This window comes from Amycolatopsis thermoflava N1165 (genome assembly GCF_000473265.1).
Taxonomy (GTDB): domain Bacteria; phylum Actinomycetota; class Actinomycetes; order Mycobacteriales; family Pseudonocardiaceae; genus Amycolatopsis_E; species Amycolatopsis_E thermoflava.
Genome location: NZ_KI421511.1, coordinates 4,844,860 through 4,900,628, shown reverse-complemented (window position 1 = coordinate 4,900,628; position 55,769 = coordinate 4,844,860). Strand labels below are relative to the sequence as shown.

At 72.9% G+C, this 55,769-nt stretch carries 57 protein-coding genes (2 of these 57 only partly in view); 32 read left to right on the top strand and 25 right to left on the bottom strand.

What is annotated here, in order from left to right; translation table 11 throughout:
• Positions 1-136, bottom strand: partial view of a winged helix-turn-helix transcriptional regulator gene (locus AMYTH_RS0124115; protein WP_027932459.1) — the start only. 380 nt of this gene lie to the left of the window's left edge; the window shows 136 of its 516 coding nt (coding positions 1-136); it begins with the start codon at positions 134-136; its stop codon lies off the left edge, out of view.
• 82 nt (positions 137-218) lie between these two features.
• On the opposite strand from AMYTH_RS0124115, the gene AMYTH_RS0124110 reads away from it, so the two are divergent.
• Positions 219-1,565: an MFS transporter gene (locus AMYTH_RS0124110; protein WP_027932458.1), complete on the top strand. Its 1,347-nt coding sequence runs from the start codon at positions 219-221 to the stop codon at positions 1,563-1,565.
• A gap of 28 nt (positions 1,566-1,593) precedes the next feature.
• Here the strand turns inward: AMYTH_RS0124110 and AMYTH_RS0124105 are convergent, their stop codons facing one another.
• Positions 1,594-2,463: an alpha/beta fold hydrolase gene (locus tag AMYTH_RS0124105; protein ID WP_027932457.1), complete on the bottom strand. Its 870-nt coding sequence runs from the start codon at positions 2,461-2,463 to the stop codon at positions 1,594-1,596.
• Positions 2,464-2,531: 68 nt separating this feature from the next.
• Between AMYTH_RS0124105 and AMYTH_RS45655 the strand changes: the two genes are divergently transcribed.
• Positions 2,532-5,522, top strand: coding sequence for a BTAD domain-containing putative transcriptional regulator (locus tag AMYTH_RS45655; protein WP_037322662.1), 2,991 nt, complete (start codon positions 2,532-2,534; stop codon positions 5,520-5,522).
• A gap of 51 nt (positions 5,523-5,573) precedes the next feature.
• On the opposite strand, the gene AMYTH_RS0124095 is transcribed toward AMYTH_RS45655, so the two are convergent.
• Complete coding sequence (locus tag AMYTH_RS0124095; protein WP_027932456.1) at positions 5,574-6,701, bottom strand: C40 family peptidase; 1,128 nt, start codon at positions 6,699-6,701, stop codon at positions 5,574-5,576.
• Between the two features lie 99 nt (positions 6,702-6,800).
• Between AMYTH_RS0124095 and AMYTH_RS0124090 the strand changes: the two genes are divergently transcribed.
• The 9 genes from AMYTH_RS0124090 to AMYTH_RS0124055 all read left to right on the top strand — a co-directional run bounded on the left by AMYTH_RS0124090 (position 6,801) and on the right by AMYTH_RS0124055 (position 12,295).
• Positions 6,801-7,622 carry a biotin--[acetyl-CoA-carboxylase] ligase gene (locus tag AMYTH_RS0124090; protein ID WP_027932455.1) on the top strand — a complete coding sequence of 274 codons (822 nt, stop codon included), beginning with the start codon at positions 6,801-6,803 and terminating at the stop codon, positions 7,620-7,622.
• Between the two features lie 23 nt (positions 7,623-7,645).
• On the top strand, positions 7,646-8,191 hold the full coding sequence (locus tag AMYTH_RS0124085; RefSeq protein WP_027932454.1) for a PH domain-containing protein: 546 nt from the start codon (positions 7,646-7,648) through the stop codon (positions 8,189-8,191).
• A complete protein-coding gene (locus AMYTH_RS0124080; protein WP_027932453.1) occupies positions 8,172-8,771 on the top strand; it encodes a GNAT family N-acetyltransferase in 600 nt (199 codons plus the stop codon). Before AMYTH_RS0124085 ends, AMYTH_RS0124080 begins: the two co-directional genes overlap by 20 nt.
• A gap of 85 nt (positions 8,772-8,856) precedes the next feature.
• The gene (locus AMYTH_RS0124075) at positions 8,857-9,282 is read left to right on the top strand and encodes a YbaB/EbfC family nucleoid-associated protein (RefSeq protein WP_017986849.1); all 426 of its coding nucleotides are present in this window, start codon (positions 8,857-8,859) and stop codon (positions 9,280-9,282) included.
• Entirely contained in the window at positions 9,279-9,599 is a 321-nt protein-coding gene (locus tag AMYTH_RS0124070; RefSeq protein ID WP_027932452.1) for a hypothetical protein, read from the top strand. Before AMYTH_RS0124075 ends, AMYTH_RS0124070 begins: the two co-directional genes overlap by 4 nt.
• A 3-nt stretch (positions 9,600-9,602) precedes the next feature.
• Positions 9,603-11,123 (top strand): WXG100-like domain-containing protein, encoded by a 1,521-nt coding sequence (locus tag AMYTH_RS48080; protein ID WP_267283901.1) that lies wholly within the window; start codon positions 9,603-9,605, stop codon positions 11,121-11,123.
• Entirely contained in the window at positions 11,062-11,418 is a 357-nt protein-coding gene (locus AMYTH_RS50935; RefSeq protein WP_267283900.1) for a TNT domain-containing protein, read from the top strand. The genes AMYTH_RS48080 and AMYTH_RS50935 overlap by 62 nt, the downstream gene beginning before the upstream one ends.
• Positions 11,415-11,693 carry a hypothetical protein gene (locus tag AMYTH_RS0124060; RefSeq protein WP_017986852.1) on the top strand — a complete coding sequence of 93 codons (279 nt, stop codon included), beginning with the start codon at positions 11,415-11,417 and terminating at the stop codon, positions 11,691-11,693. The genes AMYTH_RS50935 and AMYTH_RS0124060 overlap by 4 nt, the downstream gene beginning before the upstream one ends.
• A 68-nt stretch (positions 11,694-11,761) precedes the next feature.
• The gene (locus tag AMYTH_RS0124055) at positions 11,762-12,295 is read left to right on the top strand and encodes a DinB family protein (RefSeq protein ID WP_027932451.1); all 534 of its coding nucleotides are present in this window, start codon (positions 11,762-11,764) and stop codon (positions 12,293-12,295) included.
• Here the strand turns inward: AMYTH_RS0124055 and hisN are convergent.
• Positions 12,280-13,062, bottom strand: coding sequence for a histidinol-phosphatase (gene hisN, locus AMYTH_RS45645; RefSeq protein WP_037322661.1), 783 nt, complete (start codon positions 13,060-13,062; stop codon positions 12,280-12,282). The two genes, AMYTH_RS0124055 and hisN, sit on opposite strands and share 16 nt — an antisense overlap.
• A 47-nt stretch (positions 13,063-13,109) precedes the next feature.
• Between hisN and AMYTH_RS0124035 the strand changes: the two genes are divergently transcribed.
• Together AMYTH_RS0124035 and AMYTH_RS0124030 are read left to right on the top strand one after the other, a co-directional pair.
• A complete protein-coding gene (locus AMYTH_RS0124035; RefSeq protein ID WP_026153804.1) occupies positions 13,110-13,802 on the top strand; it encodes a response regulator transcription factor in 693 nt (230 codons plus the stop codon).
• Positions 13,802-15,091, top strand: a complete 1,290-nt coding sequence (locus AMYTH_RS0124030; protein ID WP_027932449.1) for an ATP-binding protein — start codon at positions 13,802-13,804, stop codon at positions 15,089-15,091. The genes AMYTH_RS0124035 and AMYTH_RS0124030 overlap by 1 nt, the downstream gene beginning before the upstream one ends.
• 322 nt (positions 15,092-15,413) lie before the next feature.
• On the opposite strand, the gene AMYTH_RS0124025 is transcribed toward AMYTH_RS0124030, so the two are convergent.
• A complete protein-coding gene (locus AMYTH_RS0124025) occupies positions 15,414-15,947 on the bottom strand; it encodes a GtrA family protein (RefSeq protein WP_027932448.1) in 534 nt (177 codons plus the stop codon).
• 68 nt (positions 15,948-16,015) lie between these two features.
• Positions 16,016-18,160, bottom strand: a complete 2,145-nt coding sequence (locus AMYTH_RS45640; RefSeq protein ID WP_051362808.1) for a sigma-70 family RNA polymerase sigma factor — start codon at positions 18,158-18,160, stop codon at positions 16,016-16,018.
• Positions 18,161-18,325: 165 nt separating this feature from the next.
• Here AMYTH_RS45640 and AMYTH_RS0124015 point away from each other — a divergent pair, with 165 nt between their 5' ends.
• The 5 genes from AMYTH_RS0124015 to purE are packed head-to-tail and all read left to right on the top strand — an operon-like array spanning position 18,326 to position 23,336.
• Positions 18,326-19,150 (top strand): GGDEF domain-containing protein, encoded by an 825-nt coding sequence (locus tag AMYTH_RS0124015; protein WP_027932447.1) that lies wholly within the window; start codon positions 18,326-18,328, stop codon positions 19,148-19,150.
• A gap of 42 nt (positions 19,151-19,192) precedes the next feature.
• Positions 19,193-20,524, top strand: coding sequence for a glycosyltransferase 87 family protein (locus AMYTH_RS0124010; RefSeq protein ID WP_027932446.1), 1,332 nt, complete (start codon positions 19,193-19,195; stop codon positions 20,522-20,524).
• Positions 20,499-21,641, top strand: a complete 1,143-nt coding sequence (locus tag AMYTH_RS0124005) for a glycosyltransferase 87 family protein (RefSeq protein ID WP_027932445.1) — start codon at positions 20,499-20,501, stop codon at positions 21,639-21,641. The genes AMYTH_RS0124010 and AMYTH_RS0124005 overlap by 26 nt, the downstream gene beginning before the upstream one ends.
• Positions 21,642-21,648: 7 nt before the next feature.
• Positions 21,649-22,830: a 5-(carboxyamino)imidazole ribonucleotide synthase gene (locus AMYTH_RS0124000; protein WP_027932444.1), complete on the top strand. Its 1,182-nt coding sequence runs from the start codon at positions 21,649-21,651 to the stop codon at positions 22,828-22,830.
• Positions 22,803-23,336 (top strand): 5-(carboxyamino)imidazole ribonucleotide mutase, encoded by a 534-nt coding sequence (gene purE, locus AMYTH_RS0123995; RefSeq protein ID WP_051362807.1) that lies wholly within the window; start codon positions 22,803-22,805, stop codon positions 23,334-23,336. The genes AMYTH_RS0124000 and purE overlap by 28 nt, the downstream gene beginning before the upstream one ends.
• Here purE and AMYTH_RS0123990 read toward each other — a convergent pair.
• Positions 23,333-23,995 (bottom strand): cutinase family protein, encoded by a 663-nt coding sequence (locus tag AMYTH_RS0123990; protein ID WP_027932442.1) that lies wholly within the window; start codon positions 23,993-23,995, stop codon positions 23,333-23,335. The two genes, purE and AMYTH_RS0123990, sit on opposite strands and share 4 nt — an antisense overlap.
• A 100-nt stretch (positions 23,996-24,095) precedes the next feature.
• On the opposite strand from AMYTH_RS0123990, the gene AMYTH_RS0123985 reads away from it, so the two are divergent.
• Positions 24,096-25,130: a F420-dependent hydroxymycolic acid dehydrogenase gene (locus AMYTH_RS0123985; RefSeq protein WP_063630407.1), complete on the top strand. Its 1,035-nt coding sequence runs from the start codon at positions 24,096-24,098 to the stop codon at positions 25,128-25,130.
• On the opposite strand, the gene AMYTH_RS0123980 is transcribed toward AMYTH_RS0123985, so the two are convergent.
• Positions 25,127-26,788, bottom strand: a complete 1,662-nt coding sequence (locus tag AMYTH_RS0123980) for a class I adenylate-forming enzyme family protein (protein ID WP_027932440.1) — start codon at positions 26,786-26,788, stop codon at positions 25,127-25,129. The two genes, AMYTH_RS0123985 and AMYTH_RS0123980, sit on opposite strands and share 4 nt — an antisense overlap.
• 97 nt (positions 26,789-26,885) lie before the next feature.
• Here AMYTH_RS0123980 and AMYTH_RS0123975 point away from each other — a divergent pair, with 97 nt between their 5' ends.
• Entirely contained in the window at positions 26,886-28,055 is a 1,170-nt protein-coding gene (locus AMYTH_RS0123975) for an acyl-CoA dehydrogenase family protein (protein WP_027932439.1), read from the top strand.
• A 266-nt stretch (positions 28,056-28,321) separates the two neighbouring features.
• Positions 28,322-28,750: a DoxX family protein gene (locus AMYTH_RS0123970; RefSeq protein ID WP_027932438.1), complete on the top strand. Its 429-nt coding sequence runs from the start codon at positions 28,322-28,324 to the stop codon at positions 28,748-28,750.
• Here AMYTH_RS0123970 and AMYTH_RS0123965 read toward each other — a convergent pair.
• The 3 genes from AMYTH_RS0123965 to AMYTH_RS0123955 all read right to left on the bottom strand — a co-directional run bounded on the left by AMYTH_RS0123965 (position 28,747) and on the right by AMYTH_RS0123955 (position 32,532).
• Positions 28,747-29,445, bottom strand: coding sequence for a TIGR03089 family protein (locus AMYTH_RS0123965; protein ID WP_027932437.1), 699 nt, complete (start codon positions 29,443-29,445; stop codon positions 28,747-28,749). The two genes, AMYTH_RS0123970 and AMYTH_RS0123965, sit on opposite strands and share 4 nt — an antisense overlap.
• A gap of 512 nt (positions 29,446-29,957) precedes the next feature.
• The gene (locus AMYTH_RS0123960; protein ID WP_027932436.1) at positions 29,958-31,169 is read right to left on the bottom strand and encodes an LCP family protein; all 1,212 of its coding nucleotides are present in this window, start codon (positions 31,167-31,169) and stop codon (positions 29,958-29,960) included.
• A gap of 55 nt (positions 31,170-31,224) precedes the next feature.
• On the bottom strand, positions 31,225-32,532 hold the full coding sequence (locus tag AMYTH_RS0123955; RefSeq protein ID WP_157360658.1) for an LCP family protein: 1,308 nt from the start codon (positions 32,530-32,532) through the stop codon (positions 31,225-31,227).
• 107 nt (positions 32,533-32,639) lie between these two features.
• Between AMYTH_RS0123955 and rfbB the strand changes: the two genes are divergently transcribed.
• Both rfbB and rfbD read left to right on the top strand, forming a co-directional pair.
• Positions 32,640-33,632, top strand: a complete 993-nt coding sequence (gene rfbB / locus AMYTH_RS0123950) for a dTDP-glucose 4,6-dehydratase (RefSeq protein ID WP_027932434.1) — start codon at positions 32,640-32,642, stop codon at positions 33,630-33,632.
• A 2-nt stretch (positions 33,633-33,634) separates the two neighbouring features.
• Positions 33,635-34,519 (top strand): dTDP-4-dehydrorhamnose reductase, encoded by an 885-nt coding sequence (gene rfbD, locus AMYTH_RS0123945; RefSeq protein WP_209440880.1) that lies wholly within the window; start codon positions 33,635-33,637, stop codon positions 34,517-34,519.
• A gap of 6 nt (positions 34,520-34,525) precedes the next feature.
• Here the strand turns inward: rfbD and AMYTH_RS0123940 are convergent, their stop codons facing one another.
• Positions 34,526-35,080, bottom strand: coding sequence for a TetR/AcrR family transcriptional regulator (locus AMYTH_RS0123940; RefSeq protein WP_027932432.1), 555 nt, complete (start codon positions 35,078-35,080; stop codon positions 34,526-34,528).
• A 76-nt stretch (positions 35,081-35,156) separates the two neighbouring features.
• Between AMYTH_RS0123940 and AMYTH_RS0123935 the strand changes: the two genes are divergently transcribed.
• Entirely contained in the window at positions 35,157-35,897 is a 741-nt protein-coding gene (locus AMYTH_RS0123935) for an SDR family oxidoreductase (protein ID WP_027932431.1), read from the top strand.
• Between the two features lie 301 nt (positions 35,898-36,198).
• Here the strand turns inward: AMYTH_RS0123935 and AMYTH_RS0123930 are convergent, their stop codons facing one another.
• From AMYTH_RS0123930 to AMYTH_RS0123920, 3 genes are read right to left on the bottom strand one after another with little or no spacing between them, the layout of a single operon-like run.
• On the bottom strand, positions 36,199-37,284 hold the full coding sequence (locus tag AMYTH_RS0123930; RefSeq protein WP_027932430.1) for a glycosyltransferase family 4 protein: 1,086 nt from the start codon (positions 37,282-37,284) through the stop codon (positions 36,199-36,201).
• Positions 37,277-39,781 (bottom strand): glycosyltransferase, encoded by a 2,505-nt coding sequence (locus AMYTH_RS0123925; protein ID WP_027932429.1) that lies wholly within the window; start codon positions 39,779-39,781, stop codon positions 37,277-37,279. The genes AMYTH_RS0123930 and AMYTH_RS0123925 overlap by 8 nt, the downstream gene beginning before the upstream one ends.
• A gap of 36 nt (positions 39,782-39,817) precedes the next feature.
• Entirely contained in the window at positions 39,818-40,723 is a 906-nt protein-coding gene (locus tag AMYTH_RS0123920) for a glycosyltransferase family 2 protein (RefSeq protein WP_027932428.1), read from the bottom strand.
• Between the two features lie 18 nt (positions 40,724-40,741).
• Here AMYTH_RS0123920 and AMYTH_RS0123915 point away from each other — a divergent pair, with 18 nt between their 5' ends.
• Entirely contained in the window at positions 40,742-41,791 is a 1,050-nt protein-coding gene (locus tag AMYTH_RS0123915) for a glycosyltransferase family 4 protein (protein ID WP_027932427.1), read from the top strand.
• Between the two features lie 42 nt (positions 41,792-41,833).
• Positions 41,834-42,982, top strand: a complete 1,149-nt coding sequence (locus tag AMYTH_RS0123910; RefSeq protein ID WP_037322659.1) for a glycosyltransferase family 4 protein — start codon at positions 41,834-41,836, stop codon at positions 42,980-42,982.
• Between the two features lie 113 nt (positions 42,983-43,095).
• On the opposite strand, the gene AMYTH_RS0123905 is transcribed toward AMYTH_RS0123910, so the two are convergent.
• Positions 43,096-43,629 (bottom strand): hypothetical protein, encoded by a 534-nt coding sequence (locus AMYTH_RS0123905; protein ID WP_027932425.1) that lies wholly within the window; start codon positions 43,627-43,629, stop codon positions 43,096-43,098.
• Positions 43,630-43,735: 106 nt separating this feature from the next.
• Here AMYTH_RS0123905 and AMYTH_RS0123900 point away from each other — a divergent pair, with 106 nt between their 5' ends.
• Positions 43,736-44,608, top strand: coding sequence for a glycosyltransferase family 2 protein (locus AMYTH_RS0123900; protein WP_084022664.1), 873 nt, complete (start codon positions 43,736-43,738; stop codon positions 44,606-44,608).
• On the opposite strand, the gene AMYTH_RS0123895 is transcribed toward AMYTH_RS0123900, so the two are convergent.
• A complete protein-coding gene (locus tag AMYTH_RS0123895; protein WP_027932423.1) occupies positions 44,609-44,950 on the bottom strand; it encodes a hypothetical protein in 342 nt (113 codons plus the stop codon).
• 145 nt (positions 44,951-45,095) lie between these two features.
• Here AMYTH_RS0123895 and manB point away from each other — a divergent pair, with 145 nt between their 5' ends.
• Together manB and AMYTH_RS0123885 are read left to right on the top strand one after the other, a co-directional pair.
• Entirely contained in the window at positions 45,096-46,175 is a 1,080-nt protein-coding gene (manB, locus tag AMYTH_RS0123890; protein ID WP_027932422.1) for a mannose-1-phosphate guanylyltransferase, read from the top strand.
• The gene (locus AMYTH_RS0123885) at positions 46,175-47,071 is read left to right on the top strand and encodes a DNA-3-methyladenine glycosylase family protein (RefSeq protein ID WP_027932421.1); all 897 of its coding nucleotides are present in this window, start codon (positions 46,175-46,177) and stop codon (positions 47,069-47,071) included. Before manB ends, AMYTH_RS0123885 begins: the two co-directional genes overlap by 1 nt.
• 66 nt (positions 47,072-47,137) lie before the next feature.
• On the opposite strand, the gene AMYTH_RS0123880 is transcribed toward AMYTH_RS0123885, so the two are convergent.
• From AMYTH_RS0123880 to AMYTH_RS0123860, 5 genes are read right to left on the bottom strand one after another with little or no spacing between them, the layout of a single operon-like run.
• A complete protein-coding gene (locus tag AMYTH_RS0123880; protein WP_027932420.1) occupies positions 47,138-47,494 on the bottom strand; it encodes a GntR family transcriptional regulator in 357 nt (118 codons plus the stop codon).
• On the bottom strand, positions 47,491-48,021 hold the full coding sequence (locus AMYTH_RS0123875) for an NUDIX hydrolase (protein WP_027932419.1): 531 nt from the start codon (positions 48,019-48,021) through the stop codon (positions 47,491-47,493). The genes AMYTH_RS0123880 and AMYTH_RS0123875 overlap by 4 nt, the downstream gene beginning before the upstream one ends.
• Complete coding sequence (locus tag AMYTH_RS0123870) at positions 48,018-49,352, bottom strand: coenzyme F420-0:L-glutamate ligase (RefSeq protein ID WP_027932418.1); 1,335 nt, start codon at positions 49,350-49,352, stop codon at positions 48,018-48,020. Before AMYTH_RS0123870 ends, AMYTH_RS0123875 begins: the two co-directional genes overlap by 4 nt.
• Positions 49,345-50,340 carry a 2-phospho-L-lactate transferase gene (gene cofD / locus AMYTH_RS0123865; protein ID WP_027932417.1) on the bottom strand — a complete coding sequence of 332 codons (996 nt, stop codon included), beginning with the start codon at positions 50,338-50,340 and terminating at the stop codon, positions 49,345-49,347. Before cofD ends, AMYTH_RS0123870 begins: the two co-directional genes overlap by 8 nt.
• Complete coding sequence (locus AMYTH_RS0123860; protein ID WP_027932416.1) at positions 50,337-51,083, bottom strand: GNAT family N-acetyltransferase; 747 nt, start codon at positions 51,081-51,083, stop codon at positions 50,337-50,339. The genes cofD and AMYTH_RS0123860 overlap by 4 nt, the downstream gene beginning before the upstream one ends.
• A 117-nt stretch (positions 51,084-51,200) precedes the next feature.
• Between AMYTH_RS0123860 and fdxA the strand changes: the two genes are divergently transcribed.
• Together fdxA and dapC are read left to right on the top strand one after the other, a co-directional pair.
• Positions 51,201-51,521, top strand: coding sequence for a ferredoxin (gene fdxA, locus AMYTH_RS0123855; protein WP_020420964.1), 321 nt, complete (start codon positions 51,201-51,203; stop codon positions 51,519-51,521).
• Complete coding sequence (dapC, locus tag AMYTH_RS0123850; protein ID WP_027932415.1) at positions 51,518-52,612, top strand: succinyldiaminopimelate transaminase; 1,095 nt, start codon at positions 51,518-51,520, stop codon at positions 52,610-52,612. Before fdxA ends, dapC begins: the two co-directional genes overlap by 4 nt.
• Here dapC and AMYTH_RS0123845 read toward each other — a convergent pair.
• A complete protein-coding gene (locus AMYTH_RS0123845; RefSeq protein ID WP_027932414.1) occupies positions 52,606-53,202 on the bottom strand; it encodes a TetR/AcrR family transcriptional regulator in 597 nt (198 codons plus the stop codon). The genes dapC and AMYTH_RS0123845 overlap by 7 nt on opposite strands.
• Before the next feature lie 69 nt (positions 53,203-53,271).
• Between AMYTH_RS0123845 and AMYTH_RS0123840 the strand changes: the two genes are divergently transcribed.
• Positions 53,272-54,648 carry an FAD-dependent monooxygenase gene (locus AMYTH_RS0123840; RefSeq protein ID WP_027932413.1) on the top strand — a complete coding sequence of 459 codons (1,377 nt, stop codon included), beginning with the start codon at positions 53,272-53,274 and terminating at the stop codon, positions 54,646-54,648.
• 32 nt (positions 54,649-54,680) lie between these two features.
• Here the strand turns inward: AMYTH_RS0123840 and AMYTH_RS0123835 are convergent, their stop codons facing one another.
• Positions 54,681-55,592: a CHAD domain-containing protein gene (locus tag AMYTH_RS0123835; protein WP_037322655.1), complete on the bottom strand. Its 912-nt coding sequence runs from the start codon at positions 55,590-55,592 to the stop codon at positions 54,681-54,683.
• 66 nt (positions 55,593-55,658) lie between these two features.
• Positions 55,659-55,769: the 3' end of a 2,3,4,5-tetrahydropyridine-2,6-dicarboxylate N-succinyltransferase gene (gene dapD / locus AMYTH_RS0123830; protein WP_027932411.1), read on the bottom strand. The gene runs 870 nt beyond the window's last position; 111 of the gene's 981 nt are visible here — the last part of the coding sequence; the start codon falls outside the window, past its right edge; the stop codon is at positions 55,659-55,661.

Sequence of the window (55,769 nt, the reverse complement as noted above, 5' to 3'; positions counted from 1 at the left end):
GCGCGCACAGGTCGCCGAACCGTCGGACGCCGTAGAAGAAGTCCCGCAGGACGAGCAGCGTCCACCGTTCGCCGACGACCTCCAGCGCCCGCGCCAGTGAGCAGTCCTGGGTCGCGTAGTCCTTGCCGAGTGCCACGACCCAAGCATAGCGACTGGTTCAGTTATTGAACTGCTGCTGCTAGGGTCACTGCTAGTTCATTGACTGAACTGGAGGGGTGATGGCAACGCTGGTGATCGCGTGCGCCGCGGCGTTCCTGGTGCTGGTGAACTTCACCGCGCCGCTCGCCACGCTCGGCGAGATCGCGGACGCGCTCGGGGCGGGGCCCGCCGGGCAGACGTGGATCCTCGGGAGCATCAGCCTCGGCCTGGCCGCGGCGCTGCTGATCGCGGGGACTCTCGCGGACACATTCGGCCGCAGGCGGGTGTTCGTGCTGGGCGGCGCGGGGCTCGCGGCCGGCAGCGTGCTGTGCGCGCTGGCGCCGGCGACCTGGGCGTTCGTCCTCGGGCGCATAGTGCAGGGCGTGGCCGGGGCGGCGTTGCTGGTGTCCAGCCTGGGCCTCATCGCGCACGCCCACCCGGCCGGGGCGGCGCGCGTGCGGGCGACGGGGATGTGGGGCGCGATGCTCGGCGGTGGGATCACCGTCGGGCCGGTGATGGCCGCGCTGCTGACCGCGCCGGCGGGCTGGCGGTCGGTGTACTGGCTGATCGCGCTGCTCGGCGCGGCGGTGGCGGCCGCAGGCGCCCGGTTGCCGGAGTCCCGGGGGATCCCGCGGCCGACGGACTTCGCGGGCCTGCTGACGCTGGGGCCGGGAATCGCGCTACTGGTCGCGGCCCTGACCGAGGCCCGTGCGGGCTGGGGCGCGGATGTGTTGGTCTGGGCGGCGCCCGCGGTGGTCCTGCTGGCCGTGTTCGTCGTGGTCGAGCTGCGGGTCGCGGAGCCGATGATCGACCTGAGGCTGCTGCGTGCCCCGGCCTTCCGCGCGGCCACGACGGGAGCGCTGACCAGCGGGATCGCGGTCGTGTCGTTCATGACGTTCCTGCCCAGCCTGTTGCACCGGCTGCTCGGGCTGACCCCGCTCGCCGCGGCGGCGGTGGCGTCGATCTGGTCGGGCGTGTCGTTCGTGGTGGCCGCCCAGGCCCGGCGGGTGACGGTACGGCTGGGCGACCGCCGCCAGGCCGCGCTGGGGCTCGGCCTGTGCGCGGCCGGGGAGCTGGCCACGCTGGGGCTGACCACGCAGTCGTCGTGGTGGCACTTCGTGCCCGGGCTGGCCGTCGCGGGCGTGGGAACCGGCCTGTCGAACGCGGCGCTGGCCGGGCTCTCGGTGCGAACCGTGCCGCCCGACCGAGCCGCGATGGGCACCGGGGCCAACAACACGGCCCGCTACGTCGGATCGGCGCTGGGGATCGCCCTGGTCGCGGTCGTGCTGGCCGCGGCGCCCGGCCCTGGCGGGGTGAACTACGCGGCGGCGATCACGGGCGCGCTCGCGCTGCTCGGCGCTGTGCTGACAGCCCTGGGCCGGGAGCGCGTTCCGGAGCACGGGCTGGTGAGCAGCGGACGGGGCTAGCGGGTCGTCCTCCGTCCGCTGCTCGCCGTCATCGCGCCAGGAGGTCGCGCAGCGCCTTGATCACCTCCGCCGGACCCTCCTCCGCCATGAAGTGGCCCGAGGTCACCGTGCGGTGGTCGAGGTCCGGCGCCCACTTCCGCCACACCGCTGCGGCGTCGTAACCGAGTGCGGCGCCCCAGTCCTGCTGCAGCACGGTCACCGGCATCGTCAGGTGGCGGCCGGCTTCGCGGTCGGCGGTGTCGTGCGTGATGTCGATCCCGGCGGTCGCCCGGTAGTCGGCGACGATCGAGGTCACCGCTTCGCGGGAGGCGCGCAGGTACTCGGCCCGCACGTCCGCCGGGATCGCATCCGGGTTCTGCGTCCACGCGTCCAGGAAGTAGCCGAAGAACTCGTCCGGCACGGCGGCGATCATCTTCTCCGCCAGCCCGGGCGGCTGCGCCATCAGGTACAGGTGGAACCCGACGGCCGCGCTCGCGCCGTGCATCACGTCCCACATGTCCAGCGTGGGCAGCACGTCCAGCGACGCCAGGTGCGTCACCGCGTCCGGGTGGTCCAGTCCGGCGCGGATCGCGACCAGCGCGCCGCGGTCGTGCCCGGCCAGCGCGAACCGCGGGTGCCCGAACGCGCGGGCCACCGCCACGACGTCGGCGGCCATCGTGCGCTTGGAGTACGTCTCGCCGGTGTCCGCGGGCTTGTCGCTGTCGCCGTAGCCGCGCAGGTCCGGCACGATCACGGTGTGGTCGGCGACGAGGTCGGCGGCCACGTGCCGCCACATCAGGTGGGTCTGCGGGAAGCCGTGCAACAGCACGACCGGGCTGCCGGAACCGCCGATGGCCACGTTGAGTGAAACGCCCTCGGCGACGGGAACCCGCTGGTAGTCGAATCCGGTGATCTGCATGGCACCGAGCTTGCGCCGGCCCGGTCAGCAACGGATCAGCACGCGCTCAGCGGCTACAGTGCGGGGTGATGGGCTCGTCCGTGCGGTTCGCGGTGCTCGGCCCGCTGATCGCCGAGGCCGGGCGCGGTCCGCTCGACCTCAAGGGGCCGCGGCACCGGGCCGTTCTCGCGCGCCTGCTGATCGCCCGCGGCCGGGTGGTGCCGGTCGACCGCCTCGTCGACGACCTGTGGGACGACCCGCCCGACGGCGCGGTCGGAGCCATCCAGACCTTCATCGCGGCGTTGCGCCGCGCCTTGGAACCCGACCGGCCGCCGCGCACCCCCGCTCAGTTGCTCGTGACCACCGGCGGCGGCTACGCGCTGCGCGCCGAGGAGGTCGACGCCTGGCGCTTCGAGGAGGCAGTCACGAAGTCCGCCGGCCTCGCACCGGCCGAAGCACTGTCCCTTGTGGACGAGGCGCTGGGTCTGTGGCGGGGTCCCGCCTACGCCGAGTTCGCCGATCAGGGTTGGGCACGCGCGGAGATCGCCCGCTTGGACGAGCTGCGCCTGCTCGCCGTGGAACGCCGGGCGGACGCGTTGCTGGGCCTCGGACGTGCCGCCGAAGCCGTGCCCGACCTGGAGGCCCACACCGGCGCGCACCCGCTGCGGGAGAACGGGTGGCGGCTGCTCGCGCTCGCGCTGTACCGGGCCGGCCGTCAGGGCGACGCGCTCGCCGCGCTGCGCCGGGCACGGCAGGCGCTGGCCGACGAACTGGGCGTCGACCCCGGGCCGGACCTGCGCGAGCTGGAGGCGGGCATCCTCGCGCAGGCGCCCGAGCTGCGTGGTGCGGCGCCGGGTTCGGGCACGCTCGTCGGGCGGGACGGTGAGCTGGCGCGGCTCGTCGAGGCCGCCGGGCGGGCGCCCCTGGTCCTCATCTCCGGGGAGGCGGGCGCGGGCAAGACCGCGCTCGCCGAAGCGTTCACCGCCGAGATGGAAGCGCGGGGCTGGGCCACCGCGTGGGGCGTCAACCCCGAGCACGAAGGCGTGCCGGCCGCCTGGCCGTGGACGCGGATTCTCGACGCGCTCGGCATCGCGCCCCCGGCCGAACCGAACCGCTTCCAGTGGCACCGCGCCGTGCGCGAGCGGCTCGCCGCCCGAGGCAAGCTGCTGCTGGTCCTCGACGACCTGCACTGGGCGGGCGAGGAGACCCTGGCGCTGCTGTCCGCGCTGGTCACCGATCCGCTGCCGGGGCCGGTGCTGATCGTCGCCACCTACCGCAGCACCGACGTCGCCCCCGCCCTCGCCGGCTTCCTCGGCCGCATCGCGCGGGCCGAGCCGGTGCGGATCTACCTCGGCGGCCTGCCCGCCGACGCGGTGCCGGCGCTCGTGCGGGACACCACCGGCCGGGACATCGACGCCGGCACCGCCCGGACGATCCACCAGCGCAGCGGCGGCAACCCGTTCTTCGTGCGTGAACTGGCACGCGTGCTCGACACCGGAGGCGCGCTCTCGGCGGTGCCGCCCGGCGTGCGGGACGTGGTCCGGTACCGCGTCGCGCAGCTGCCCGACGCGGTCCAGGCCGTGCTGCGGCAGGCCGCGGTCATCGGCACCGAGGTCGACCTGGACCTCCTGCCCGGCGACGCCCTCGACGCGCTGGAACTCGCCGCCGAACGCGGTTTCCTCGTCGAACACGGGCCGGGCCGGTTCCGCTTCGCGCACGCGCTCGTCCGCGACACGCTCTACCAGGACCTGTCCCGCTCGCGCCGGGCGCGGTTGCACGCGCGGATCGGCGAGGCGATCGAGCGTCTGCGGCCCGGGGACGTCGCCGCGCTGGCGCACCACTTCCTGCTCGCCGAGGCGCCCGCCGCGGTGCGGTACGCGCGCGCCGCGGCCGAGGACGCCGAGCGCCGGTTCGCCCCGCACGAGGCCGCGCGGCTGTGGCAGGCCGCGCTCGACCACGCCGATCGTCGCGCGCCCGCTGACGCGGATGGTGGCGCGGCCGCCGGCGTGCCGGAGCGGCTCGAGCTGATCATGGGCCTGGTGCGGGCGCTGGCCGTGGCCGGCGAGCTCGATCGCGCCCGCAAGCACCGGGCCGAGGCGCTCACCCTGGCCGAGCAGGTCGGCGACCCCGCCCTGACCGCACGCGTGCTCGCCGCGTTCGACGTGCCCGCGATCTGGACCGCGCACGACGATCCCGAGCTGGCCCAGCGGATCGCCGACGTGACCGAGCGGACCCTGGACGCGTTGCCACCGGGCGAAGACGCGGTTCGCGCGCGCCTGCTCGCCACGCTTGCCCTCGAACTGCGCAACACCGCGGGCGACCGGGGACCGCGGGCGGCGCGGGAAGCCGAGGCACTGGCCCGGCGCCTCGACGATCCCGCCCTGCTCGCGTTCGCGTTGAACGCCAGGTTCATGCAGTCGTTCGAGCGGGCCGGGCTCGCGCCGGAGCGGGCCCGCATTGGGCGGGAGCTGGTCGAGCTGGCCCGGCGCCACGAGCTGGTGGCGTTCGAGGTGCTCGGCCACCTCGTGCTGATGCAGGCCGCCTCGGCCCTCGCCGACTTCCCGGCCGCCGACCGCCACGCGCAGGCGGCCGACGAGCTCGGCGAGAAGCACGAGATCCCGCTCGTCGACGTGTTCACGCAGTGGTACCGCGCGATGCGGACGTCCGCGGCCGGGCGACCCGCCGAGGCGGCGTACCGCGCGGCGGCAGCCCGGCTGGCAGGCACCGGGATGTCCGGAGTGGACAGTGGGATCCTCGGCTTCGCCCTGCTGTGCGATCGCCTCCAGCGCGGCGCCGACCCCGGGCACGACCTCGACTTCGGCGCCTACGAGCCGTGGTGCCGTCCCGTGGTGTCCGACGACGGGTCGGAGATCCCGCCGTCCCCGCGCGACCTGCTCTTCGAGGCCCGCACGTGCCTGCACGCCCTGGTCGCGATCCGCCGCGGCGACCGGCCGGCGATGGCCCGCCTGCACGTCGAACTGCTCCCCGCGGCGGGCGAACTGGCCGGCGCGGGCAGCGGACTGCTCACGCTCGGCCCGGTCAGCCGGTACCTGGACGAGCTCGCCCGCCACAGCGCCTGAGCTCGCGTCAGGCCGCCGGGCGGCTCGCCCGCCACAGCGCCTGAGCTCGCGTCAGGCCGCCGGGCGGCTCGCTCCCGCGTAGTCGTCCGTCCGCGTGCGGTACGTCGCGATCTGGATGGCCATGCCCTGCGTCGGCGCGTTGATCATCAGGCCGTTGCCCAGGTAGAGCCCCACGTGGTGGATGCGCGTCGCCGGGTTGCCGTAGAACACCAGGTCGCCCATCTTCGGCTCGGCGACCGCCGGGGTGGACCGGAACTGCATGTCCGCGGTGCGCAGCAGGTTCACGCCCGCCGCGTCGTAGGCGGCCTTCGTCAGCCCGGAGCAGTCGAACCCGGCCGCGCCCGCGTCCGGGCCGTTGCCGCCCCACACGTAGGGCAGGCCGAGCTGGTCGAGGGCGAACCGGGTGGCCCGCACCGACGGCGCGGACGCCGACGCCGGGTCCAGCGACAGCTGCGCGTACAGCTGGGCGTTGCCGAGCGCCTGCTGGCGGAACAGGTCCGAGTCGCGGTAGTGCTCGATCGCCTTCCACCAGCCCTGCCCGGACTGCAGGTCGGTGTTCCCGGCGCACAGGGTGCGGCCTGCGGCGACGGACGCGTCGTCGATGTCCTGGATGTCGCCCCGCGCGCCGGCCCGCTGCCACTCGGCCTGGGTGAGCTGCATCGGTCCGCCGCGCGACTCCGTCGCGGCCTCACCGGCGGCGCCAGTCAGCGGCACCGCGCCGAGCGCCTTCGTCAGCGTCCCGTCCGCGGCGAGCGATCCGCCGCCGAACCGGCCGTGGTTCGTGCTGGCCTTGCCGATCCCGGCGAGCGTCACCCACGACAGGTGGCAGCCCGGGTCCTCCTCGCGCAACGTCAGCTCGCCCGTCGCGTACCCGATCAGCGCGCGCTCCGGGATGTCCAGTGGCCCGCTCAGGCCGGCCGCCCACTTCTCCAGCTCGCTGCGGCCCTGCTCCTGGGGCGCCTGCGCCTGCACCGGCGCGTTCGGCTCGAGCACGGTCGGCGCGGAGGCGAGCGCCGCGTTGCCCGACGGCGGCTCGGGCGGCACCACGTCGGCGGCGGCCCGCACCTGTTCCCCCGGCGGCTCGACCAGCAGCCACCCGCAGGTGCCGACGGCGGCGACGAGGATCAGCGCGATCAGGGCACGCCCGGCGGCGGCCCGCCCCCAGGATCGGAAACGCATGGTCACCTCGCCAACACTAAAAGACAACGACCGCCGCGGACACAGTGATCCAACGACCGGACCCCCTCGTGCGTGACGGAGGGCGAATAGGCTTCCCACATGAACGCGATCAACGCCGGGCGGCTGCGCGCCGAACTGCTCGCCCCGCAGGGTCCGTACGCGGCGCTGGACGTCGTCCCCAGCACCGGTTCCACCAACGCCGACCTGCGGCGGGCGAGCGTCGAGGGCGCGGCGGACCGGACGGTGCTGATCGCCGAGGAGCAGACCTCCGGCGTCGGCAGGCGTGCCCGGGTGTGGGCGTCCCCCAAGGGCAGTGGCATCTATCTCAGCGTGCTGCTCCGCCCGGCCGAGGTCCCGTTCAGCGCACTCGGCTCACTGGCGATCGCGGCCGGGCTCGCGGTGACCGACCTGACCGCCGAACTGGGTGTCGACGCCGTCCTCAAGTGGCCCAACGACGTGCTCGCAGGCCCGGATCGCGGCAAGTGCGCCGGCATCCTGTCCGAGGCCGTCGCCGGGGACGAGCTGGGCGTGGTGCTCGGCATCGGGCTCAACGTCCGCCCGCTCGGCCCGGGTGTCGAGCCGGGCGCCGGCGGGCTGCTGCCGACGTCGCTGGCCGAGCAGGGCGCTCGCACCACCGACCGCACCGACGTCGCCGCGCTGCTGCTGGCCGCGCTCGCCGACCGGGAGGACCGCTGGCGCACCGCGGGCGGCGACCTCGCGAAGGCCGGCCTGCTGGACGACTACCGGGTGCGCTGCGAGACCCTCGGTCAGGAGGTGCGGGTGCTGCTGCCGGGCGACCACGCGATCCTCGGCACGGCCGAGGACGTCGACGGCGCGGGCCAGCTGGAAGTGCGTGGCCAGGACGGCAAGCGGCACACCGTGTTCGCCGGAGACGTCGTGCACCTGCGCCCGGTACGGTGAAGCGGTCGCGAGAGGAGTTCGCAGTGGCCTACCCCGACGATCTGCTCAGCGAGAACGAGCAGGTCATAGTGCACAGCCATCCGCACGCGAAGATGCTGATCTGGCCGGTGACCGGTTTTCTCGTGACGCTGGGGCTGGGCATCTGGCTCGTCACGCTCGCCGGCGACGCGCCCGCGCCGTGGAACGACGTGGCCCGCATCGCGATCGCCGTGGTCGCGGTGGTGCTGATCGTCTGGTTCTTCCTGGTGCCGCTGGTCCGCTGGCGCACCACCCACTTCATCGTCACGACCGACCGCCTCATCGTCCGCGAGGGCGTGATCAAGCGCACCGGCATCGACATCCCGCTGGGCCGGATCAGCAGCGTGCAGTTCGAGCACGGCATCGTGGACCGCCTCTTCGGCTGCGGGACGCTGGTGATCGAGTCCGCTTCGGACGAGCCGCTGCGCTTCGAGGACATCCCGCGCGTCGAGCGGGTGCACACGATGATCTACCGCCAGGTCAACGACAACCCGTACGACGACTTCCCCGGCGAGCAGGGACCGCAACCCCGTGGCCGTGGCGTCCGGTGATCTCACCCGATCCGGCGACCTGCGGATCACGGAGCTGACCGCGGGTGACTGGCCGCTGTTCGAGCGGCTGCTCGGCCCGAACGGGCTGCAGGGCGGCTGCTGGTGCGCCTGGTACCGGATGACCAGCAGGCAGTACCGCGAGACCGGTCCCGATGAGCACAAGGCGCACGTGCGCGACGAGGTGCGGGCCGGGAAACCGTTGGGGCTGCTGGGGATCCTCGACGACGAGCCGGTCGCCTGGGTCGCGGTCTCGCCCCGGCTGGACAACCCGCGCCTGGCCACCTCCCGGGTCGCCGCGCTGCCGGACGACGATCCCACGGACGTGTGGTCGGTGACGTGCTTCTACGTGCACCGCCGCGCCCGCGGGCAGGGCATCGCGGCGGCGATGCTGCGCGCCGCGACCCGGCACGCGTTCGACCGCGGCGCCCGCGTGGTCGAGGGATATCCGGTGGATGGCAGCAAAAAGCGTCCGGCGGGCGAGCTCTACCACGGCACGATCGAGATGTTCTCCGCGGCTGGTTTCGATTTGACCGCACGGCGCGACACGGTTCGGGCACTCATGCGTATTTCCGCTCGATGAGGCAACCTGATGCCGAGGGGGAACCGGAGCGCGCCGCCGCGCGTCCGAGTCCGAGCCGACTGCTGTACTCGCGAGGAGGGGTGCCGTGACCGAGCATCGGGCGCAGGTGGAGGAACTGCTCGCCGACTACCGCCGCAGCCGGGAGAACCTCGCGTCGGCGCAGCGCGATCTCGCGGCCGTCACCGCCTCGGCCACCGACGCCGACGGGCTGATCACGGCGACCGTCGGCCCGCGCGGCACGCTGACTTCCCTGACCGTCGCGGACGGCGCGTACTGGCGGTACCGGCCGAACGAGCTGGCGCAGCAGATCGTGCGGGTCACCGCCGAAGCCACCGTGCGGGCGCTCGCGCGGGCCGGTGAGGTGCTGGCGCCCGTGCTGCCTGCGGGCACCGATCCGCAGGCGCTGCTGCTCGGCACCGGCGACCTCGACGCGACCGAGATCGCGCCGGCGAAACCCCGCCCAGCCCCGGACGAGGAGAGCCTCGAGGACCACCGCTGGATGACCCGATGAGCGCCGGTTTCGAGGCCGACGCGGACCGGCTCGCGGTCTCCTCCGGCGACTTCGGCAACCTCGCGGAGCGCGCGGCGGCGGTCGCGGAGCGGCTGGAGCGCGCCCTCGACGGCGCGCACGGGGCGTGGGGCGACGGCCCGGTCGGGCAGGCGATCGCGGCCTCGCACGTGCCGCCCGCCGAGGAAACCCTGGCCGGGCTGCGGAGCCTGTCCGGGCGGCTGACGGCGTTCGGGCAGACCGTCGGCGCGGCCGCCGGGCGATACCGCGGGTCCGAAGAGGACGCGCAGCAGGCGATCACCGACACGGCACAGGGGTAGCGCATGGGCATCGAGCTGCCGCGGGAACTCGCCGCCCTCGCCGCGGAAACCGGGTTGTCCTGGCCGGACGCGGACGAGGACAGGTTGCGTGAGCAGGCGTCCGCCTGGCGCGACGCGCACCGCGAGCTGACCGCGCTCGCCGCGGAGGCCGACCAGCAGGCGGGCACCGCGGTCGCCGCGCTGTCCCGGGACGCGGGCGAGGCGGCCGGGCAGGCGTGGTCGGCGTTCGTCGACCCGGAGAACGGGCACCTCACCGTCGCCGCGCGTGGCGCCGCCGAAGCCGCGGACCGGCTGGAGAACGCGGCCGAGCAGGTCGGCGCCGCGAAGGTCGAACTGGTGCGGCAGCTCGTCGAGGCCGCGAAGAACCGGGACGCCAGCCTCGCCGCCGCGGAGAACGGCCACCCGACCGCGATCCTCGGCGTCGAGCCGATCCTGCGCGGCACCGCGGCGAACCTGGCGGTCGTGACGCACGGCCTCGCCGCGACCCTCGGGCCGGCGCCGGTCGGCTCGCTGGTCACCCCGCTCGTCGAGCCGAACCCGGGCGCGCGCACGCCGGACGGCCAGGGCGCCCTGCTCGGGGTGGTCACCGGGCTGGCGCCGGAACTGGTGGCGCCGGTCGTCACGCCGTCGCCCGCGGTGCTCGGCAGCGCGCCGCCGTCTGTGCCGTCTGTGCCGTCTGCGGTGGCTTCGGCTGTGCTGACGCCGCCGGTGGTGCCGCCCGTGGTCCCCGAACCGGCCTTCGCCGACACCGACACCGGCCCGATCCAGCTGCCGGACCCGCCGACCCCGCCGTCGCTGCCGCAGTACGAGGGGCTGCTGGACTCCGGGGGCTTCGACGAGGTGCCGACGCCGTCGACCGGGCTGCCGAACGGAACCGTCGCCGCGGGGTTCGCCGATGCTGCGGTGCCGCCGGTGGGAATGCCGGGGATGCCGGGACTGCCGGCCGCGCCCGCTCCGGCCGCCGGGTACGCGCCCGCAGCTCCCGCGGCCGGGTACGCGGCCCCCTTCGCGCCACAGGCACCAGCACCGCCACAAGCGCCGGTCGCGCCAGTCGCGCCGGGCCCGCGTCAGCCGTACCAGCCGTACCCGGAGCCCGCCCCCGCGCGCGCCGGAGCCGATGGGCGCGCCGCGGCAGGAACGGGAAACGATCGTCGCGTTGTTCCGGGTCCACATGTTCCCGATCGGTCACCTGCCCGTGGCCACCGACAAGCCGGCGCGGCAGCTGCCCGCGCCGCCGTGCGAGGTCGACTACGCGCCGGGCCTGCGGTTCCCGCCGCACGACCACCCGCGCTCCGACCTGATCCACACCGACGACGCGCTCGCGAAGGTCCAGGCCGGGTACGGCCGCCGTCCGTCGCCCGCCGGCACACCCCCGGCCGGGGTGCTCGCCGGGTACGACCCGCTGGGCGGTCTGCACGAACGCGACTGGGACCGCCGGTTCCTCGCCGGGAAGCGCCGCGAGGTGCCGGAGTACGCGTGGCCGCCCGGCGAGCTGTACCCCGAGGGCGGCACCGCGGAGGGTGAGCCCGAGGTGCTGGCCGAGGGCGTGGTCCTGGACCGGTTCGGCGATCCGCGTGGCCGGGTGTTCGCGCCGGACGGCACCCCGTTCGCGCGGCGGTCGCTGCCGCCGCCGGTGCGCGACGCCGGCTACCGGCGGTACCGCGTGCTGCGGGACCTGCCGGTGTGGCGCGCGGTGTCGGCGCCGTGGTTCGGGCAGCCCGGCGGCGGCGAGCGGTACCGGGCGGTCTATTCGGCCGACGAGCTGGTCACCCTGGGGTATCTGGCGGACATCACGTTCGAGGAGGGCGCTGCGCAGTGAACGTCGAGTCGATCGTGCGGTGGCTGGCGGCCATCGGGGTGCCCGGCGAGGTGATCTCGATCGGCAAGGAGGCCGACAACGCGTGGTGCCTGCTGCGGGTCGAGGAGTCCGAAGAGGGCGGCCCGGTGTGGGAGGTGTTCTGGCGCGAGCAGGGCAACCGCTACGACTGGGCCAGGTTCACCAACGAGCAGGTCGCGTGCCACTACCTGTTCGGCAGGCTGGCGTGGTCGCAGGTCGCTCGCGGCGCGGTGGGGTTGCTGCCCGCGCCGGCTTAAGGCGAGCTGACGGCACCGTTAAGGAATTCGCGCTGGTGCTCGCGGGGCGCCGCGGTGATGCTCGACCCATGATCACCCCCGACACCAAGGACTGGACCTGGGTGCTGCGCGCGCCGTGCCCGGAATGCGGTTTCGACGCCGCGACCTTCGCGCGCGAAGACGTGCCCGCGATGCTGCGCGCGAACGCCGGCGCCTGGCGCGAGGCGCTGGGCAGGCCGGACGCGCGGGAGCGGCCGGCGCCGGACAAGTGGTCCGCCCTGGAGTACGGCTGCCACGTGCGGGACGTGTGCCGGATCTACCTGGAGCGCCTGCGGCTGATCCGCACGCAGGACGCCCCGTTGTTCCCGAACTGGGACCAGGACGCGACGGCGGTCGAGGACCGGTACGACACCCAGGACCCGCGGGTGGTGGCGGACGAGCTGGTCGCGGCGGCGGACCGGCTCGCCACGGCGCTCGCCGAGGTGAGCGGCGCGGAGTGGGACCGGACCGGCACCCGCAGCGACGGCGCGCACTTCACGATCGACACCTTCGCGCGCTACTTCATCCACGACCCGCTGCACCACCTCTGGGACGTGACCGGCGAGCGCTACCGCCGCAGGTAGCCGAGCGCCTCGTCGTGCAGGTGCCCGTTCGACGACAGCGCGGAGCCGCCGTCGAAGCGCTCCGCGCCGCTCAGGTCGGAGAACCGGCCGCCGGCTTCGGTGAGCAGGATCTGCATCGGCGCGACGTCCCACGGGTTGACGATCGGCTCGGCCGCCAGGTCGATCGCGCCCTCGGCGACCAGGCAGTGGTGCCAGAAGTCGCCGAACGCGCGGGTTTCCCAGCAGGCGTCGACGAGACCCAGGTACGCCTCGCGCGAGTGGTACTCGGTCCACGAGCCCAGGTCCGTCGTGGACAGGTAGGCGTCGGACAGCGCGCCCACCGCCGACACCGAGATCCGGCGTTCACCGGCCGGGTCGCTCATCCACGCGCCCTCGCCCGCCGCGGCCCACCAGCGGCGGCCCAGCAGCGGCGCGCTGACCATGCCGACCACCGGCTGCCCGTCCTCGACCAGCGCGATCAACGTCGCCCACACCGGTCCGCCGCGCAGGAAGTTCTTCGTCCCGTCGATGGGGTCCAGCACCCACGCGCGGCCCGACTCCCAGGCCGTGCCGCCGCGCTCCTCGCCCGCCACGGCGTCGTCCGGGCGCTCGGCGGCGAGCACCTCGCGCACCGCGTCCTCGACCGCGGTGTCCGCGTCGGTGACCGGCGTGCGGTCCGGCTTGCTGCTGACCTTCAGGTCGCGGGCGCGGAACCGGGCCGTGGTGATCGAGTCCGCCGCGTCCGCGAGCTTCCCCGCCAGGATGAGATCGTCCGTGTAGCTCGCCACGCCACGATGTTTTCACGGGGCGCGGTCGTAGAGTTGGCCAGGTGAGCATGGTGTTGCTGGCCGAGGACGACCCGGCGATCGCGGACCCGCTGTCGCGGGCGCTCGAGCGGGAGGGCTACGACGTCGAAGTGGTGGGGGACGGCCCCGCGGTGCTCGACACCACCCAGGCCAAGCGGGTCGACCTGCTCGTGCTCGACCTCGGACTGCCCGGCATGGACGGTCTGGAGGTGTGTCGCAGGCTGCGCGCGAACGGCAGCGAGCTGCCGGTGCTGATGCTCACGGCCCGCACCGACGAGGTCGACTTCGTGGTGGGCCTCGACGCCGGCGCGGACGACTACGTGGCCAAGCCGTTCCGGCTCGCCGAGCTGCTGGCGCGCATCCGCGCCCTGCTGCGCCGCCGGGCGCCCGAGGTGCTCGAAGCCGGCGGGGTGCGGATGGACCTCGGCGCGCGGATGGTGCTCGTGGACGGCCGCGAGGTGCAGCTGGCGAACAAGGAGTTCGAGCTGCTGCGGGTGCTGATGAGCCACGCCGGGCAGGTGGTGAGCCGCGACGAGATCCTCGCCGAGGTGTGGAACGACCTGGAGTCCAAGACCTCGAAGACGCTCGACATGCACATGTCGTGGCTGCGCCGGAAGCTGTCGGTGACCAGCGACGGCAAGGGGTCGGTGATCCACCACGGCGACGGTGAGCGGCGGATCGCGACGGTCCGCGGCGTCGGCTTCCGGTTCAACGCAGACTAGTGCGCCGCCGGATCCTGCTCGCCATACTGCTCGCCGTCGCGGTGACCGCGGCGGCGCTGGGCATCCCGCTCGGCGTGACCGCGTGGAAGCTGGTCGACAGCATCTACAACGAGGACCTCGCCGGCCGCGCCGCGCAGATCGCCGCGACGCTGGACACCGAGCTGGCCGACGGCGCGCTCGACCAGAACGACCTCACGCAGGTGTCGGTCGCGATCCCGCAGGGCGGCAAGCTGGTCGTCGAGGTGCCGGGCCAGGACCGGATGACCGAGGGCGCCGACCCGGGGGAGGACCCGGTGACGGCGACCGTGCAGCTGGCGCGGCAGGGGCACCTGGAGCTGTCGATCCCGTCCGGGCCGCTGCGGTCACGGCAGACCACCGTGACGCTGGCGGTCCTGCTGCTGGTGGTGTTCTCGGTGACGATCGGGACGGTGGTGGCGACTGTGACCGCCCGGCGCCTGGCCAAGCCGCTGCGGCACGTGGCCGAGCGGGCGGCGCGGCTCGGTGGCGGGGACTTCCGGCCGGACACCAGCCGCTACGGCATCGGTGAGCTGGACATGGTCGCCGAGGCGCTGGACACGTCGGGCACCGCGCTGGCGCAGCTCGTGCAGCGGGAGCGGCAGCTGGTCGGGGACGTGTCGCACCAGCTGCGGAGCAGGCTGACCGCGTTGCAGCTGCGGCTGGAGTCGCTGACCGTGGCCGACGACCCGGACACGGCGGAGGAGGCGCGGGCGGCGCAGGAGCAGGCGGACCGGTTGTCGGAGGCGCTGGAGGAGCTGCTCGCGGCGGCGCGCGCGGCGAGCGAGGTCGACACGGAGGCCCTGGAGCTGGCCGCGGAGCTGCCCGAGGTGTCGCAGGAGTGGCGGCAGTTGCTGCGCGCGGAGGGCCGCAACCTGCGACTGCGGATCGGCGAGGGCCTGATGGCGCGGGCGACGCCGGGGCGGTTGCGCGAGGTGGTCGGGGTGCTGCTGGACAACGCGCTGCGGCACGGGGCGGGGACGGTCACGCTGGCCGCGCGCCGCGGCGAGACCGAGGGCACGGTGGTGGTCGAGGTGAGCGACACCGGTTCGGGGATCCCGGACGACCTCGCGCCACACATCTTCGAGCGCGGATTTTCCGGCGGCGGCTCGACGGGGGTCGGGCTGGCGCTGGCTCGTGCCCTTGCGGAGGCCGACGGCGGGAGGCTGGAGCTGTCCAGCCGGCGGCCGGCGGTGTTCAGCCTGTTCCTGCGGGTGCCGAACCCCGGGGACGTGCCGGAGGTGCGCTGGCCCGCGGAGCGCGTGCCGCGCTGAGCGGGCGGCAGCCTCGGCCGGCTGCGGCCAGGACCGGAAGTGGGTGGCGTGCCCGGGTGCTTCGCCGCGGGCGCCGGGCAGGGTGGCTTACCGCCGCTCAAGGAGTGGGTACCGAATCCCAGGGTGCGCTGGCGCGGAGAGGTGTTGCGTCAGCGTCGCTGGGCGACGCTGGCTTGGCCCTCGGGGCGCCGGAAGTGGGTGGCGTGCCGGGTGCTTTGCCGCGGGTGGCGGACAGCGCGATGGGGTGCCGGCCCGCTGGGCTCGTGCCGCCACTGAGCTGAGCGAGCCCAACCGGCTGCCGCCGAACGTTCGGCGGGCAGTGTCAGGCGTTGGTGTCCGCCTCGTCGCGGGAGAGGTCCCTGCGGCGCTTTCCCAGTTCGTCCGGGAAGACCCACCGCTTGAAGCCCCAGAAGCGGAACACCATCGCCAGCAGCATGCCGATGATGGACCCGCTGACGAAGTCGGCCAACTCCTGCGCGAACCGGCTCACGTGCGGCAGCTCCAGGTGCAGCACGTACCGCGACACCCACAGCGGAATCAGGTTCACGGCGACGGCCAGACCGCTGATCACGAAGAACAGTGCCGCCTCGTGGTGCCTTTCCCGTCCCCCACGAGTCCGGAACGACCATTCGCGGTTGAGAATGTAGGACACGATGGTCGCGACGATGATCGCGATCGCTTTCGCGGTGGTCGGCTTGTCTTCCAGCACGCTCAGTTTCAGCAGGTACCAGACACCGTTGTCGACGACGAAGGTCGTTCCGCCGACGATCCCGAATTTGAGCAGCTCCCGATGTTTGATCAAGACCGAGCGCAGTGGCTCGGGCGTGTGCGACAACACACTTTCCACAACGGTCACTTGCGCAGTGTACGTAGTCCGCGGAACGGGGGATCGTCAGGCAGCGGATGAAGCCGGTTTCATCCCATTCATTTCGGCGGGTACGGGATCCACGGCAACCACCACCACGGCCGCCCGTGGTCCTTGGTGGTCGAGGTCGCCGACGTGCTCGACGGGGCCGAGGGAGTGGTCGGCGAAACCGTGGTCGTGGTCGTCGTGCTGCTCGACGTCGTCGATCCGCTCGACGACGGGTTGGTCGTCGTGGCGGGTTTCGACGACGGCGTCACCGTCGTCGTGGTCGGCGCGAGCCCCGGCACCCCGCAGTGCGGCAACCAGCAGTCGAAGGTGACGGTCCGCGACGCGTGCGCGCGGCCCAGTGTCGCCGAAACGGTGACGGTTTGGGATTCCTTCTTCGGCCGGTCCAGCTCGAACCACAGCCGCAGGTGCTCGCCGGGCTCGAGCGCGTTGAGGCTGGTGCAGGTGGTCGTTGGGCCGCTGTCGCACGCCGCCCGGAAGTTGCCCAGGATCAGCCGCGCGTCGGTGTCGATCGAGAGGGTGACGGGCTTGGTGTTCTCGCCCTTGTTGACCACATCGACGGACAGCCACGCGGTCCGCCCCCACACGTGCTGGCCGCTCCACAGGGCCGTCGCTTCCAGGGCCAGGTCGTCCGGCAGTTCGGCGACCGCCACCGGCACGTTCACGGACAGGCGGATGTTCGCGCCCGCGTTCACCGTCCCGGTCACCTGGCCCGAGGACGCCGTCCGGTCCGCCTTCAGCAGGAACGTCAGTACCGCGGTCTCACCCGGCTGCAGTCCGCGCGGCGTGGTGCAGGTGACCGTGCCCTCGCCCGGCGGGCAGTTCACCAGCAGCGGCCCGGCGGCGGCCTGCGCGGCGAAACCGCCGGCGCCGCCACCACCGCCACCGGCCTGGACGACGCTGATGCCGGGCGGCAGGTTCAGCGTCGCCGCGACCGGTTCGGACACCGAGGCGCCGCTGTTGCGCACCGTGATCGGCAGGGCGACCGCGTCCCCGCCCGGTTCCAGTTCGAGTGCTGTGGCCGGGCCCTCCGCGGTGATGTTCGCGGGCGCGGCAGGCGGTGACGGCGGCGGTGCCGGAGTCGGCGCGGGCGCCGGGGGCACGACGGGCGCGGGTGCCGGCTCGACGGCCGGCGCGGGCGGCGCGGCGGGCGGAGCAGCGGGCGGGGCCGGTGGCTGGGCAGGCGCGACGGCGGGCGGTGGCGCCGGGACCGACGCGGCTGCCGGGATCTCCTGGGTGCCGCCACCCGCGGCCAGCGCGGCGGCGACCGCCGCGGCCACCGCCGTCCCGGCGATGCCGACGCCGACGAACTGCCGCGGCCCGGCCGCGGCGAGCGAAGCCGCGCCACCCGCGGACCCGGCCGCGGCGCCCGCGGTCGCCACGGTCGCGGCCGTCGCCTTGCCCGCGGTCGCGAGGTAGCCCAGTGCCGCACCGCCGAGCACGATCGGCGCGATGATCGCCCGCAGCGCGCCGTTGACTTCGGCCAGCTCGGCGGCCAGCGCGCGACAGTCGTCGCACTCGTCCAGGTGCGCCTCGACCTGGGCGCGTTCCCGTTTCGACAGGCCGTCGCGGGTCCACGCGCCCAGCCGCTCGGCGCAGGCGCGGCACTTCTCGGCGGACGTCTCGGCCAGGTGGACCTGCAGGTAGGCCTGCCGCAGACCCTCGCGGGCGCGGTAGGCGAGCGCGGACACCCCGTTCGGCGTCAGGCCCAGCAGCGGCGCGACCTCCGCCGGGCTCTGCTGCTCGATCTCGGTGTGCCACAGCACCGCCTGCCAGCGCTCGGGCAGGGACGCGAAGGCCTTGGCCGCCATCGTCCGCTCCAGGCCGGCGACGGCGGTGTCGGAGAACTGGACGGTCAGCGCCTCCGCGCCGACCGTCGTCATGTCCTCGTTGAGGTCGACGCGCTTGTCCTTGCGGGTCTTGTCGTAGGCGGTGTGCCGCAGCGCGGTGAGCAGGTAGGCGCGGAAGGCGCTGTCCGGGCCCTTGCCGCCGCGCAGCGTGTCGAGGACCTTCGCGAACGCGTCGGACACCAGGTCGTCGGCCTCGGCGTTGGACCGCGCGAGCTGCCGCGCCAGGTTGTAGGCCGCGCCCACGTGCCGTTCGTAGAGCGTGCCGTAGGCGGCCAGGGTGCCGGTGCGGACGTCGGTGATCAACTCCGCGTCGCTCTTGCCCTCGAAATCGGCCGGAAGGGTGGACACCGCTCTCCTTATCCCCAGTGTTGCGCGATCAGTGTGACTGACCGGCCCGGCGTCGTCACGCAACACCTCGCCCTATTGACCCGCACGGTGTAATTCCGTCACGACCCGCCGGGTGGATCGTCACTTCACCGGAACAGCGGTCGCGGGACGAGAGGACGGTTGCCAGTGGACGTGCCGGCCATGGGTTTGCGGCTCGAACCGGAGCCCGGCGGCGACGGCCGGTCCCTGGCTGAGCTGCGGGCACGCTGGCGGTCCGCGAGCCTGGCCGCGGGATGGCGTTTCCCCAGCGACTGGGCGCTGCCGGAGGTCGACACGGTGTGCACGGCGCTGCTGCGCAGGGGCACGGCGGAAATCCCGATCGCGGGCCTGGCCAGGGCGCGGGCCGCGGCGGGCGCCGGGCTGGCCGAAACGCTCGCGGATCTGGCGGCGTTGCACGCCGTGATCACCCCGCCGGGGGATTCAGGCGGTCCGGTGAGCCCGGACGTGGACGCGCTGCCGTCCCGGCTACTGCGGGTGGCGGCGCTCGCGTGGGCCGAGGTCGCGATGGACAAGCTCGCCACCACCGAGGTCATCGACCCGCTGACCGGCCTGCCCACCGCGTCCTACCTGCGGACCCGGTTGCGCGAGCTGTACGGGCGGCCGGCCCAGCGGGTGTCGGAGGACCACACGCTGCTGGTGGTGTCGGTCGACCTGACCGGCGTGACCGGCTGGTCGCGGCTCACCGCGATGATCCTGATCGCGGAGGCGCTGCGGGTGGTGTTCGACGGCGGCGAGAGCATCGCGAAGCTCGGGCCGTCGACGGTCGCCGCCGCGGTCCCGCGCGACGGCCGGATCGCCGCGAAGGCCGTGATGCTGCGGCGCGAACTGCACGAGCGCCTGTCGGTCGACGACCAGCTGGAATCGGTCAGCCCGCCGAAGATCAAGTTGGTCCGGCTGCCCGCCACGCACGACTCCGCGTGCGACCTGCTGCAGCGACTCGCACGAACCTGACCCTGTCGCCACTGAAAAGCCGTTTCGTGATTTCCTGAAAGGGTGACCCAGTCAGTGCCCGCCGCCGGCGGCGAACCGCTCAGCGAGCCGGCGCACCCGCGCCTGGCCCTGCGGACCTCGCTCGCCCGGTTGTCGGTGCGGCCGCGTTCGATCCTGCTGCTGTCGCTCGTCCCGTTGCTCGCGCTCGTCTTCGGTGTCGTCGGCTGGCTGCTCGACTGGCGGCTCGGCGTGGACAGCGCGGTGTACCGGGCTGGAGCGATCACCCTGCTCCACGGCGAACCGCTGTACGACGCGAACACCCTGCCGCCGGAACCGTGGTGGGCGCTGCTGCCGTTCACCTACCCGCCGACGGCCGCGCTGCTGTTCGTGCCGCTGGCGATCCTGCCGGTCCAGATCGCCTGGGGCGTGCTGACCGCGATCTCGGTGCTGGCGATGGCGCTCGTGGTCCGCGTGGCGATCGGCTCGCTGCCGACCCCGCCCGCCGTCCGCCGCTGGTGGTCCTCGCCGGCCCGCGCGACGCTGCTGTTCTCGCTGGTCATGCTCGGCCTCGAGCCGGTCTGGCGGACGATCTTCCTCGGCCAGATCAACCTGATCCTGATGGCCGTCGTCGTGCTCGACGTCCTCGTCGTCACCACCCGCAACACCCGCTGGGGCGGGGTGCTGGTCGGCATCGCCTCGGCGGTGAAGCTGACGCCGCTGGTGTTCGTCGCGCACCTGTTCCTGACCGGCCGCCGCCGCGAGGCGTTCCGCGCGTTCGGCGTGTTCCTCGGCCTGCAGCTGCTGATGCTGGCGCTGATCCCGGGCGACACCATCCGCTACTGGACCAAGACGATCTCCGACACCGGCCGCATCGGGCCGGTGCACTGGGCGGGCAACCAGTCGCTGAACGGCCTGATGAACCGGCTCACCGACCTCGCGCCGTGGGCCTCGAAGGCGGCGCTCGGCGTCGCGGCGCTCCTGGCGATCCCGGCCGTGTGGCTGATGCTGCGTTTCCACCGCCGCGGTCAGGCGCTGGCCGCTCTGCTGGTCACCGCGTTCTTCGGGCTGCTGGCCTCGCCGATTTCGTGGTCGCACCACTGGGTCTGGGCCGTGCCGCTGATCGTGCTGCTGGTGTCCCGGCTGCCGCAGGCCACGCTCGCGAACGCGTGGAAGCGCTGGGTCGCCACCGGGGCGGTGGTCGCGGTGTTCATCAGCTGCGTGCTGCTGGCGCTGCCCAACGGGCGCAACATCGAGCTGCACTGGAAGTTCTGGCAGACCGTGCTCGGCAACGCCTACATCCTCACGCCACTGGTCCTGACCGTGGTGCTGGTGACGCGCTGGGCGTTGCAGCGCCGGCGGGAGCGGGCGCGTGACGACGTTGCGGTCCCGGGCTGAGCCCGCACTCGTCGGCGTCCTCGTACTGGGCGCGTTCGCGGCCGGGGTGGCCGGCTGGCTCGCGGGCTGGCACCTGGGCGCGGACAGCGCGGTCTACCGCGCCGGCGCGCTGACCTTCCTGCAGGGCGACGCGGTCTACACCCCGGAGCGGCTGACCACGCTGCCGTCGTGGGTGTCGCTGCCGTTCACCTATCCGCCCGCGGCGGCGTTGCTGTTCGTCCCGCTCGCCGCGCTGCCCAGCGGTCTGACGTGGGGCGTGCTGGCGGCGGCGTCGGTGCTGTCGCTGGCCGTGGTGATCCGCGTGAGCGGCCGGTTCCGCGGCTGGGCGGTCGCCGGGCTGACGGTGGCGGCGCTGGGGCTGGAACCGGTCTGGAAGACGATCTTCCTCGGTCAGATCAACCTGGTGCTGCTCGCGCTCGTCGTGGTCGACGTGCTGGTGCTGGCCGGCTCGCGCTGGTCCGGCGTGCTGATCGGGGTCGCGGCCGCGGTGAAGCTGACGCCGCTGATCTTCGTGGCGCACCTGTTCGTCACCGGCCGGTGGCGTGACGGGCTGCGCGCGCTGGCCACGTTCGCCGGCCTCCAGGCCGTGATGTTCGCGCTGATGCCCGGCGACGCCGCGCGGTACTGGGCCGAGGCCGCGTTCGACCCGCACCGCGTCGGCGGGGTGTCCTGGATCTTCAACCAGTCGCTCGGCGGGCTGGTGAACCGGCTCTCGCACGAGGCGTCCTGGTCGACGGCGGTCGCGCTGGCCGTCGGCGCGGTGCTCGCGGCGCCCGCGGTGTGGCTGGTACGGCGGCTGCACCAGCGTGGCGAGACGCTGGCCGCGTTGCTGGTGACCGCCTTCTACGGGTTGCTGGTCTCGCCGGTTTCGTGGTCGCACCACTGGGTGTGGGCGGTGCCGCTGATCGTCCTGCTCGCGTCGAAGGCGCGCCGGGTGTGGGCGGGTCTGGTGGCCGCGTTCTTCGCCAGCTGCGTGGTGATGCTGGTGCCCAACGGCGGCGACACCGAGTTCGGCTGGGGGCCGGAGCTGTTCGTGCCCGGCAACGCGTACGTGCTGGCCGCGGCGCTGGGAATCCTCGGCCTGGCGGCCCGTGAGCTGCGTCTCCCCGTAATCTAGAACCGCTATGGACAAGCGCACAGGTCTCCCGGTCGTCGGGATGGTGGGCGGCGGCCAGCTCGCCCGGATGACACATCAGGCCGCGATTTCGCTGGGACAGTCGCTCCGGGTCCTCGCGATCGACGAGAACGACGCCGCCGGCCTGGTCGCCGGGCAGGTCCAGATCGGTCACCACACCGACCTCGACGCGCTGCGCGAGTTCGCCAAGACTGTCGACGTGGTCACCTTCGACCACGAGCACGTCCCGTGGGAGCACCTGTTCGCGCTGGTCAACGAGGGCTTCACGGTGCGGCCCGGCCCGGACGCGCTGGCGTTCGCGCAGAACAAGCTGGTGATGCGCGACCACCTGTCGGCCACCGGGTTCCCGTGCCCGCCGTACGCCGAGGTGTCCGAAGTGGAGGACCTCCTCAAGTTCGGCGCCGAGCACGGCTGGCCGGTCGTGCTGAAGGCGGCCACCGGCGGCTACGACGGCCGTGGCGTGTGGATGGTCGAGTCCGACGCCGAGGCGCGCACGCTGGTGCCCGAGCTGCTCGGCGCGGGCACCGAGCTGCTGGTCGAGCAGCGCGTCGCCATGAAGCGGGAGCTGTCCGCGCTGGTCGCCCGCTCGCCGTTCGGGCAGGGCGCGGCCTGGCCGGTCGTGGAGACCGTGCAGGAGAACGGCATCAACACCGAGGTGCTGGCGCCCGCGCCGGGCCTGACCTCGCGGCAGGTGCACGAGGCGCAGGAGCTGGCGCTGCGGCTGGCGAACGAGCTGAACGTGGTCGGCATCCTGGCGGTCGAGCTGTTCGAGACCGACGGCGGGCTGCTGGTCAACGAGCTCGCGATGCGCCCGCACAACTCCGGCCACTGGACGATGGACGGCTCGGCCACCTCGCAGTTCGAGCAGCACGTGCGCGCCGTCCTGGACTACCCGCTCGGCGTGACCGACCTGATCGCGCCGACGGTGATGGCCAACGTCCTCGGTGCCCCGGAAACGCCGCGGATGTCGCCCGACGAGCGGCTGCACCACCTGTTCGCCCGTTTCCCGGACGCCCGGGTGCACCTCTACGGCAAGGGCGAGCGGCCCGGCCGCAAGCTCGGGCACGTCAACTTCGTCGGCGGCGACCTGGACAACCTGCGGACCCGCGCCAAGCTGGCCGCGCACTGGCTGTCGCACGCCGAATGGCCCGACGGCTACGACATCCACTGAGAGGAAGACGCGTGACCGACGTCGGCGTGATCATGGGCAGCGACTCCGACTGGCCCGTGCTCGAAGCGGCCGGGACGGCGCTGGACGAGTTCGGCGTGTCCTACGAGGTCGGCGTGTACTCCGCGCACCGGACCCCGCAGCGGATGCTCGACTACGCCCGCAGCGCGGCGGACCGCGGCATCAAGGTGATCATCGCCGGGGCCGGGGGAGCAGCGCACCTGCCCGGCATGGTCGCCTCGGCGACGGTGCTGCCGGTGATCGGCGTGCCGGTCCCGCTGAAGTACCTCGACGGCATGGACTCGCTGCTGTCGATCGTGCAGATGCCGGCCGGGGTGCCGGTGGCGACGGTGTCGATCGGTGGCGCCCGCAACGCCGGGCTGCTGGCCGTGCGGATCCTGGCCGCGCAGGACCCGGCGTTGCGGGAGAAGATGGCCGCCTTCCAGGCCGACCTCGAACAGCTCGTCCTCGACAAGGACGCGAAGCTCCAGGAAAGGCTTCAGTCCTAGCTCGCGTTGTACTGCTTCGCGATGAATGCCGCCGCCTGGTCGACGCTGCCGTCCGTGGCGTAGCTGAGGTGGCCGTAGCCCGGTCCGGTGCCCGTGCCGCCGCAGACGGTGTCGCCGCGGTTGCAGAACTCCAGTGACTTCGGGCCGTAGGCCGGGCTGGCCGTCTTGATCGTCTGCCCGTACAGGCCGAGCGGGTTGCCGAACGCGATCACCGCGACCACGCGCGGCGCCAGCTCGGTCGGGATGGTCTGCCCGGTGCCGAGGTAGGTCCGGATGCCGATCGCGATGTCGGTGACGCTCGCGCCCTGCGAGTAGCCGCCGATCGCGAACTTGGTGTCCGGGCACGCGGCCGCGGTGGACTTGATGTGGTTGCTCATGTCGGTGGCGCCGGGGCCCGCGCTGGTCTGGTCGTAGCTCGCGGCGTAGTTGACCGCGTAGGACGAGACCGACGCCGAGGACAGCGCGGACTTCACGTCGGAGACCAGCGGGGTGCCCGTGATGCCGAGGCCGGGCGCCTCGCCGCTGCCGCGAGCGAAGACGATCTCCAGGTCGGAGCAGGCGGCGGCGTCGGCGGTGGCATTGCCGGCCACCGCAGTGCCGGCCAGGCCGACGACGGCGCAGGCGAGCAGGGCCAGTTTGCGAAGTCTGTTGTGGACCATTCACCGAGTTTCCCGCCATCGTGTTGCCCGGGGCATCGGTGAAATCACCAGTGTCGGTGAACTCCTGGTCGGTCCGGTTTCCGGCGGGTACTCGGCGATCATGGAGTTCTCGCGCCGCACGCTGGGCATGTTCGCCGCATCCGCCGGGTTCGTCCGGGCCGAGCCGCCCGCGGCACGAGCACCCGTCGGGCTGGTGTTGTCGCACGAACAGTTTCCGACGTCGCGGCTGCTGGACTACGCGCGGCAGGCGGAGGCGGCGGGTTTCGCGTTCGTCTGGGCCAGCGACCACCTGCAACCGTGGCAGGACAACCAGGGGCACTCGATGTTCCCGTGGCTGACGCTCGCACTGGTCGGTGAGCGCACGCGGCGCGTCACGTTCGGCTCCGGCGTGACCTGCCCGAGCTACCGGCACCACCCGACCGAGGTCGCACAAGCGTTTGCCTCCCTGGAACTGCTGGCGCCGGGACGGACGTTCCTCGGGCTCGGCACCGGTGAGGCGGTCAACGAGCAGGCGGGCACCGGCCAGTACGGCCGCTACGCCGAGCGGCACGACCGGCTGGTCGAGGCGATCACGCTGATCCGGCGGTTGTGGACGGGGGAGCGGGTCACCTTCCGCGGCCGGTTCTTCTCGACCGACCAGCTCAAGCTGTACGACCTGCCGTCGAAACCGCCGCCGGTGTACGTGGCCGCGCAGGGCCCGAAGAGCGCACGGCTGGCCGGCCAGCACGGCGACGGCTGGATCACCCAGGCCGGAGCGTCCCTCGACCCGGCGCTGCGGGACGCGTTCGCGGCCGGCGCGCGGGCGGCGGGGAAGAACCCGGACACGATGCCGAAGTGGGCCGAACTGTTCGCCGTGGTCGGCGACCAGCGCGAGATCGACCTGGCCGCGCAGCGGTGGCGGTTCACGGTGAACCCGGCCGATCTGCCCAACCCGGAGGCGATCCAGGAGGCCGCGCAGGCGACGCCGCTGGCGGAGGTGGCCGGCCGCTGGGCGGTGGGCACCGATCCGGCGGTGCACGTCGCGGCGGTGCGGAAGCTGCTCGACGCGGGCGTGACGCCGTTCCTGCACTTCCCGCAGGAGGACCCGGGCGTGGCGATCGAGTTCTACCGCGCCCGGGTCCTGCCGGCGCTCTAGAGCCGCTGCCGCAGCTCGCGCTTCAGGATCTTGCCCGCCGCCGACACCGGGATCTCGTCGACGAACCGCAGCTCCCGGATCCGCTTGTAGGGCAGGACGTTGTCGTTGACCGCGGACAGGATCTCCGCCTCGGTCACGTTCTCCTCCGCCCGCACGACGAAGGCCACCGGCAGCTCACCGACATCGTCCTGCTTGCGCCCCACGACGGCCGCCGCCGCGACGCCGGGGTGCGCGATGAGCAGCTCCTCCAGCTCCCGTGGGTATACGTTGTACCCCTTGTACAGCAGCATGTCCTTCTTGCGGTCCACAATGGACAGGTAGCCGTCCTTGTCCAGCACGCCGATGTCGCCGGTGTGCAGCCAGCCGTCCACCAGCACGGCGGCGGTCTCGTCGGGCCGGTTGTGGTAGCCCGCCATCACCTGCGGCCCGCGGATGCACACCTCGCCCTGCTCGCCCTCGGGCACCGGGTCCTCGCCGCCCTCCAGCGGCACGATCTTGACCTCGGTGTCGAACACCGGCACGCCCACCGACCCCTGCTTGCGCAGCCCGGACCGGAACGCCGGGTTGATCGTGGCGCCCATGGTGACCTCGGTCAGGCCGTAGCCCTCGCTGATCACCGCGTCCGGGAACCGCGCGGCCAGCGCCTTCAGCATCTCGTGCGGCAGCGGCGCGGCGCCGGAGCTGATGCCCCGCACGCTCGACAGGTCACGCGTGGCGAGGTCCGGGCTGGCCAGCAGGGCCGCGAACAGGGCGGGCGCGCCGCCGATCGACGTGACCCGCAGCCGCTCGGCGTCGGCGAGGTAGGCGACCGGGTCGAAGCGGTCGTGCAGCGTGGTGGACCCGCCGCTCATCACCGGGACGTTGAGCCCGCCGATGGTGCCCATGGCGTGGAACCACGGCGTGAGGTTGATGCCCGAGCCGGTGCCCAGCCGGGTCGGCCACTCGTCCGGGCTGCCGACCTGGTCCAGCGTGAGGTCGCCGTCGTCGTCCAGCGCCGGCAGCGAGCCGGTGCCCCAGCAGGCGTACTGCAGCGTGTTGACGACGACGTTGCGGTGCGGCAGCCGCACGCCCTTGGACCGGCCGGTGGTGCCGCCGGTGTAGGAGAGGTGGGCGAGGTGGGTGCGGGTGTCGATGTCCAGCTCGGGGCGGGTGTCCGGCTGGTCGGCGAGGAACGACTGGAACTCCACCTGTCCGTCGGCGAGGTCGTCCGGCGCGACGACCACGACCAGCTCGACGGCGGTCCGGTCGCGCACCGCGGTGAGCGCCGGGGCGACCTTGCCGAGCGTGACCACGGCGACGGCGCCGGAGTCGGCGAGCTGGTGGGCGAGGTCCGCGGGCGGCAGCAGCGGGTTCGCCGGGGTGAAGGTCGCGCCGGCGAGCAGGATCCCGTAGTAGGCGATCGGGTAGGGGAGGCAGTTGGGCAGGTGGATGGCGACGGTCGCGCCAGGCCCGATGCCCCGCGCCCGGAGCGCGTTGGCGAACCGGCACGCGGCGCCGTACGTCTGGGCGTAGGTGAGGGAGCGGTCGTGGTGGGTGAACGCGGTTCGGTCGCCGTAGCGCTTCGCGGCGCCGGCGAGGATCGACCCGGCGGGGACGTCGGGGTACTCCAGCGATCTCGGGAAGTGGGGCGGCCATGACCCAGCAGCAGTGATCGGCATCACCCCACCATAGAGCGAAGGTGCGGCCCAGAACACAATTCCGGCTGGTGAACGACTACTAACATGGACGGCGGACTTCTTACCCGTGCGAGGAAAGGTGACGAAGGTGTCGGAGACCCCGGGCCTCTACCAGCTGGCCGAGGAGCACGAGGAGCTGCGTGCTGCCGTGCGTGCGCTGGCGGAGAAGGAGATCGCACCTTACGCCGCCGAGGTGGACGAACAGGAGCGGTACCCGGTCGAGGCCCTGCGGGCGCTGAACGCCTCGGGCTTCAACGCGGTGCACATCCCCGACGAGTACGAGGGGCAGGGTGCGGACGCGATCGCGGCGTGCATCGTGATCGAGGAGGTCGCGCGGGTCGACGCGTCGGCGTCGCTGATCCCGGCGGTCAACAAGCTGGGGACGCAGCCGATCATCCTGTCGGCGTCGGCCGAGCTGAAGAAGCTGGTGCTGCCGGAGATCGCGGCCGGGGCGACGGCCTCCTACGGGTTGTCGGAGCGGGAGGCCGGTTCGGACACCGCGTCGATGCGCACGCGGGCCCGGCTGGACGGTGACCACTGGGTGCTGAACGGGACGAAGGCGTGGATCACCAACGCCGGCGAGTCGACGTGGTACACGGTGATGGCGGTGACCGACCCGGACGCGCCGAAGAAGTCGAACGGGATTTCGGCGTTCGTGGTGCACAAGGACGACCCGGGCTTCTCGGTCGGCCCGAAGGAGAAGAAGCTGGGCATCAAGGGTTCGCCGACGCGGGAGATCTACTTCGAGAACTGCACGATCCCGGCGGACCGGATCATCGGCGAGCCGGGCACCGGGCTGAAGACGGCGCTGCGCACGCTCGACCACACCCGGCCGACGATCGGGGCGCAGGCGCTGGGCATCGCGCAGGGCGCGCTGGACGCGGCCGTGGCGTATGTGAAGGAGCGCAAGCAGTTCGGTCGCGCGATCGGTGAGTTCCAGGGCGTGCAGTTCATGCTGGCGGACATGGGCACGAAGATCGAGGCCGCCCGGCACCTCGTGTACGCCTCCGCGGCAGCCACCGAGCGCGGCGACGCGCGTGCCGGTTTCATGGCCTCGGCGGCGAAGTCCTACGCATCCGACGTGGCGATGTCGGTGACCACCGACGCGGTCCAGCTCTTCGGCGGCGCCGGCTACACCCGCGACTTCCCGGTGGAACGCATGATGCGCGACGCGAAGATCACCCAGATCTACGAGGGGACGAACCAGATCCAGCGCATGGTGATGGCGCGGGCTCTGTTGAAGGGCTGATTCCCGCGGGTTTTTTGGCGCGGCGTTCGGGCGTTGGCTCGGACGCCGCGTTTTTTTGTGCCCTTTCCTGCGACTTGCGCGAAACATCTGTTCGGAGAGGCGCAGGCGGGCCGCTGGGCGGTCGACGAGGAAACGGGGACGCCGACGCGCTGTGTGCGCCTGCTCACGCGTTCATGTCCAGAATGTGGGTTTTTCACAATCCGCTCACCTGGCTCCGGTACCGTCGACCCTGCTAGTTGAAACTTCAACCAGAACGGGGAGCTGCGATGTTCGACCGGGTCAAGGACGTGACGTTGTTGATCGGCCGGGTGGCGGTGGGGGTGGTCTTCCTCGCGCACGGCCTGCAGAAGTGGGACGCCGGCCTGGACGGGGTCACCGCCATGATGAGCGGCATCGGCGTGCCGCTGCCCACCCTGTCCGCGCTCTTCCTCATCGTCATCGAGACCGTGGGCGCGGTCGCGTTCATCCTCGGCGCCGCGCTGCCCGTCCTGGGTGTGCTGTTCGCCGTGGACATGGTCGGCGCGATCTTCTGGGTGCACCTCGACGCAGGCCTGACCGGTCAGGGCGGCTACGAACTCGTGCTCGTCCTCGGCGCGGCGGCCCTCGCGTTCGGGTTCAACGGCGGACGCCTCTCGCTCGACCATCTGCTCGTCGGGCGGCGCCGGGCCCGCAAGGCCGAGCTGCAGACCGCCTAGGCGAGCAGGTCGACCGTCGTCCGCTCGGCGGCCCTGCGGTCGTCCAGCTTCGACGGGTCCGGATTGGAGATCTGCACCAGGTGGGCGCCCGCTGACAACGGGGTCAGCAGGCCGCCCAGCACCCCCTCCGGCACGCTCCACTCCACAGTGGACAGCACGCGCGCGCTGGAACCCAGTGCGCCTGCCCGGGAACGCGCCTCCGTCAGCACCTCGTCCACAGTGGACCCCGCGAGCGCCGGCGTGTCACCGGCGATCGGGATCATCGGGCTGAAGTCGTCGCCGTACGCGCGCGCCTCGTTGAGGTAGTCCAGCGCGCCCGGCACCGGCGCGGTCAGCCCGCGGCCCATCGGGTCCAGCGCCACCACCGCCGTCGACTCGGCGCCCGCACCGGAACCGCCCGGCGCCACGAACGCCACCCGCGCCCCGGCCGGCGAAGCGACCACCTCCGCGCCGCACCACCACGCGCCCAGCAGCACGCCCGCCGTCTGCCAGTGCGCGGGCAGCACCACGGCCACCGGGTCGCCCGGCTCCACGTCGAACTCCTCGACCAGCCAGTTCGCCGTCTTCGCCGCCCAGTTCGCGGTGGTCGCCACCGACAGCTCGACCCGGGTGCCCGCCGCGTCGTCGTAGTGGGTGATCAGCGGCTTCCCCGGCTGGGCGAGCAGGGGTCGGAACAACGCGTCGGTCAGGCTCACGCCGCCGATTCTGCCTCCCGGACCGCCTCGGATCACTGCGGGGTGGTCGCGCGGGGTGAAGCGTCCGATGGCGACGTGGTCGGGTGCGGGACGGCACGGCGCTCGGCGTGGCGGCGGCACCACCGGGTCTGAGGGGCGGACCGGTTCGCCGGGCCCGTGCCGTAGGCCGCGACGACGATCGCGGCACTGCCCACGGCGCTCGTAGGCGTCCAGCGCGTCGTGGTGGAACAGCCGCGGCCGGGCGAGGTACAGCTTGAGCAGCGCGGCTCACCTACGCGCGGTCGTGAGGACCACCGTGGGGGCCGGCTTGGTCGTGTGCCGGGCGGCAGCCCACCGGGGCCGGCTGGGTGGTGGGCTGCTCGGTCACTGGGGCTGGCTGGGTGGCGGGGCACTCGGCCTCCGGGCCGGGCCGTGGGCAGCTGCGTGCCCGGAGCCGGCTCGGTCGTCGGCCGGTCCTCGGGCGTGCCCGGCTTGGTCGTGAGCTGCGTGGTCCGGTCGCACCGATCCGGTGATCAGTTCACACACGTCACGCCGGCGGGTACCGCCTGCACCGCCGCCGCGCCCGGCGACGCCCCGCCGCCGCCCGATCCGGCGCTCCGCCCGGCCAGGCCCGCGAAGAACTGCCGCACCGCGACCGGGTCCACCTCCACGATGCTCTGCTCGCCGTCCGGGCTGCGGCCGTCGATCTTGACCACCGGGATCGTCGTGAACGTGACGTCCCCCGAGGCCAGCCCCTTGGCCTTGTCCGCGAACTGCAGCAGGTCGAAGTCCGGGTCGAGCACCAGCGACCGGTGCAGCGCGTCGGTCAGCTCGCCGAGCGTGCCGGGGTTCGCCAGCACCCCGGCCGACAGCACCTTGTGCAGCGCCGAGGACAGGAACGCCTGCTGCCGCACGATCCGGTCCAGGTCGCCGCGCGGCAGGTTCTTCCGCTGCCGCACGAACGACAACGCCTCGCCACCGGACACGGTCTGCACCCCGGCCCGGAAGTCGGCGCCGGAGTCCTTGTCCTCGGTCGCGTGGTTCAGGCACACCTGCACGCCGCCGAGCGCCTCGGTGATCAGGTAGAACCCGAGCAGGTTGACCTCCGCGTAGTGGTCGACCCGCACCTGCGTGAAGTCCTGCACGGCCTGCACCAGCGCCTGCCGCCCGGCCTGGTCGGAGTCCCGCTCGACGCCGGCCGCGTCGCGCCTGCCCGAGCGCCGCAGCTCGTCGGCCTTAGCCTGCTTCGCGACGCCGTACACCGAGTTGATCTTGCCCTGGCCGCCGCGCGGCACGTCGATCCAGGTGTCCCGCGGGATCGACACCGCGTACGGCTTCGCGCCGTTCTTCGGGAGCCGCACGATGATGACCGTGTCGGTGTTCACGCCGCTGGTCTGCTCGGTGCGCAGCGTCTTGAGCACCTGCAGCGGCAGCGCGTTGCCCTGCATGTCCGTCCGGGCGTCCGCGCCGACCAGCAGGATGTCGTCCGCGCCGTCGTCGGCCGGCGGCGCGGGCTTGTCGTCCGGCAGGTCGAGGGCGTCCGTGGTGTGCACGTTGCCCTGCACCTCGTGGTAGGTCGCCCACGCATACCCGGTCGCCGCCAGCGCGAACACCGACACGAGCGCGATCAGCGTCTTCCCGGTGGCCCGGAACGGGCGGCGACGGCGGCGTGGCTCGGCCCGCGGCTCGTCGGCCGGATCCTTCGACCGCGGGAACGGCGTCGGTTTCGGCTCGTCGTCGTCCATCCCCGTGGTCTCCCCCCTCGTCAGCCCCTGGGGACCAGGTTAAGGCACCGGGAGGTCAGTTCACACACGGCACGTCACCCGCCGTGATGGGCGGCGGCGCGGGGGAGGACGAGGTCAGGGCCGGTGAGCTGGGCGGCGCCGCCACGGACGAACTCGCCCGGCGGCTCGAGGTGGGCGGCGCGCTGGACGCCGACGACGTGGGCGCGACCGAGGAGGACGTCCGCTCGCTGCCGTCGGACGTGAGCTGGTCGACGAACGCGTGCACGGCCTGCGGGTCGACCCGCACGACGTCCGCGCCGCCGATGACCGCGTTGCCGACCACCGGGATGGTGCGGAACTCGATGTTGCCGCCGTTGAGCCCGCGCATCTGGGCCGCGAACTCCGGCAGGTCCCAGTTGTCCGACAGCACGACGGACTTCTTCACGGCGGTGATCACGTCGGAGAGCTTGCCGGGGTTGGCCAGCACGTCGCGGGAGAGCATCTTGCGGGCCAGCCCGGACAGGAACGCCTGCTGGCGCCCGATGCGGTCCAGGTCGCCGCCCGGCAGGTCATAGCGCTGCCGCACGAACGCCAGCGCCTGCACACCTTCCACGGTCTGCCGCCCGGCGGGCAGGTCGACGCCGGACTTGCGCTCCCGCACCGGCGCCTTGAGGCACACCTCGACGCCGCCGAGGGCCTTCGTCACCTCGTAGAAGCTCGCGAGGTTCACCTCGGCGTAGCGGTCGATCATGCCCGGCTTGCCGATGAACGTCTCCAGCGTGGCGATCAGGTTCTTGCGGCCGGCGACCTTGGCCTGCTCGTCGGCCGACTTCAGGTCGGCGCCCTGCTGCTGGAGCTCCCGGAACCGGTCGTTGTAGGCGTAGACGAACGCGCCGTTGAGCTTGTGCTTGCCGAACCCGCCCGCCAGCTCGACCCACGAGTCGCGCGGGAACGAGATCGCCACCGCGCGGCGCCCGTCCTGCGGGATGTGCACGAGGATCATGGTGTCGGTCTGCTTCTCGCCGTCGGACTCGCCGGCGTGCAGCATGTCCAGCACCTCGCGCGGCAGCGGGTTGCCCTGCGCGTCGGTGCGGCTGTCCATGCCGACCAGCAGGATGTCCACCGCGCCGTCGAGCGGCACCGCGTGCAGCTCCTCGTCGAAGACCTGGGTGGTGGACAGGCCAGAGTTCGGGTCGCCGATGAACTGCCAGCCGTACCAGGTCACGGTGAGCACCGCGACCGACACGAGCGCGACCACGAGTTTGCCGCCCCGGCGCGCGATGATCGCGATACGGTTGCGCCGCCGTCTGGGAGACGGGATGGGCCGCGCGGGCCACGTGACCTCGTCCGCGGCGTCCAGGCGGGTGGTAAGCCCGTCGGTCACACTCGCTCCCTCCCAGCCCCCGACCCGAGTGAATGCGTCCAGATTACTGTTCGGGTGAGTGAAGCGGTCGTGGGCTGGTCCGTGACGATCTTGAGGAGGAGAAGGCGATGCGGGTCCTGGTGACCGGGGGCGCGGGTTTCATCGGCTCGCACTACGTCCGGCAGGTGATCTCCGGCGCGTACCCGGCGCTGGCCGACGCCGAGGTGGTGGTGCTCGACAAGCTCACCTACGCGGGCAACGAAGCGAACCTCGCGCCGGTCGCGGACTCGCCGCGGCTGCGGTTCGTGCGCGGCGACATCACCGACGCGCAGGTGGTCGCCGAGGTCATGGAAGGCGTCGGCCTGGTCGTCCACTTCGCAGCCGAGTCGCATGTGGACCGCTCCATCCTCGGCTCCGCCGACTTCGTGCTGACCAACGTGCTGGGCACGCAGACCCTGTTGCAGGCCGCGCTGGACGCCGGGGTGGACAAGTTCGTGCACGTCTCGACGGACGAGGTGTACGGCTCGATCGAAAGCGGATCGTGGTCGGAAGACCACGTGCTGGAGCCGAATTCGCCGTACTCGGCGTCGAAGGCGTCCTCCGATCTGATCGCGCGGTCCTACTTCCGGACGCACGGGCTGCCCGTGTGCGTGACCCGGTGTTCGAACAACTACGGGCCGTATCAGTTCCCGGAGAAGGTCATCCCGCTTTTCGTTACCAACTTGTTGGACGGTCACACGGTGCCGCTGTACGGCGACGGGCTGAACGTCCGTGACTGGTTGCACGTGGACGATCACTGCGCGGGCATCCAGCTGGTGGCCGAGGGCGGCCGTCCGGGCGAGATCTACAACATCGGTGGTGGCACCGAGCTGACCAACCGTGAGCTGACCGAGCGGCTGCTGGCCGCGGTCGGCGTCGGCTGGGAGCGGGTCGAGCAGGTCGCCGACCGCAAGGGCCACGACCGGCGGTACTCCGTGGACATCACCAAGATCAGCACCGAGCTGGGATACGCGCCGAAGGTTTCCTTCGACGCGGGTCTGGCCGATACGGTGCGCTGGTACGCCGACAATCGGGCGTGGTGGGAGCCGTTGAAGCGGCGCGCCGCGCTGGTGGGGAAGTGACGATGCTCAGTGTGCTGGTGCCCGGCGGAACGGGGCAGCTCGGCAGCGCCCTGACCGCGCTCGCCTCGTCCGAGGTGCGTGTGGTCGCGCCGTCGTCGGCCGAACTGGACGTGACGAGCGCCGGTTCGGTGATCGCCGCGGTGAACGCGTTGGCCGCCGAGGCGGCGGAGGCCGGGCGCAGCCCGCTGGTGATCAACGCGGCGGCCTACACGGCGGTCGACGCCGCGGAGACCGACGAGTCGCGGGCGTTCCGGATCAACGCGGACGGCGCCCGGGTGCTCGCCGCGGCCTGCTCGTCCCGGCGGGTGCCGCTGATCCACGTGTCCACGGACTACGTCTTCCCCGGCGACTCGTCCCGGCCCTACGAGCCGGAGGACCCGCTCGGTCCGCGCAGCGCGTACGGCCGGACGAAGGCGGCCGGTGAGGACGCCGTGCTCGGTTCGGGGGCGCGGGCCTGGGTGGTGCGCACGGCGTGGGTGTACGGCGCCGGCGGGGCGAACTTCGTGGAAACCATGCGCCGCCTGGAAGGCGAGCGCGACACGGTGTCCGTTGTGGACGATCAGCGCGGGTCGCCCACCTGGTCCGCCGATCTGGCCGCGGGCCTGCTGGACCTCGGCCGGGCGGTGGTGAGCGGGCGCGCGCCCCAGCGGCGGGTGCTGCACTGCACGAACGCCGGGGAGACCACCTGGTACGGCTTCGCGCGGGCGGTCTTCGAGGAGCTCGGGGCCGATCCGGAGCGGGTGAAGCCCTGCACGACGGCGGAGTTCCCCCGGCCGGCGCCGCGGCCGCCCTACTCGGTGCTGTCCAACGAGGCGTGGCAGCAGGCCGGGCTCACGCCGCTGCGCCCGTGGCGCGAGGCGCTGCACGACTACCTCGCCGGGAAGTAGCCGGCGTCAGCGCGGACGCAGACCGTCGACGATCACCGCGACGATCTTGTGCGCCCGCGCGTCCCACTCCGCCTCCGGCACCCGTGACAGGGCGCCCAGCAGGAGGATGACGTCCGCGGCGTCGACCTCCGCGCGCACCTCCCCGGCGGCCTTGCCGCGGTCGAGCACCGTGCCGAGCGCGTCGTCGAGCCGGTGGTGCTGGTCCGCGTAGAGGTCCTGCCACGCCGACGCTTCGATCGCCGCCATCACGCCGCGCTTGACCCGCGCGTACTCGATCAGCCGCCGCATCCACAGCGTCAGCGCGTCGAGCGGGGCGTGCTCCGCCAGCAGCGGCGCCACCGCGTCCACGAGCTGGGTCAGCTCGTGCCGGTACACCTCGGCCAGCAGGTGCTCGCGGGTCGGGAAGTGCCGGTAGAGGGTGCCCTGGCCGACGCCGGCCGCCTTGGCGACCGCGTGCAGTTTCAGCTCGCCGCCGTCGGAACCGCTCAGTTCGGCCCGTGCGGCCTGGACGATGCGGTCGCGGTTGGCGACGGCGTCCGACCTGCGCTCACGGCTTCCCACGGGGGCCACCTCCTCAAGCGGACAATTGTCCGGTACCGTTAAGCGGACAGTTGTCAGCTTAGTGGGGAGTCATCCGATGAGCGGAGTGGACGGCAAGGTCGTCGCCATCACCGGCGCCAGCAGCGGTATCGGGGCGGCGACGGCGATCGAGCTGGCGGACCGCGGGGCGGCGGTCGTGCTGGGAGCGCGGCGGGGCGACCGGCTCGCGTCGCTGGTGGACCGGATCCGGGGCGACGGCGGTCGTGCGGAGATGCTGGAGGTCGACGTCACCCGGCGGGGCGACCTCGCGGAGCTGGTGGGCCTGGCGGTGGACCGGTACGGGCGGCTCGACGTGCTGGTGAGCAACGCCGGGATCGCCAGCCTGGCGCCGGTCGCCGACCTGGAGGTGGACGCCTGGGACGCGATGATCGACGTCAACGTGCGGGGCGTCCTGTACGGGATCGCCGCCGCGATGCCGGTCTTCCGAAGCCAGGGGCGGGGGCATTTCGTCACCACGGTGTCGACGTCGGGGCTGAAGATCGTGCCGACGCAGGCCGTGTACGCGGGCACCAAGAACGCGGTGCGCACGGTGCTGGAGGCGTTGCGGCAGGAGTCGACCGACGGGGTGGTGCGGACGACGGCGATTTCGCCGGGGTACGTGCGGACGGAACTCGTCGACAACGTCGCCGACCCGGACCAGCGGGAGGCGGCGCAGCGGGCCATGGCCGAGATGGGGATCGCTCCGGAGGCCGTGGCGCGGGCGATCGCGTTCGCGATCGAGCAGCCGGACGACGTGGAGATCGGGGAGCTGGTCATTCGGCCTGTGCGGCAGGGGTGACGGTTTGGGCGGCTCGCCGTGTTGGCGGCGATTTTAAAGATCAAAAGAGTCCTCGCCGGACGGGCAGGCTCCGGGATGACCAGGGGTTGGGTGCCTCGTCTTGCCTTGGCGAGGTGGACGCTGGGTGGTCATCCCGTCGCCTTCCGGTTTGTGCATATCACCTTGAGCCAGGGCCGCAAGGTTGGCATGTTCGGCCTGCGGGTGGCGGGCTGGGTTGCGGCCCTGGCTCAAGGTGATCGTTGCGTGTCAGGCGACGGGATGACCACCCAGCTCGGGGTGTGTTCGGGGCGTGGGGTTTGCGCTAACGCTCGGTGGCTTGGCGGTAGGCCGCCAGCGTTGTCTCCGCTGTGCGGCGCCACGTGAAGCTCGCGGCGTGGGCACGGCGCTCCACGGACCTCGACGCCAGCGGCGACTCCGCCACGGCCTCGCGCAGCGCGGTGATCAGGGCGTCCACCTCGCCGTACGGTGCGAGCCGCGCGAAGCCGCCGGAGATCTCCCTCAGCGCGGGGATGTCCGAGCACACCACGGGCACATCCGAGGCCAGCGCCTCCAGCACGGGCAGGCCGAAACCCTCGTCCCGGGACGGGAGCACCAGCGCGGCCGCCCCGGCCATCACGTTGTGCAGGTCCCGTTCGGACAGGTAGCCGAGGCGGCGGCTGCGGGGCGTGCCCGGCGCGGGACCCGGCCCGGAAAACACCAGCGGCGGCAGGTCTTCGGCCGCGGCGTGGGCCCTCAGCAGCCAGTCCATGCCCTTGCGCGGGCCGGCCGCGCCGACGAACAACAGGTACCGCTCCGGCAACCCGAGGCGTTCCCGCATCGGCTCGTCCGGCGGGCGGCCGGTGAACCACGCCGCGTCCACGCCGAGCGGCGTCACCACGACCTTGCCGCGGTCCACGTCGAGCCGGGTCGCCACCGCGTCCGCCACCGCGGCCGTCGGCGTGCAGATCACGTCGGCGCGGGCGGCGCCGCGGCGCACCAGCTCCGGCAGTTCGCGGTCGCTGGGCGGCAACTCGCCGGGCGCGTCCAGGAACGCCAGATCATGAATGGTCAGGACACCCGCGGCCCGCACCGAGCCGGGAAGCACGAAGTTCGTCCCGTGCACGACGTCGGCGCGGCCGGCGAACAGCTCGATCGGCGGGAACGTCGACCGCAACCATGCCTTGCGCAGCATCCGCGCGGCGACCGGCATGCCCCGCGCCCGCGCGCCGTGCGGCAGCACGTAACGCAACCGCCGCCAGCCGCGCAAGGTGAACGCCACCGCGCGCATGTCCACATCGGACATGGAGGCGAGCTCTTCGGCCAGGGACGCGGTGTAGCGCCCGACGCCGGTCCGGTCACCCAGCAACGGAGTGCCGTCCAGCAGGACCCGGAGCGCTCGCTCAGCCACGACGGCGGGCTACCTTCCGCACCCGGCCCGCGACCCGGCGCGCCAGCTCCTTCGGGCCGCCGTCGGCGAGGTACTCCTTCACCAGGGCCAGATCCCGGCGCACCGCCTCCGCGCCACGCGGCGGCACCTCCGCGGTCAGCGGAGCCGCGCCGATCAGCCGGTCGGCCGCCGGGCGCGGGTCGCGGCAGAACTCCACCAGCGGCGCCAGCGCGGTCGGCCACGCGAACCGCTGCGCCACGACCTCGATGCGCGCCCGGCACTCCGCGGCGAAATCCTCGTCGTACAGCACCCGCTCCAGTGCGTCGGCCAGCGCGTCCACGTCCTCGGCGGGCACCACGACACCGAGCTTCTCGTCGCGGACCAGGTCGGCGAACGCGTCGCCGTCCGTGGTCACGATCGGCAGCCCCGCCCACAGGTAGTCCAGCACGCGGGTGCGGAACGCGAACGTGGTCTCCACGTGCTCGTAGTGCGTCGTCACGCCGCAGTTCGCGTCGAGCAGCCAGTTCTGCCGCTCACCGAAGGGCACCCACTGCTCGTTGAAGTAGACGTGCTTGTCGGTCAGCCCGAGCCGGTCGGCGAGGTGGATCGTGCGCGCGCCGATGTCCATCTCGGCGACCTCGGGGTTCGGGTGCTTCATGCCGAGGAACACCAGCTTCACGTCCGGCCGCCGCTGCCGCAGCCGGTCGATGGCGTGCACCAGCGTCAGCGGGTCGAACCAGCTGTAGACGCCACCCGCCCACAGCACGACCCGGTCGGCGCCGTCGATGTCCAGCGTCGCCCGCAGGCCAGGACCGGTCCGCACCGGCGGCTCCGGCGACAGGCCGAACGGGACGACCGACAGCAGCGACTGCGTGGTCGGGTCCGCGTCGTACAGCCGCGGCGACAGGCGGCCCAGCGCGGCCAGGTGCCCCAGCCAGAACAGGCGCTGCCGCTCCGACGCGCACAGGAAGAAGTCACCGCGCAGCAGCTGCGCGTCCAGCACCCGCGTCACGCCGGCCAGGTCCGCGGCACGACGGTCGTCCGGCGCGCTCTTGCCCTGCTCCAGCAGTTCCAGGTGCATCGGGTCGTACAGGTCGCAGACCACGATCTTGCTGGAGTCCTGCGCCTTCAGCGCGGGCGCCATCTCCAGCACGTGGCCCTGCAGGATCACGATGTCCGCCCACTCGACCGGCTCGGTCAGATCCCGCTTCTTCGCGGCGCTCACCGGGAACGGCGCGGGCGGCGGCGCGGCCAGCGGGTTGACCGTGACCAGGCGCACGTCGTGCTCGGCGGACAGCACGGTGGCGATGTTCCACGCCCGGATCGCCGGGCCCGCCATGCGGTCGGTGATCGCGTCACCGGTGATCACCAGGACCTTGCGGCGCTGCCCGAACACGGCCTCGATGCCGAAGACGTCGGCCAGGATGTCGTGCGCGTCCAGGTAACGCGGCAGGGGATAGGCCGGCTCCATCGCCTTGCGCATCAACGGGATCAGGTCGGCGTCGGTGCGCACGCGCGCGGCCTGCTCGGCGGCGCGTGACTCGGCCAGCGACGGCAGCAGCTCCACGAACTGGTCGATGGCCAGCACCCCGGCGAGCGTGGTGCGCGGGATCGCCACTGGCGCGGTCTCGACCGGGCCGGCCTTGGCGAGGTCCAGCTGCGTGGGGTCCAGCTCGCCGCGGGCGGTGGCGCGGCGTACGGCCAGCGCCAGCGCGGCGGGCAGCACCTTCGCGAGCGTCTCGTCGGAGAGGTTCTTATAGAGGGCGGCGAGAGCGTTGCGCTCCAACAGGAACGTCTCCCGGCCGGTGTCCGGGGCGTCCACTTCGGACATCGTGCCGTGGTGGCGGTGGTAGGCGACCGACTCCGGCACGTACCGCACGCGCCAGCCACGCAGGTTGAGCCGCCAGCCCAGGTCGACGTCCTCGTAGAACATGAAGAAGCGCTCGTCGAACCCGCCGAGCGCCTGGAAGACCTCGGCGCGCACGAACATCGCCGAGCCGGTGGCGAACAACACGTCCTTGGCGACGTCGTGCTCGCCCGGGGCGACGTCGGCCAGCGGACCGCCGGCGTGCCGCTTGTAGCCCATGCCGAACCAGGTCAGACCGGCGTCCACGAAATCCACACCGGTGCCGTCCCAGTCCAGGACCTTGCTCGCCACGGCGGCGACCGTCGGCTCGGCGCGCAGCACGTCGACCGCCGCCTTCGCCCACGCCGCGTCCGGGCGGGCGTCGTTGTTCAGGAACGCGAGCACGCTGCCGCGGGCGTGCCGGGCGCCGAGGTTGCAGCCGCCCGCGAAGCCGGTGTTGGTGCCGGACTCGATCACCCGGGCGTCGCCGGCCGCGGCCTTGATGCGCGCGACGTCGTCACCGCCCGAGGCGTTGTCGACGACCAGCACCTCGAGCTCCGGGTAGTCGAGGTCCTCGCGCAGGGCGCGCAGGCAGGCGATCGTGTGCTCCGCGCCCCGGTAGTTCACCAAGATCACCGAGACCAGCGGCAGTGGTGTGTCCCCCTGGACCAACGCCCGACCTCCGTACTCGCCGTATGTCCGCAGAGACTATCGGGAGGTCCAGGCCGCCCAGACCGCGCCTCGGCCGACCGTCGAGCGGCGCGTGATCGACTTCCGCGCGGCAAGTGCGCCGGGCAGCCGGAGGGCCACTTCGCCGAGCACACGGCACCGCAGGCCCAGGCGGAAATTGGGCGCTTCCGGCACGTGGCGCTTCAGCGGCAGCAGGGCGGTGATCGCGGCGAACCGGGCAAGCTCGCGCGCGGCGATCGCGGCCGGGGCGCAGCGCAGGAGGGTGAGCAGCCGGTTGCGTTCGTTCCACCGGTGGAAGCTCTCGGATCCCGGGTTCGTGCTGGCGCCGTGCCGGTGTGTGACGCGGGCCGTGGGGACCGTCACGATGTCGTGCCCGGCCAGCCGCAGCCGCCACGCGGTGTCGGTGTCCTCGTAGTAGCAGAAGAAGCTCGCCGGCACCCCGCCCACTTCGCGGAGGACGCGGGTGCGGATCAGCGCGGCGCCGCCGCAGAAGCCGAAGGCCGGGGTCTCCGTGGTGTCGTAGCCGTGGCCGTCCGCGGTGAGGTTCACGCCGAGGGACTGGACCTGGCCGTCGGCGTGCTCCAGGCGCGATCCGGCGGCCGCGGCGTCGCCGACGTGGTCCTCCAGCTCGGCGAGCCAGTCGGGGGCGGGGGCGGCGTCGTCGTTGAGCCACACCGTGAACTCGGTGTCCACTTCGGACAAGGCGTGTGCCGTGGCGCCCGCGTAGCCGACGTTGTGGGGCAGCCGGACGACCTCCGGCGCGGACGGGTGCGTGGCGAGCAGGCGGGCGGTGCCGTCGTCGGAGGCGTTGTCGATCACCAGCAGCCGGTGCGGGCGCGTCTGGGCGGCGAGGGCGTCCAGGCAGGCGGTGATGTGCGCGGCACCGCGCCAGGTGACCACCACGACGGTGCTGCGGATCGGCACACCGGGAGAATACGGGCCGTGCCGGAACTCGTGGTCATCGCCGAGCAGTTGCTCGCGCCCGTGCCCGGCGGGACGGGCCGCTACACCGCGGAGCTGCTGTGCGCGCTGACCGAGACCGCGCCGCCAGGGTGGACGGTGTCGGCCGTCACCGCGCGGCACGCGGAGGGGTTGCCGGGCGCGCGGATGCTGCCGTTGCCGCCGCGGGCGCTGGTCGCGGCGTGGCAGGCCGGGTTGCCGTACTGGCCGGGTGGGGACGCCGTGCACGCGCCGACCCCGCTGGCCCCGGCGCGGGTGCCGCGCGGCCGGACGTTGTCGGTGACCGTGCACGACACCGTGCCGTGGACGCACCCGGAAACGCTGACGCCGCGCGGGGTGCGCTGGCACCGCGCGGTGATCGCGCGGGCAGCCCGGCATGCTTCGGGGCTCGTCGTGCCGACGCGGGCGGTGGCGGACGACCTGCGCGCGCGGGTGCCGGTCGAGGTGCCGGTGACCGTGGCCGGGCACGGCGCGGCGGCCGTGTTCACCCGCGACGACCTGCCCGAAGTGGACGTGCCGGAGCAATACGTGCTGGCGATCGGGACCATCGAGCCGCGCAAGGGGATCGACGTCCTGGTCGAGGCGGTGGCGCGGCTCGGTGTGCCGCTGCTGCTGGCGGGACAGCCGGGCTGGGGTGGTCTGGACCCGGTCGCGATGGGCGGGAACCGGGCGGACGTGCGGGTTCTGGGACGGTTGAACGACGTTTCGCTCGCCGCGGTGCTGCGGCGCGCGTCCGTGCTGGCGGCGCCGAGCGTCGCGGAGGGGTTCGGGCTGCCGCTGCTGGAAGCGATGGCCGCCGGGGTGCCGGTCGTGCACTCGGACGCTCCAGCGCTGGTCGAGGTCGCCGGGGGAGCGGGGAAGGCGTTCCCGCGCGGGGACGCGGCGGCGCTGGCGGCGGCGTTGCGTGAGGTGCTGTCCAGTCCGGAACTCGCCGCTGACCTGGTCGCTCGTGGACGGGCGCGGGCTGCGTCCTTCTCCTGGGCGACCGCGGCCCGGGCCGTGTGGGCGGTTCACGACCGCGCCACTTCGTGAGTTCCTGACCACCGCGATCCCGATCAGCCGTACCCTGCACGAGTGGGAAGAGGCGAACCCAGCGTCCTGATCGATGCCACGGCCGTGCCGGCGGATCGCGGCGGGGTCGGGCGCTACGTGGACTCGCTGGTCGCGGCGCTGGACGAGGGCGGCGCGCCGATCACCGTGGTCTGCCAGCCGCGTGACTTCCGGCTCTTCGACCGGCTCGCGCCGCGCTCGCGGGTCGTCCCGGCGGTCCAGTCCACCGCGACGCGCACCGCGCGGCTGATCTGGGAGCAGACGACGCTGCCGTCGCTGGCGCGGCGGCTCGGGGTGGACGTGGTGCACTCGCCGCACTACACGATGCCGCTGGCGGGGCCGTCGGCGTCGGTGGTGACGTTGCACGACGCGACGTTCTTCACCGACGCCGTGCTGCACTCGTCGGTGAAGGCGCGGTTCTTCCGCGGGTGGACGCGGACGGCGCTGCAGCGGGCGACGCTGTGCGTGGTGCCGTCGAAGGCGACCGCGTCGGAGCTGGCGCGGGTGGCCCGTCCGCGGCGGCAGCCGGAGATCATCGAACACGGCGTCGATGTGGAGCGCTTCCACCCGCCGACGCCGGACGAGGTGCGGGCCGCGCGGGCGGCCATCGGCCTGGAGCGGATGCCGTACGTGGCGTTCCTGGGGGCGCTGGAGCCGCGGAAGAACGTGCCCGCGTTGATCCGGGGTTTCGTGAAAGCGGTGGAGAACCGGCCCGACCCGCCCGCGCTCGTGCTGGCCGGTCAGCCGGGCTGGGACACGCAGGTGGAGAAGGCGCTGGCGGCGGCCCCGTTGCGCTTGCGGGTGATCCGGGCCGGGTACCTGCCGTTCGACTCGCTGGCGGGTTTCCTCGGCGGGGCGGAGCTGGTGGCCTACCCGAGCCTCGGCGAGGGGTTCGGACTGCCGGTCCTGGAGGCGATGGCCTGTGGGGCCTGCGTGCTCACCACCCGGCGCCTGTCGCTACCCGAGGTGGGCGGCGACGCGGTCGCGTACTGCGGCGTCGGCCCCGGCGACGTGGCGGTGGCACTGGGCGAGCTGCTGGACGACCCCGCGCGCCGGGCGTCCCTCGCATCGGCCGCCCAGAGGCGCGCGAAGGAGTTCTCGTGGGCCACCAGCGCCGACAAACACCGCGAGGCGTATGCCAAGGCGTGGCACCTGCACCAGCGGGAGCAGTAGCCGTTGGACGCTGTTCGGCCGGATGGGGTATAGTCACTGACGCGAGGCCCCCGTAGGGCCGAGAAGTGAGCCCGTGGTGCGTCCGGACGGTCGTGTCACGGGCTTTGCGCTGTTCAGAGCTCGATGACCTGGTGCACGACGGGCATCACCCGGCGGCGCCAGTCGCTTCCCGCGCCGTAGCACCAAGCGACCGCGTCAGGGATCCACAGCAGGGGCGCGGCAGCCGAGTCGAGGTGCTCGTAGCTGACTCCCGTGTCCGAAGGTCTGCCGCCGAGCGCCCGGTAGATCGTCGTCTGGTCGTGGCGGTCTTGCTCCTCGCGACTGTCGATCACCACCCGGTGCGCCCGAGCCGAAACCAGATCCCGCACGGCCTCGAAGAGGCAGCGCTGCCGGTCCTGTTCCTCGGTCTTTCGCGTCCTTGCCGTCACGTACACCGAAGTGGCAGCGCTCAGCCCGCCGATGCGGTCGGCGAGCAGGCGACGGCGCGGCGGCTTCTCCTTCTTGAAGTGCAGCTCCCGTTGGCCTGGCAGCAGGAGCGCGGTCAGCTGCTTGCGCGTCTCCGCGAGGCAGGCTGGGTCCAGGACCGCGACGCACAGGTAGTAGCGGCTGTCGCGGACAGACTCGTCGATGAAGGCGTGGACCGGCATCCGGCAATTCTCGCGACCGGTAGCCGGACAACTGCAAGCGGTAGCGGACTGCCGCGGCAGCGAACCAAGGGGTGCCTGCCCCTTCACGATGCGTAGTGGGGGCACAATGGCCCGCGTGACCGAGCCGAGCCGTTACGGCGACGGGGTCGCCGTGGTTGTCGTGACGTACTTCCCCGGTGAGGACCTCGACCGCTTCCTCGACAGCCTCGAAAAGGCGAGCACCCGCGACGTCCACGTGGTCGTCGCCGACAACGACTCGACCGACGACGCCCTCGACCGGGCCGAGAAGCGCACGAACACCCACGTCCTGCGCATCGGCGAGAACCTCGGCTACGGCGGCGGCGCCAACCGCGGCGTGGCCACCCTCGACGACCGCTACGGCTGGATCGTCATCGCCAACCCGGACCTCGAGTGGGAACCCGGCTCGCTGGACACGCTCGTCGAGGCCGCGCAGCGCTGGCCCCGCGGCGGCGCCTTCGGCCCGCTCATCCGCGACCCCGACGGCACCGTCTACCCCTCCGCCCGCCTGCTGCCCTCGCTCGGCCGCGGCGTCGGCCACGCCGTCTTCGGCAAGATCTGGCCAGCCAACCCGTGGACCCGCGCCTACCGCCAGGAACACGCCGCCCCCAGCGAACGCACTTCCGGCTGGCTGTCCGGCTCGTGCCAGCTCATCCGCCGCGAAGCGTGGGACTCGGTCGGCGGCTTCGACACCCGCTACTTCATGTACTTCGAGGACGTCGACCTCGGCGACCGCATCGGCCGCGCCGGCTGGCACAACGTGTACGTGCCCTCGGCGACGGTCACCCACATCGGCGGCAAGGCCACGTCCCGCGCGCCGAAGAAGATGCTGGCCGCCCACCACGACAGCGCTTACCGCTACCTCGCCGACCGCCACCGCGGCCCGGCCTGGAAGCCGGTGCTCGCCGCGGTGAAGCTCGGTCTCAAGCTGCGCCTGAAGTTCGAGACGCGCGGCAAGTAGTCACAGGCCTTCCAGCCGCCGCGCGAAATCGGAGTTCCCGGTCTGCGTCTTGGTCGTCGGCACCAGACCGTCGACCTCTTCCTCGGGCTGCACCGGCGTCATGTTCACGTGGGTGTCCGGTTTCGACGCGGCGAGGCTGCCCTGCACCGACTCGATCACCGACGACGGTACCACGGCCGTCGTGTCCGGGTCGTCGTTGTCGATCTCGTTCACGACGTTCCGCGGGATCTGCTGGGTGGTCGAAGCGTCCATCGGCGAGGTCGCGGCGTCCGGCGTCACGACGAACGCGCCACGGGACTGTGCCCTGGCCAGCAGAGCATCCGCTCGATCGCGGGGGTCCATCCCCTAGGCCTCCCGACTCGACGTGGGCCCTCTCCGAACGGGGCCCTCCGTGTGCTGTCTAGGGTAGGCCCTCCGGGCCGTCGCCGTCATTGTTTCCCGCGGCTTGTCGCCCACCGGAGCGTGATAACGGGAAGGATTTTTCGAGGTGACATCGGAGCTTGATGTCGATGCCGTGGTGCTCGTCGGCGGTAAGGGAACCCGCCTGCGGCCGTTGACCCTGTCCGCCCCGAAACCGATGCTGCCCACGGCGGGCGTGCCGTTCCTGACGCACCTGCTGTCCCGCATCCGCGCCGCGGGGATCCGGCACGTGGTGCTCGGCACGTCCTATCGCGCCGAGGTGTTCGAGGAGCACTTCGGCGACGGCGCGTCGCTGGGGCTGGACCTCGAGTACGTCGTCGAGGACGAGCCGCTGGACACCGGCGGCGCCATCCGCAACGTCGCGGACCACCTGCGCGCCGACCACGCCGTCATCTTCAACGGCGACATCCTGTCCGGCGCCGACCTCCGCGCACTGGTCCAGACCCATCTCGACACGAATGCCGACGTGACGCTCCACCTGCAGCGCGTCGAGGACCCGAGCCGCTTCGGCTCGGTGCCCACCGACGCCGACGGCCGCGTCACCGCCTTCCTGGAGAAGACCCCCAACCCGCCGACCGACCAGATCAACGCCGGCTGCTACGTGTTCCGCCGCCCGGTGCTGGAGTCGATCCCGGCAGGCCGCCGCGTGTCGGTCGAGCGTGAGACCTTCCCCGGCCTGCTGGAGGGCGGCGCGCACCTGCACGGGTTCGTCGACGCCTCCTACTGGCTCGACGTCGGCACCCCGGAGGCGTTCGTGCGCGGCAGCGCGGACCTGGTGCGCGGGCTCGCCCCCACGTCGGCGCTGCCCGGCCCGGTCGGCGAGGCCCTGGTCCTCGACGGCGCGGAGGTCGCGGCGGACGCGGCCGTCACCGGCGGCTCGACGGTCGGCGCCGGGGCGCACGTCGCGTCCGGCGCGCGGATCAGCGGGTCGGTGCTGTTCGACCGGGTGTCCGTGGCGGAGAATGCGGTCGTGGAGAACTCCGTGCTGGGTGTGGGCGCGCGCGTCGGCAAGGGCGCCGTGCTCAAGGGCGTCGTCCTCGGTGACGGCGCGGTCGTCGGCGCCGGGTGCGAGCTGCTCGACGGCGCCCGCGTGTGGCCGGACGTGACCCTGCCCGACGGTTCGATCCGGTTCTCCAGCGACGCCTGATGCGTTACCGCCCGCCGTTCCCCCTCGACCTCGACGCGGTCCTCCGGCCGTTGCGCCGGGGCAAGGGCGATCCGTGCCTGCGGGCGGACGACTACGGCCGGACGTGGCTGACCGGCAACACCGCAGACGGCCCGGGAACGCTGGCGCTGCGGCGGTTGCCGGACGGCGAGATCGAGGCCGCCGCGTGGGGCCCGGGGGCGGACCGGCTGCTCGACGGCGTGCCCGCGCTGGTCGGCGCCGAGGACGACGACAGCGGGTTCGTCTCGCACCACGACCGCATCGCCGAGGTGCGGCGCCGCATGCCCGGGCTGCGGCTCGGCTCGACCGGGCGGGTGTGGGACGTGCTGGTGCCCGCGGTGCTGGAGCAGAAGGTCACCGGGTTCGAGGCGCGCCGGTCGTGGCGGGAGCTGTGCCGGTGGTTCGGCGAGCCTGCGCCCGGCCCGGCCCCGGCGGGGATGCGGGTGCCGCCGACGCCCGCGGCTGTGTTGTCCATTCCGGACTGGACGTGGCACCGCGCCGGGGTGGACCACAGCAGGCGGAAGGCGCTGATCTTCGCGGCGCAGGTGGCGCACCGGCTGGAGAAGGCGGTCGAGCTGCGGGGCGCCGAGGGGCGGGCGTGGCTGCGGAAGGTGCCGGGCATCGGGGTCTGGACCGCGTCGGAGGTCGCGCAGCGCGCCTGGGGCGACCCGGACGCGGTCAGCTTCGGCGACTTCCACATCCCGGCGGTGGTCGGGTACGCGCTGGTGGGCGAGCCCCTGGACGACGAGGGCATGGCGGAGGTCCTGGCGCCCTACGCGCCGCAGCGGCAGCGCGCGGTGCGCTACCTGGAGGCGAGTGGTTTCTCGCGGCCGCGGTTCGGGCCGAGGTTTTCGCCGCGGGACTACCGCGCGATGTGAAGCGCACTCCCAGCGCCGAACTCGCGCGGCTTGCGCGAGTCCCACGTTCGCGGGCGTGAGTTCCGCTCAGTGGGTGAGTGCGGCGCGGACGATCTTCAGCGCGTCCTCGCCCGACAACCCCAAAGCCCGGGTCACCGCGGCGTAGGTCTCGGCCGCCTCGCGGGCCCGCGAAAGCGACTCGTCGCCCGAGGAGGCCACGAACGAACCCGCCCGGCCGCGCGTTTCGATCAGCCCCGCCTCCTCCAGTTCCCGGTAGGCGCGGGCGATCGTGTTCGGCGCGATGCCCAGCTCCTCCGCCAGCCCGCGCACCGTCGGCAGCTTCGTGCCCACCGCGAGCGCGCCGGAGTTGATCTGCCGCGCCAGCCCGGACCGCACCTGCTCGTACGGCGGCACCGCGGACGCCGGGTCGACCGAGACGATCAATCGCACGCCGCCGCGATCAGTTCCGTCAGGTCCTCGCTCCCGGGCGGCAACGCGGTCAGCGGCCACCACCGCAGGTCGTCCGACTCCGCGCTGCGCACCGGGGACGCGCCCTCCGGCGCCACGACCACGAACCGCACGTCGAAGTGCCGCGTCGGCACCCCCAGCGAGCACGTGATCGGGTGCACGTCCAGGTGCACCGGCTCCGCCGACATCGTCAGCCCGCTCATCCCGGATTCCTCCGACGCCTCCCGCAACGCGGCCGCCGCCAGCGAGGTGTCCGAGTCCTCGCAGTGACCGCCCAGCTGCAACCACCGCCCGACGCGCGGATGCAGCGTCAGCAGCACGTGCGACCGCGAAGCGTCCAGCACCACGGCCGACGCGGTGATGTGCCCGGCCGCGCACGACCGCCGGCACGCGTCCTCGCGCGCGGCGAGGAACCCCAGGAACGCGTGCCGCAGCGCCTCCTGCCCTGCCGTCCCGGGCTGCCACTTCTCCAGCGTCTCGACCACATCGGTGTGCAGGTTCACAGCTCGACCAGCCCGTCCAGCGCCGGCGGGCGCGGCGCCGCGGGCCCGCCCACCGGGTGCCCGATCGCCACCGCGCCCAGCGGCTGCCACGACGGCTCCAGCCCGAGCACCTCACGCACCACGTCGGCCGCGAAGATCGTCGACCCGATCCAGCACGAGCCGAGGTCCTCCGCCGCCAGCGCCACCAGCAGCCCCTGCACCGCGGCCCCGCCCGCGACGGTGAACATCGTCCGCTCGCAGGCGTTGCGCCGCTCGTCCGGGTACGTGTGCGCGCCGTCCGGCACCAGGAACGGGATCACCACTTCCGGCGCCTCGAACAGGATGTCGCCGCGGGACACCCGCTTCGCGATCTGCTCTTCGGTGAACGCGTCGCCGGACAGGTCCGCCCGCCACGCCTCGCGCATCGCCTCGAGCAGCTTCGTCCGCAGCCCACGGTCGCGCAGCCACACGAACCGGACCGGCCGCGTGTGGTGCGGCGCGGGCGCGGTCAGCCCGGCGCCGATCGCGCGGCGCAGCGCCTCCGGGTCGACCGGCTCGTCGGTGAACGAGCGCACCGACCGGCGCACCAGCACCGCCTCGCGGCGGCCCTGCGCGATCGCCTCGCGCGTGCCGAGGGAGAACATGTCCTCCTCCGACGGCCGCACCAGCTTCCGCGCGTCGGACCCGTCGTCGGCGATCTCCAGCCCGCGCACGACCGCGACCGGTGTCGCGGTCAGCTTGCCCTTCACCAGGTCCGCGGCCGCGGCGATCTCGTCGGCCACCGCGATCTCGGTCACCTGCAGCTCGTTGCCCTGCCCGTCGACCTCGCCCTCGTAGGAGTGCAGCACGCGCAACCCGCTGGCCCCGATAGCGTTGTCGGTCTGGCCGACCCGCCACGCGCGGCCCATCGTGTCGGTGATGACGACCGCGACCTCGACACCCAGCCGCTCGCGCAATCCGTTGCGCAGGGCCAACGCTGCCGCGTCCGGGTCGGTGGGCAGCAGCGCGATCTCGTCACCGTGCACATTGGACGCGTCCACGCCCGAGGCGGCCTGCACGATCCCGATCCGGTTCTGCGTGATCAGGGTCCGGTTGAACCGGGCCAGCACCCGCACCGACTCCTGCTCGACCAGCTCGCGCCGGGCCGCGTCGCGGGCCTCCGGGTCGCTGGGCACGCGCACCAGGCGGCCCTCGATCTTCGACACGACCTTGCTGGTGACCACGACGACGTCGCCGGAACGCAGCCACGGCGCGGCGGTCACGATCGCGCCGGTCAGGTCGTCGCCCGGCCGGAACTCCGGCAGGCCCTGGACCGGCAGGATCTCCAGTCGTGCGGCGGAGTGGTCACTCAACTTCGGCTCCAGCGAGTTCGAGCGCGGCGCGTGCCATGGCCGCGGTGGCGTCCACATCGGACATCAGCAGCGGCACCGCCCGCACCGCGACGCCCGGCACGTGCACGGTTTCGCCCTCGGCGACCAGCCACCCGTCGAGCAGCCCGTCCTCCGACGTCTGCCGCGACCCGTAGTGGATGCCGACCGCCTCGGCCGACGTCTCCACCCCGATCGCGGTCAGACACGCGTCGGCCATGCCGCGCACCGGTTTGCCGCTGATGATCGGCGACACGCCGACCACCCCGGCCGCGGTCTTGCGCAGCGCCTCCGTCACGCCCGGCACGGCCAGCACGGTGCCCACCGAGACGACCGGGTTGGACGGTGCGAACAGGACCGCGTCGGCCTCCGCGATGGCGTCCAGCACACCCGGCGCCGGCTTGGCCTCCTCGACACCGACCGGCACGATCGAATGCGCCCGCGGCTCCGCGCGGTAGCGCACCCACCACTCCTGGAAGTGGATCGCCTTACGGCTGCCCGGCTCGTCCGGGTCGTCGATGACGACGTGCGTCTCGACCCGGTCGTCGGTCATCGGCAGCAGCCGCACGCCGGGCTGCCACCGGTCGCACAGCGCTTCGGTGACCGCGGACAGCGGGTAGCCCGCGCGCAGCATGCGGGTGCGGATCAGGTGGGTGGCGATGTCCTTGTCGCCGAGGCCGAACCAGGTCGGCTCGGCGCCGTAGGCCGCCAGTTCCTCCTTGACCACCCAGGTCTCGCCCTGGTGCCCCCACCCGCGCTCGGTGTCGATCCCACCGCCCAGCGTGTACATGCAGGTGTCCAGATCCGGCGCGATCCGCAGGCCGTGCATCCACACGTCGTCGCCGGTGTTCACCACCGCGGTGATCTCGTGCGTCGAGTCCCCAGGGCCGATCGGGGGCAGACCCAGCGCGGCTTTGACTCCGAGCAGGAAGCGGGCGCCGCCCACCCCGCCGACAACTACGACAACCTTCACAGCGAGCGATCCTCGCACGCCGGGGGTCCCGGAACCCAGTACCGGTACCTGTGGTGCTCGGCGAACCCGAGCCGGTCGTAGAACGCCAGCGCCCCGGCGTTGTCGACGGCGACCTGGAGCACGGCCCGCGTCGCCCCGCGCTCGGCCGCCCACGGTCCGCAGGCGGCCATCAACGCCGAGGCCAGGCCGCGCCGGCGGTACCCGGGCCGGACGGCGAGCCGGGCGATGTGGAGCACGTCGTCGACCACCGCCGCGCGCACCGCACCGGCTGTGACACCCATCACCTCGGCGACCGCGTAGCCGATTTCGCCGGTGGTCAGCACGTGCCGCTCGGCGTCCGCCGGTTCCGGCCGTCCGACGGTCAGCTCCCACCAGCCGGCAGTCGGCGCGGCGAGGACGGGCACCTCGTCGGCGCCCGTGCCGAGCGGGCCGGTGAGGACGGACACCAGGTGCCCGGCCGCGTGGCCGGTGTTCGGCACCCAGCCCGCGGCCTCGATCGCGCGCTCGTTCGCGCTGTCGACGACCGTGTGGGCGACGGGCGGGATGCCGTTGGCGTGGGCGAAGTCACAAACTGCCGCCAAGGCGCTCACCACCGGCACTCCCGGGTCGCCGACGGCGAGTGCGCTGTTGGCGCGTCCGGTGAACCCGTCCGCGGCGCGAAGCCGCCAGTCACCGATCTTGTCCACGGTCACCGCCTGCCAGGCGTCGGCGCAGCGGAGTTCGAGCGTCTCGGAGGAGTCCACGTCCCCATTGTGCTCGCCGATCCCCGGATTAAGGGTGGCCTTACTTTGGAAGGTCCGCGCATCGGCGCGTAATGTCCAGGATCGGTAGTGGATCCTTGGACCTAGCTGGAGATCGCAGTGACGTACGTGATTGCCGAGCCCTGCGTCGACGTGCTCGACAAGGCGTGCATCGACGAATGCCCCGTCGACTGCATTTACGAAGGCGACCGCATGCTCTACATCCACCCGGACGAGTGCGTGGACTGCGGTGCGTGCGAGCCGGTGTGCCCGGTCGAGGCCATCTACTACGAGGACGACGTGCCGGACGAGTGGGCCGAGTACACCAAGGCCAACGTCGACTTCTTCGACAGCCTGGGCTCGCCCGGCGGCGCCTCCAAGGTCGGCAAGACCAGCAACGATCCGCAGTGGATCAAGGACCTGCCTCCGCAGGGCGAATGAACCGCGGCGACACCGGCCTGCCCGACTTTCCGTGGGACTCGCTCGCCGAGCCCACGGCGCGGGCGAAGTCCCATCCTGGCGGCCTCGTCGACCTCTCGGTCGGCACACCGGTCGACCCGGTCCCCAAATCGATCCGCGCCGCACTGGCGTCGGTGTCGGAGATTCCCGGGTACCCGACCACCCACGGCACGCCCGAGCTGCGTGCGGCGGCGGTCGAGGCGCTGAGCCGACGGCACGGGGTCACCGGTGTCGATCCGGCGGCGGTGCTGCCCACCATCGGGTCCAAGGAGCTGGTGGCCTGGCTGCCGCGGCTGCTGGGCGCCGAGCCCGGCGACACCGTGGTGATCCCCGAGCTGGCCTACCCGACCTACGAGGTCGGCGCGCTGCTGGCCGGCGCCGGGATCGTGCGCGCCGACGACCCGCGAGGCCTCGCCGAGCCGCCCGCGATGGTGTGGCTGAACTCGCCGTCCAACCCGACCGGTCGCGTGCTGGGCGCCGAGGCGCTGCGCGAGATCGTCGAGTGGGCGCGCGAGCGGGACGTGATCGTGGTCTCCGACGAGTGCTACCTCGCGCTGGGCTGGGATGCCGATCCGGTGTCGATCCTGCACCCGTCGGTGTGCGGCGGCCGCCACGACAACCTGCTGGCCGTGCATTCGCTGTCGAAGTCCGCGAACCTGGCCAGCTACCGCGCCGGGTTCGTCGCCGGTGACCCGGAGCTGGTCGCCGGGCTGCTGGCGGTGCGCAAGCACGCCGGCATGATCGTGCCGCGCCCGGTCCAGGAGGCGATGACCGTCGCACTGGCCGACGACAGCGCACTGTCGCTGCAGCGCGAGCGCTACGCCCGCCGTCGTGTCGTCTTGCAGAAGGCGTTGCAGGACAACGGTTTCCGCATCGACCACTCGGAGGCCGGGCTCTACCTGTGGGCCACCCGCGGTGAGGACTCCTGGGAGACCCTGCGGTGGCTGTCCGAGCGCGGGATCCTGGTCGCGCCGGGCACGTTCTACGGCCCCGCGGGCGGCGAGCACGTGCGGGTCGCGCTCACCGCGACCGACGAGCGCGTCGAAGCCGCCGCCGAGCGCCTCGGTCAGTAGTCGCGGCCGGTGAGGCCCCGGTAGACGAACCGGGTGAGGGCTTCGAGCGCCTCTTCCTCGGGCATGTCCACCACGCCGTCGTGCCACTGCCGGACGAACGTCTCGGCCGCCGTGGTCATCATCGTGACGCTCGCGAGCGGGGTGCCGGGCAGGCGGTGGCCTGCCTTGGTCACGTAGTCGACGTGGTCGGTCAGCTCCTCGTTCTGCGCCCGGGTGAACTCCGCGAGCTTGCGGGCGAAGTCCGCGTTGACCATCGCCGCCTGCTGCAGCGCGCGCAGGGTCGGCGCGTGCTCGCGGTAGAAGCGCCAGTACGCCGCGACGTGGAAGCGGACCGCCGCGGGGTCGGCGAAGTCCGGGCTGTGGCCCGGCTGGTCGGCGCTCTCGTCGCCGGCTTCCTCCAGGTCCGCCAGCAGTGATTCGAGCAGCTCTTCCTTGCCGGCGAAGTGGTTGTAGAACGATCCGGCCGCCCGGCCCGCCTCCGCCGTGATGTCGGTGATCTTCGTGTTCAGGTAGCCGCGCGTGGCGAACAGCCGCTGCGCCGCGGCCTTCAGCGCGGCCTCGGTCTCCGCGGCCTTCTCCTTGCGCTTCACGGCACCTCCTTGACGGGAGCACGCTAGCAAGTCCATCATGAATTCAAATTCAGTGAATGGAGATTCAGAGTGGATGTGTTGATCGCGGGCGCAGGACCGGCTGGACTGGCTCTGGCCATCGACCTCGCCCGGCGCGACGTCGGCGTGCGGATCGTCGACAAAGCGACCGAGTTCTTCCGCGGCTCCCGGGGCGACGGGCTGCAGCCGCGCACGCTGGAGGTGTTCGACGACCTCGGGGTCATCGACGCCGTGCTGGCCGCGGGCCGGGAGATGCCTGCCTTCCGGGTGTACCTCGATGGTGAGTACGTCATGGAGCGCCGGATGGGCGAGCGGCGCGAGCCCACACCCGACGTGCCCTACCCGAACGGCTGGGTGCTGGGGCAGTCGCAGACCGAGGGCATCCTGCGGGACCGGCTGGCCGAGTTCGGGGTGCGGGTCGAGCTGGGCGCGGAGTTGACCGGCTTCACGCAGGACGGCACCGGGGTCACCGCAGAGCTGTCGACCGGCGAGACGGTGCGCGCGGACTACCTGGTCGGCGCCGACGGCGGGCGCAGTTTCGTGCGGAAGGCGCTGGGGATCGAGTTCGAGGGCGTCACGGACGAGTCGTTCCGGATGCTGCTGGGTGACGTCGAGGCCGACCTGGACCCGGAGTTCGGCTACTGGTTCGCGCGTGCGGCGGACCCGGGCAGCGGGGTGATGATGAGCCCGCTGCCCGGGATCGGCCTGTTCCAGTTCGGCGCGCCGCTGGGGGAGGCCGACGCCGAGCCGACCGCCGAGACGCTCCAGTCCATTCTGGACGGTCTGAACGCGGGGGTGCGGCTGGGGAAGCTGGCGTGGTCGACGGTGTGGCGGCCGAACGTGCGCCTGGCGAAGCGGTTCCGGGAGGGCCGCGTGTTCCTGATCGGCGACGCGGCGCACGTCCACCCGCCGACCGGCGGGCAGGGGCTGAACACGAGCGTGCAGGACGCCTACAACCTGGGCTGGAAGCTGGCCGACGGCTCACCCGAGCTGCTGGACAGCTACGAAACCGAGCGTCGGGCGGTGGCCGAGCGGGTGCTGGGGATCTCCTCGGAGCTGCTGCGCAGGCACCTGGACGGCGACGAGCGGGCCCACGAACGCGGTGCGGACACCCAGCAGCTCGACATCAGCTACCGGGTGTCGGACGAGCCGGGCCTCGCGGTGGGGGACCGGGCGCCGGACGCGCCGGTCCTCGACGACAGTGGCGCGAAGGTCCGCCTGTTCGACCTGTTCCGCGGCCCGCACGCCACGAGGCTGATCTTCGACGGCGACGCTCCGGACGAGCCACACACCTACGCGGTGCTGCGACCCGGCCAGTCCCGGGCGGGGAAGTCAGTGGTCGACGAGGAGGGTCACGCCTTCACGGCCTACGACGCGAAGGAAGTGGTCGTGCGGCCGGACGGCTATGTGGGTGTGCTGATCCGCTAGCCGGGGTGGCCGCTGGTGAGCGGGGTGGCTGGCTAGCCGCAGACCTTGGTGGCCGCCGCGTCCACGTCTGCCAGCACCGCCGCCCAGGTAGCCCGTGCGGTGGCTCGCCGCGTCAGTTCGCGCTCCGCGATGCGGCCCGCGACGAAACCGACGGCGGGCTCGTCGGTCGCGTCGAGTAGCGCCCGCATCCGCTCGGCGGCCACCACCGCGTCCTGGTGGTCGCCCAGCACGTCCTGCAGCCGCTTCGTCGCCTTGATCAGCTCGCGCACCTGTGTGACCTGCTTCTTCCGCGCCGCCGACTTCGCCGTCTCCGCCGCGTACCGCAGGCGCTTGCCGTGGATCCGCAGCTCGTGCAGCTCGTCGTCCGGCGGGTCGGCAGGCAGCGCGGCCACTGCCTTCGTCAGCTTCCGGTACGGCTTCCGCACCACGGCGGCGACGTCGACCGGTCCGGGTGCGGCCCCGGGGGTGAGCTGCAACTCCGTGAGCACCAGCCGCGCCGTCGACCGCAACAGCGCCGCGTACCGGGCGCTGCCGAGGCACCGGTTCAGGCGGCGCTTCGCCTTCGCGCGCTCCGCGACGAAGATCCGCACCAGCCGCGCGCCCGCCTGCTGGTCGGACTCGTCGAACGACGCGACGGTGGCCCGCAGGTGGTCGATCAGCACGTCGTGGTCACGCACCTCGCCCAGCCCGGCACCGAGCCACTTGAGCTCGGCCCGCACGTCGTCGCCCGCCGGCCCCAGCAGCTTCAACGCGCTGCGGAGCCGGCGGACGGCGACGCGCATCTGGTGCAGGTCCTCGGGATCGGCGCCGGAGCGCGTGCCCGGTTCGTGGGCGAGCATCGCACGCAGCTGTTCGTCGATCCGCGCCCGGAGCATGGACTCCGGGGTGTCGCGGGGGCCGGCTGTCAGCGGCGCCTCGGGCAGACCGAGATCACCGGCGGTCACGACACGGGATGACAACGTGGCGGTGCTCACCACATGAATGATAGGTGAACGAAAATCGCACTCTGGTCAGTTGGCGTGCAGCATCTCGTTCAGCTCGATGCCCGCCCCGGTCCGCGGAACGGCTTCGACCGCACCGGTCTCGGAGTTGCGCCGGAACAACGCGCCGGAGATGCCGGA

Coding starts and splice junctions, on each gene's coding strand:
- rfbD (WP_209440880.1), top strand. CDS start 33,635: ATGCTCAGTGTGCTGGTGCCCGGCGGAACGGGGCAGCTCGGCAGCGCC.
- AMYTH_RS0124110 (WP_027932458.1), top strand. CDS start 219: ATGGCAACGCTGGTGATCGCGTGCGCCGCGGCGTTCCTGGTGCTGGTG.
- purE (WP_051362807.1), top strand. CDS start 22,803: ATGGCCCGACGGCTACGACATCCACTGAGAGGAAGACGCGTGACCGAC.
- AMYTH_RS0123960 (WP_027932436.1), bottom strand. CDS start 31,169: ATGGACGACGACGAGCCGAAACCGACGCCGTTCCCGCGGTCGAAGGAT.
- AMYTH_RS0123985 (WP_063630407.1), top strand. CDS start 24,096: ATGGAGTTCTCGCGCCGCACGCTGGGCATGTTCGCCGCATCCGCCGGG.
- AMYTH_RS0123905 (WP_027932425.1), bottom strand. CDS start 43,629: ATGCCGGTCCACGCCTTCATCGACGAGTCTGTCCGCGACAGCCGCTAC.
- AMYTH_RS0123895 (WP_027932423.1), bottom strand. CDS start 44,950: ATGGACCCCCGCGATCGAGCGGATGCTCTGCTGGCCAGGGCACAGTCC.
- AMYTH_RS0124105 (WP_027932457.1), bottom strand. CDS start 2,463: ATGCAGATCACCGGATTCGACTACCAGCGGGTTCCCGTCGCCGAGGGC.
- AMYTH_RS0123980 (WP_027932440.1), bottom strand. CDS start 26,788: ATGCCGATCACTGCTGCTGGGTCATGGCCGCCCCACTTCCCGAGATCG.
- AMYTH_RS48080 (WP_267283901.1), top strand. CDS start 9,603: ATGGGCATCGAGCTGCCGCGGGAACTCGCCGCCCTCGCCGCGGAAACC.
- AMYTH_RS0124090 (WP_027932455.1), top strand. CDS start 6,801: ATGAACGCGATCAACGCCGGGCGGCTGCGCGCCGAACTGCTCGCCCCG.
- AMYTH_RS0123900 (WP_084022664.1), top strand. CDS start 43,736: ATGGCCCGCGTGACCGAGCCGAGCCGTTACGGCGACGGGGTCGCCGTG.
- AMYTH_RS0123935 (WP_027932431.1), top strand. CDS start 35,157: ATGAGCGGAGTGGACGGCAAGGTCGTCGCCATCACCGGCGCCAGCAGC.
- AMYTH_RS0124000 (WP_027932444.1), top strand. CDS start 21,649: ATGGACAAGCGCACAGGTCTCCCGGTCGTCGGGATGGTGGGCGGCGGC.
- AMYTH_RS0124035 (WP_026153804.1), top strand. CDS start 13,110: ATGGTGTTGCTGGCCGAGGACGACCCGGCGATCGCGGACCCGCTGTCG.
- AMYTH_RS45655 (WP_037322662.1), top strand. CDS start 2,532: ATGGGCTCGTCCGTGCGGTTCGCGGTGCTCGGCCCGCTGATCGCCGAG.
- dapC (WP_027932415.1), top strand. CDS start 51,518: ATGAACCGCGGCGACACCGGCCTGCCCGACTTTCCGTGGGACTCGCTC.
- rfbB (WP_027932434.1), top strand. CDS start 32,640: ATGCGGGTCCTGGTGACCGGGGGCGCGGGTTTCATCGGCTCGCACTAC.
- AMYTH_RS0124095 (WP_027932456.1), bottom strand. CDS start 6,701: ATGCGTTTCCGATCCTGGGGGCGGGCCGCCGCCGGGCGTGCCCTGATC.
- AMYTH_RS0123885 (WP_027932421.1), top strand. CDS start 46,175: ATGCGTTACCGCCCGCCGTTCCCCCTCGACCTCGACGCGGTCCTCCGG.
- AMYTH_RS0123970 (WP_027932438.1), top strand. CDS start 28,322: ATGTTCGACCGGGTCAAGGACGTGACGTTGTTGATCGGCCGGGTGGCG.
- AMYTH_RS0124055 (WP_027932451.1), top strand. CDS start 11,762: ATGATCACCCCCGACACCAAGGACTGGACCTGGGTGCTGCGCGCGCCG.
- AMYTH_RS0123990 (WP_027932442.1), bottom strand. CDS start 23,995: ATGGTCCACAACAGACTTCGCAAACTGGCCCTGCTCGCCTGCGCCGTC.
- AMYTH_RS0124070 (WP_027932452.1), top strand. CDS start 9,279: ATGAGCGCCGGTTTCGAGGCCGACGCGGACCGGCTCGCGGTCTCCTCC.